The organism is Prevotella koreensis (assembly GCF_003977605.1).
In the GTDB taxonomy this organism is placed as follows: Bacteria; Bacteroidota; Bacteroidia; order Bacteroidales; family Bacteroidaceae; genus Prevotella; species Prevotella koreensis.
This window is the reverse complement of record NZ_RYYU01000001.1, coordinates 822,534-880,204: the sequence shown is the minus strand read 5'-3', so window position 1 is coordinate 880,204 and position 57,671 is coordinate 822,534. Positions and strand designations below refer to the sequence as shown.

At 38.2% G+C, this 57,671-nt stretch carries 56 protein-coding genes and 5 tRNA genes (2 of these 61 cut by a window edge); 45 read left to right on the top strand and 16 right to left on the bottom strand.

The genetic code is table 11. The features are described from left to right. Positions 1–818: the 5' end (the start) of an ATP-dependent Clp protease ATP-binding subunit gene (locus EHV08_RS03850; protein ID WP_126678135.1), read on the bottom strand. 1,681 nt of this gene lie to the left of the window's left edge; 818 of the gene's 2,499 nt are visible here — the first part of the coding sequence; its start codon is at positions 816–818; its stop codon lies off the left edge, out of view. A 155-nt stretch (positions 819–973) separates the two neighbouring features. Further along, positions 974–1,696 carry a TIGR02757 family protein gene (locus EHV08_RS03845; protein ID WP_126678133.1) on the bottom strand — a complete coding sequence of 241 codons (723 nt, stop codon included), beginning with the start codon at positions 1,694–1,696 and terminating at the stop codon, positions 974–976. A 116-nt stretch (positions 1,697–1,812) separates the two neighbouring features. Between EHV08_RS03845 and dapA the strand changes: the two genes are divergently transcribed. From dapA to menD, 6 genes are all read left to right on the top strand, one after another. Next, complete coding sequence (dapA, locus tag EHV08_RS03840; RefSeq protein ID WP_126678131.1) at positions 1,813–2,703, top strand: 4-hydroxy-tetrahydrodipicolinate synthase; 891 nt, start codon at positions 1,813–1,815, stop codon at positions 2,701–2,703. A gap of 123 nt (positions 2,704–2,826) precedes the next feature. Then, the gene (locus EHV08_RS03835) at positions 2,827–4,257 is read left to right on the top strand and encodes an amidophosphoribosyltransferase (RefSeq protein WP_126678129.1); all 1,431 of its coding nucleotides are present in this window, start codon (positions 2,827–2,829) and stop codon (positions 4,255–4,257) included. A 410-nt stretch (positions 4,258–4,667) separates the two neighbouring features. Then, positions 4,668–5,819: a ComEC/Rec2 family competence protein gene (locus tag EHV08_RS03830; protein ID WP_158676042.1), complete on the top strand. Its 1,152-nt coding sequence runs from the start codon at positions 4,668–4,670 to the stop codon at positions 5,817–5,819. A gap of 304 nt (positions 5,820–6,123) precedes the next feature. Further along, positions 6,124–6,549, top strand: coding sequence for a PaaI family thioesterase (locus EHV08_RS03825; protein ID WP_126678125.1), 426 nt, complete (start codon positions 6,124–6,126; stop codon positions 6,547–6,549). Beyond that, positions 6,546–7,655: a chorismate-binding protein gene (locus EHV08_RS03820; RefSeq protein WP_126678123.1), complete on the top strand. Its 1,110-nt coding sequence runs from the start codon at positions 6,546–6,548 to the stop codon at positions 7,653–7,655. Before EHV08_RS03825 ends, EHV08_RS03820 begins: the two co-directional genes overlap by 4 nt. 19 nt (positions 7,656–7,674) lie before the next feature. After that, positions 7,675–9,276 (top strand): 2-succinyl-5-enolpyruvyl-6-hydroxy-3-cyclohexene-1-carboxylic-acid synthase, encoded by a 1,602-nt coding sequence (gene menD / locus EHV08_RS03815; RefSeq protein WP_126678122.1) that lies wholly within the window; start codon positions 7,675–7,677, stop codon positions 9,274–9,276. A 69-nt stretch (positions 9,277–9,345) separates the two neighbouring features. On the opposite strand, the gene EHV08_RS03810 is transcribed toward menD, so the two are convergent. The 3 genes from EHV08_RS03810 to EHV08_RS03800 all read right to left on the bottom strand — a co-directional run bounded on the left by EHV08_RS03810 (position 9,346) and on the right by EHV08_RS03800 (position 11,612). Then, complete coding sequence (locus tag EHV08_RS03810) at positions 9,346–9,822, bottom strand: tetratricopeptide repeat protein (protein WP_126678120.1); 477 nt, start codon at positions 9,820–9,822, stop codon at positions 9,346–9,348. A gap of 101 nt (positions 9,823–9,923) precedes the next feature. Beyond that, positions 9,924–11,192 carry a M64 family metallopeptidase gene (locus EHV08_RS03805; protein ID WP_126678118.1) on the bottom strand — a complete coding sequence of 423 codons (1,269 nt, stop codon included), beginning with the start codon at positions 11,190–11,192 and terminating at the stop codon, positions 9,924–9,926. Positions 11,193–11,213: 21 nt separating this feature from the next. Then, a complete protein-coding gene (locus EHV08_RS03800) occupies positions 11,214–11,612 on the bottom strand; it encodes a 2-amino-4-hydroxy-6-hydroxymethyldihydropteridine diphosphokinase (protein ID WP_126678116.1) in 399 nt (132 codons plus the stop codon). A 110-nt stretch (positions 11,613–11,722) separates the two neighbouring features. Between EHV08_RS03800 and EHV08_RS03795 the strand changes: the two genes are divergently transcribed. The 32 genes from EHV08_RS03795 to EHV08_RS03640 all read left to right on the top strand — a co-directional run bounded on the left by EHV08_RS03795 (position 11,723) and on the right by EHV08_RS03640 (position 37,602). Continuing rightward, a complete protein-coding gene (locus EHV08_RS03795; protein ID WP_126678114.1) occupies positions 11,723–13,042 on the top strand; it encodes a DEAD/DEAH box helicase in 1,320 nt (439 codons plus the stop codon). Positions 13,043–13,159: 117 nt separating this feature from the next. After that, the gene (gene serC, locus EHV08_RS03790; RefSeq protein ID WP_126678112.1) at positions 13,160–14,227 is read left to right on the top strand and encodes a 3-phosphoserine/phosphohydroxythreonine transaminase; all 1,068 of its coding nucleotides are present in this window, start codon (positions 13,160–13,162) and stop codon (positions 14,225–14,227) included. A 14-nt stretch (positions 14,228–14,241) separates the two neighbouring features. After that, positions 14,242–15,159 carry an NAD(P)-dependent oxidoreductase gene (locus EHV08_RS03785; protein ID WP_126678110.1) on the top strand — a complete coding sequence of 306 codons (918 nt, stop codon included), beginning with the start codon at positions 14,242–14,244 and terminating at the stop codon, positions 15,157–15,159. A gap of 122 nt (positions 15,160–15,281) precedes the next feature. Then, on the top strand, positions 15,282–16,529 hold the full coding sequence (locus EHV08_RS03780) for a DUF1015 domain-containing protein (protein WP_126678109.1): 1,248 nt from the start codon (positions 15,282–15,284) through the stop codon (positions 16,527–16,529). Positions 16,530–16,568: 39 nt separating this feature from the next. Continuing rightward, the gene (locus EHV08_RS03775; RefSeq protein ID WP_126678107.1) at positions 16,569–17,153 is read left to right on the top strand and encodes an IMPACT family protein; all 585 of its coding nucleotides are present in this window, start codon (positions 16,569–16,571) and stop codon (positions 17,151–17,153) included. Between the two features lie 59 nt (positions 17,154–17,212). Further along, a tRNA-Ser gene (locus EHV08_RS03770) sits at positions 17,213–17,299 on the top strand. 175 nt (positions 17,300–17,474) lie between these two features. Next, on the top strand, positions 17,475–18,338 hold the full coding sequence (locus EHV08_RS03765; protein ID WP_126678105.1) for a sigma-70 family RNA polymerase sigma factor: 864 nt from the start codon (positions 17,475–17,477) through the stop codon (positions 18,336–18,338). A gap of 14 nt (positions 18,339–18,352) precedes the next feature. Then, positions 18,353–18,784 (top strand): hypothetical protein, encoded by a 432-nt coding sequence (locus tag EHV08_RS03760; protein ID WP_126678103.1) that lies wholly within the window; start codon positions 18,353–18,355, stop codon positions 18,782–18,784. Between the two features lie 73 nt (positions 18,785–18,857). Further along, positions 18,858–19,751 carry a hypothetical protein gene (locus tag EHV08_RS03755; protein ID WP_126678101.1) on the top strand — a complete coding sequence of 298 codons (894 nt, stop codon included), beginning with the start codon at positions 18,858–18,860 and terminating at the stop codon, positions 19,749–19,751. Continuing rightward, positions 19,727–20,221 carry a S24/S26 family peptidase gene (locus tag EHV08_RS03750; protein WP_126678100.1) on the top strand — a complete coding sequence of 165 codons (495 nt, stop codon included), beginning with the start codon at positions 19,727–19,729 and terminating at the stop codon, positions 20,219–20,221. Before EHV08_RS03755 ends, EHV08_RS03750 begins: the two co-directional genes overlap by 25 nt. A 44-nt stretch (positions 20,222–20,265) precedes the next feature. Next, entirely contained in the window at positions 20,266–20,538 is a 273-nt protein-coding gene (locus EHV08_RS03745) for a PqqD family protein (protein WP_126678098.1), read from the top strand. Between the two features lie 174 nt (positions 20,539–20,712). Beyond that, positions 20,713–21,180 (top strand): helix-turn-helix domain-containing protein, encoded by a 468-nt coding sequence (locus EHV08_RS03740; protein WP_126678096.1) that lies wholly within the window; start codon positions 20,713–20,715, stop codon positions 21,178–21,180. Between the two features lie 139 nt (positions 21,181–21,319). Continuing rightward, complete coding sequence (locus EHV08_RS03735) at positions 21,320–23,278, top strand: dipeptidyl-peptidase 3 family protein (protein WP_126678094.1); 1,959 nt, start codon at positions 21,320–21,322, stop codon at positions 23,276–23,278. A 14-nt stretch (positions 23,279–23,292) separates the two neighbouring features. Then, positions 23,293–23,904 (top strand): DNA alkylation repair protein, encoded by a 612-nt coding sequence (locus EHV08_RS03730; RefSeq protein ID WP_126678092.1) that lies wholly within the window; start codon positions 23,293–23,295, stop codon positions 23,902–23,904. Between the two features lie 81 nt (positions 23,905–23,985). Beyond that, positions 23,986–24,498 (top strand): Fur family transcriptional regulator, encoded by a 513-nt coding sequence (locus EHV08_RS03725; RefSeq protein WP_126678090.1) that lies wholly within the window; start codon positions 23,986–23,988, stop codon positions 24,496–24,498. Beyond that, the gene (locus EHV08_RS03720; protein ID WP_126678088.1) at positions 24,495–25,769 is read left to right on the top strand and encodes an adenylosuccinate synthase; all 1,275 of its coding nucleotides are present in this window, start codon (positions 24,495–24,497) and stop codon (positions 25,767–25,769) included. The genes EHV08_RS03725 and EHV08_RS03720 overlap by 4 nt, the downstream gene beginning before the upstream one ends. After that, positions 25,769–27,130 carry a histidine--tRNA ligase gene (gene hisS, locus EHV08_RS03715; protein ID WP_126678086.1) on the top strand — a complete coding sequence of 454 codons (1,362 nt, stop codon included), beginning with the start codon at positions 25,769–25,771 and terminating at the stop codon, positions 27,128–27,130. The genes EHV08_RS03720 and hisS overlap by 1 nt, the downstream gene beginning before the upstream one ends. A gap of 82 nt (positions 27,131–27,212) precedes the next feature. Then, the gene (locus EHV08_RS03710; protein ID WP_126678084.1) at positions 27,213–27,767 is read left to right on the top strand and encodes an NADH peroxidase; all 555 of its coding nucleotides are present in this window, start codon (positions 27,213–27,215) and stop codon (positions 27,765–27,767) included. A 186-nt stretch (positions 27,768–27,953) separates the two neighbouring features. Continuing rightward, positions 27,954–29,102 carry a carboxynorspermidine decarboxylase gene (nspC, locus tag EHV08_RS03705; protein WP_126678083.1) on the top strand — a complete coding sequence of 383 codons (1,149 nt, stop codon included), beginning with the start codon at positions 27,954–27,956 and terminating at the stop codon, positions 29,100–29,102. Between the two features lie 283 nt (positions 29,103–29,385). Further along, a tRNA-Gly gene (locus EHV08_RS03700) sits at positions 29,386–29,458 on the top strand. 31 nt (positions 29,459–29,489) lie between these two features. Beyond that, positions 29,490–29,571: transfer RNA gene (locus tag EHV08_RS03695), tRNA-Leu, on the top strand. Between the two features lie 25 nt (positions 29,572–29,596). Continuing rightward, positions 29,597–29,679 (top strand) — tRNA-Leu (locus tag EHV08_RS03690). Positions 29,680–29,695: 16 nt separating this feature from the next. Beyond that, positions 29,696–29,768, top strand: a tRNA-Gly gene (locus tag EHV08_RS03685). An 83-nt stretch (positions 29,769–29,851) separates the two neighbouring features. Then, positions 29,852–30,400, top strand: a complete 549-nt coding sequence (locus tag EHV08_RS03680) for a hypothetical protein (protein WP_126678079.1) — start codon at positions 29,852–29,854, stop codon at positions 30,398–30,400. A gap of 34 nt (positions 30,401–30,434) precedes the next feature. Further along, complete coding sequence (locus EHV08_RS03675) at positions 30,435–30,845, top strand: single-stranded DNA-binding protein (RefSeq protein WP_126678077.1); 411 nt, start codon at positions 30,435–30,437, stop codon at positions 30,843–30,845. Positions 30,846–30,936: 91 nt separating this feature from the next. Continuing rightward, positions 30,937–32,184, top strand: coding sequence for a gliding motility-associated protein GldE (gene gldE / locus EHV08_RS03670; RefSeq protein WP_203227049.1), 1,248 nt, complete (start codon positions 30,937–30,939; stop codon positions 32,182–32,184). Positions 32,185–32,209: 25 nt separating this feature from the next. Then, a complete protein-coding gene (locus EHV08_RS03665) occupies positions 32,210–32,833 on the top strand; it encodes a 4'-phosphopantetheinyl transferase family protein (RefSeq protein WP_126678074.1) in 624 nt (207 codons plus the stop codon). A gap of 24 nt (positions 32,834–32,857) precedes the next feature. Then, complete coding sequence (gene rsmA / locus EHV08_RS03660; protein ID WP_126678072.1) at positions 32,858–33,649, top strand: 16S rRNA (adenine(1518)-N(6)/adenine(1519)-N(6))-dimethyltransferase RsmA; 792 nt, start codon at positions 32,858–32,860, stop codon at positions 33,647–33,649. 82 nt (positions 33,650–33,731) lie between these two features. Next, the gene (frr, locus tag EHV08_RS03655) at positions 33,732–34,292 is read left to right on the top strand and encodes a ribosome recycling factor (RefSeq protein WP_126678070.1); all 561 of its coding nucleotides are present in this window, start codon (positions 33,732–33,734) and stop codon (positions 34,290–34,292) included. 35 nt (positions 34,293–34,327) lie between these two features. Further along, positions 34,328–35,260 (top strand): ribosome small subunit-dependent GTPase A, encoded by a 933-nt coding sequence (gene rsgA / locus EHV08_RS03650; RefSeq protein ID WP_126678068.1) that lies wholly within the window; start codon positions 34,328–34,330, stop codon positions 35,258–35,260. 42 nt (positions 35,261–35,302) lie between these two features. After that, a complete protein-coding gene (locus EHV08_RS03645; RefSeq protein WP_126678067.1) occupies positions 35,303–36,643 on the top strand; it encodes a TMEM43 family protein in 1,341 nt (446 codons plus the stop codon). Positions 36,644–36,786: 143 nt separating this feature from the next. Beyond that, entirely contained in the window at positions 36,787–37,602 is an 816-nt protein-coding gene (locus EHV08_RS03640) for a gliding motility protein GldB-related protein (RefSeq protein WP_126678065.1), read from the top strand. 5 nt (positions 37,603–37,607) lie between these two features. Here the strand turns inward: EHV08_RS03640 and EHV08_RS03635 are convergent, their stop codons facing one another. Further along, positions 37,608–38,525 (bottom strand): TIGR01212 family radical SAM protein, encoded by a 918-nt coding sequence (locus EHV08_RS03635; RefSeq protein WP_126678063.1) that lies wholly within the window; start codon positions 38,523–38,525, stop codon positions 37,608–37,610. Between the two features lie 82 nt (positions 38,526–38,607). Between EHV08_RS03635 and EHV08_RS03630 the strand changes: the two genes are divergently transcribed. Further along, positions 38,608–40,812: a S9 family peptidase gene (locus EHV08_RS03630; protein ID WP_126678062.1), complete on the top strand. Its 2,205-nt coding sequence runs from the start codon at positions 38,608–38,610 to the stop codon at positions 40,810–40,812. A 188-nt stretch (positions 40,813–41,000) separates the two neighbouring features. On the opposite strand, the gene rlmH is transcribed toward EHV08_RS03630, so the two are convergent. Together rlmH and EHV08_RS03620 are read right to left on the bottom strand one after the other, a co-directional pair. Next, on the bottom strand, positions 41,001–41,471 hold the full coding sequence (gene rlmH, locus EHV08_RS03625; RefSeq protein WP_126678060.1) for a 23S rRNA (pseudouridine(1915)-N(3))-methyltransferase RlmH: 471 nt from the start codon (positions 41,469–41,471) through the stop codon (positions 41,001–41,003). After that, entirely contained in the window at positions 41,472–41,840 is a 369-nt protein-coding gene (locus tag EHV08_RS03620) for a DUF4491 family protein (RefSeq protein ID WP_126679408.1), read from the bottom strand. A 182-nt stretch (positions 41,841–42,022) separates the two neighbouring features. Between EHV08_RS03620 and EHV08_RS03615 the strand changes: the two genes are divergently transcribed. Then, entirely contained in the window at positions 42,023–43,771 is a 1,749-nt protein-coding gene (locus tag EHV08_RS03615; RefSeq protein WP_126678058.1) for a phospho-sugar mutase, read from the top strand. Between the two features lie 322 nt (positions 43,772–44,093). Here EHV08_RS03615 and EHV08_RS03610 read toward each other — a convergent pair whose 3' ends face one another. Next, a complete protein-coding gene (locus tag EHV08_RS03610) occupies positions 44,094–45,617 on the bottom strand; it encodes a DUF4301 family protein (protein WP_203227048.1) in 1,524 nt (507 codons plus the stop codon). A gap of 115 nt (positions 45,618–45,732) precedes the next feature. On the opposite strand from EHV08_RS03610, the gene EHV08_RS03605 reads away from it, so the two are divergent. Beyond that, the gene (locus EHV08_RS03605; RefSeq protein ID WP_126678056.1) at positions 45,733–47,961 is read left to right on the top strand and encodes a RelA/SpoT family protein; all 2,229 of its coding nucleotides are present in this window, start codon (positions 45,733–45,735) and stop codon (positions 47,959–47,961) included. Positions 47,962–47,967: 6 nt separating this feature from the next. Here the strand turns inward: EHV08_RS03605 and truA are convergent, their stop codons facing one another. Together truA and dnaB are read right to left on the bottom strand one after the other, a co-directional pair. After that, positions 47,968–48,699, bottom strand: coding sequence for a tRNA pseudouridine(38-40) synthase TruA (truA, locus tag EHV08_RS03600; protein WP_126678054.1), 732 nt, complete (start codon positions 48,697–48,699; stop codon positions 47,968–47,970). Between the two features lie 48 nt (positions 48,700–48,747). Continuing rightward, positions 48,748–50,253 (bottom strand): replicative DNA helicase, encoded by a 1,506-nt coding sequence (gene dnaB, locus EHV08_RS03595; protein WP_126678052.1) that lies wholly within the window; start codon positions 50,251–50,253, stop codon positions 48,748–48,750. A 125-nt stretch (positions 50,254–50,378) separates the two neighbouring features. Between dnaB and ispE the strand changes: the two genes are divergently transcribed. Further along, entirely contained in the window at positions 50,379–51,176 is a 798-nt protein-coding gene (ispE, locus tag EHV08_RS03590) for a 4-(cytidine 5'-diphospho)-2-C-methyl-D-erythritol kinase (RefSeq protein ID WP_126678050.1), read from the top strand. Between the two features lie 41 nt (positions 51,177–51,217). Here ispE and EHV08_RS03585 read toward each other — a convergent pair whose 3' ends face one another. Next, positions 51,218–52,030, bottom strand: coding sequence for a DUF4738 domain-containing protein (locus tag EHV08_RS03585; protein ID WP_126678048.1), 813 nt, complete (start codon positions 52,028–52,030; stop codon positions 51,218–51,220). A gap of 17 nt (positions 52,031–52,047) precedes the next feature. Continuing rightward, the gene (gene rfbC, locus EHV08_RS03580; RefSeq protein WP_126678047.1) at positions 52,048–52,593 is read right to left on the bottom strand and encodes a dTDP-4-dehydrorhamnose 3,5-epimerase; all 546 of its coding nucleotides are present in this window, start codon (positions 52,591–52,593) and stop codon (positions 52,048–52,050) included. A gap of 148 nt (positions 52,594–52,741) precedes the next feature. Here rfbC and EHV08_RS03575 point away from each other — a divergent pair, with 148 nt between their 5' ends. Together EHV08_RS03575 and EHV08_RS03570 are read left to right on the top strand one after the other, a co-directional pair. Beyond that, a complete protein-coding gene (locus EHV08_RS03575; protein ID WP_126678045.1) occupies positions 52,742–53,791 on the top strand; it encodes an HU domain-containing protein in 1,050 nt (349 codons plus the stop codon). A 17-nt stretch (positions 53,792–53,808) separates the two neighbouring features. Continuing rightward, positions 53,809–54,330: an FHA domain-containing protein gene (locus EHV08_RS03570; RefSeq protein WP_126678043.1), complete on the top strand. Its 522-nt coding sequence runs from the start codon at positions 53,809–53,811 to the stop codon at positions 54,328–54,330. A gap of 137 nt (positions 54,331–54,467) precedes the next feature. Here EHV08_RS03570 and cdd read toward each other — a convergent pair whose 3' ends face one another. Together cdd and EHV08_RS03560 are read right to left on the bottom strand one after the other, a co-directional pair. After that, positions 54,468–54,944 (bottom strand): cytidine deaminase, encoded by a 477-nt coding sequence (cdd, locus tag EHV08_RS03565; RefSeq protein ID WP_126678041.1) that lies wholly within the window; start codon positions 54,942–54,944, stop codon positions 54,468–54,470. Positions 54,945–54,978: 34 nt separating this feature from the next. Then, on the bottom strand, positions 54,979–56,433 hold the full coding sequence (locus tag EHV08_RS03560; RefSeq protein ID WP_126678039.1) for a right-handed parallel beta-helix repeat-containing protein: 1,455 nt from the start codon (positions 56,431–56,433) through the stop codon (positions 54,979–54,981). 440 nt (positions 56,434–56,873) lie between these two features. Here EHV08_RS03560 and EHV08_RS03555 point away from each other — a divergent pair, with 440 nt between their 5' ends. After that, positions 56,874–57,422 (top strand): ClbS/DfsB family four-helix bundle protein, encoded by a 549-nt coding sequence (locus tag EHV08_RS03555; protein WP_126678037.1) that lies wholly within the window; start codon positions 56,874–56,876, stop codon positions 57,420–57,422. Positions 57,423–57,544: 122 nt separating this feature from the next. On the opposite strand, the gene scpA is transcribed toward EHV08_RS03555, so the two are convergent. Then, positions 57,545–57,671: the 3' portion of a methylmalonyl-CoA mutase gene (scpA, locus tag EHV08_RS03550; protein WP_126678035.1), read on the bottom strand. The gene runs 2,039 nt beyond the window's last position; only the last 127 of its 2,166 coding nucleotides appear in the window; its start codon lies off the right edge, out of view; the stop codon is at positions 57,545–57,547.

The following is a 57,671-nucleotide window of genomic DNA, read 5'->3' as shown; positions in this document are numbered from 1 at the left end:
AGACTTACAAGTCTCTTTCCGAAAAGCACGGGCGATGTCTGTCGTTTTGCTATCATTTGTGCCAGTCCTTCAACTATCGCACTCTTCCCGACTCCTGGTTCACCTATCAATATGGGATTATTTTTCTTTCTACGGCACAATATCTCTGTCACCCTTTGTATTTCTTTGGTACGTCCCACTACCGGGTCGAGTTTCCCTTCGCGTGCAGCCACAGTCAGGTCAATAGCAAATGTGTCTATAACCTGCGTCTTTCCACCGGTCTTTTTTGTCTGTGTTTTATTGGAAGTCTGTTTCTCTTCTCCTGCTTTTCTCATGCCGGCCATATCCTGTTCCTCGTCTTCATCAGGAAAGTCAATGCCGTCTTTGGTTTGACTCTCTTTCTGTTGAAAATAAGCCAAAGCATCATTGTATGTCATATTGTTGCTTTCCAATATGTTCTTCACACCATTATCTGTATGGTCATGAAGCATTGCAAGCAACAAATGCTGCTCGTCAACAACCTGAACATGCTGCACACGTGCCTCAAGTACTGCAAGACGCAGTATATTACTTGCCTGTTCGTTTAGATAAAGTTCTGTATAAACTATCGAGTTACTAAGATATTTATTATTTATTTTCTCCTCAAGTGCATTCTTGATATCATTCAAATCTATTTCCATGACAATGAGAAAATCCTTCACAGGACTGTTTTTTTCTCTCAGTATTCCTAACATTATATGTTCCGGAGTTACCGAGTTGCTTGCCAATCTTTGTGCTTCTTCCTTGCTGAAAGCCAGGATTTCTGATACCTTTGGTGACATTTGGCTTCTGTTTGCCATACTAATTATCCTTTCTTCTTTATTTATTTCCAATGCAAAATTACACATTTAAACTGAAAACAAACACTATGCCAACATTTTTTATAGATTTTCAGATAGCCAACACGTCACACATAATATTATTATGGTAGCCAATTTGTCATACAACATAAAAACTATTTATCAACCCCATATCCAAATAATGCGAAATCTCCTTTAAGAGGATCATCGGGAAAAATCTCTGCCATTTTCGCCGTTAGTTTCCTTGCCGCAGCCATAGAGGCACTTCTTGAATTTAGGAAACCCATAGAACAAGCCTCTTGCAAAACATGTGTATCCATAGGCATAATCAGCGTACGCTTGTCTATAAACGTCCAAAGCCCAATATCTACCGGCGAATTGTCACGCACCATCCATCTGAGAAACATACAGATACGCTTACAAGATGATTTCGTATCTTTTGGTACTATCACCTCTATTCCCCGACTAGCGAAATAAGACGTTATCATTTCTATTGCATCAAACGCATCTATAACATAATTATTGCGCAGATACTCTCCGAGCGAGCCATATTCAAGAATGAGTTCGCGATAGGCTTTAAGAAAATGATTCATAAGCGAATAGGTGTATAATCTGTAGTAGCAGTCTTCCGTGTCAGGAATATCACGCTCGAAATCGCCACTCTTCACCCATTCATGAACGTTTCCGCCGGAACAATCAAGTATATATTGTATTTTCGGAAAAAACTGTTTGCGTGAGCCATAACTCAGACATGACGCAATGAAAGCAAAAGCCTCTTGATTTTGTTTACCTTCTACCTGATGCATAAACCATGACGGGTCGCCATTGAGGAAAGATGCAGTCTCGTATCGTTGTGCCAATTCTTTCAGTAATTCCATTATTCTAATATGATTAATCTTTAATTTGATTGCAAAGGTAATAATTAAAGATAAATTATTTTTGTTTTATGAAGATAAAATATTAATTTTGCAATCGAAATAATATATGACTTTTTATGCTACATAACATATTCAAAGGCCTCGGAATCGCGCTTGTAACCCCTTTTACAAGTGACGGACAAATAGACTACGAATCGCTTAAAAGGCTTATTGACTACCAAATCAACAATGGTGCAGATTTCCTCTGCATAATGGCAACTACCGGAGAAATACCTACTCTTACAACAGAAGAAAAACAACGCATAAAAGAATTGGTTTTAAATATCGTACAAGGACGATTACCAATACTTATGGGTTGTGGAGGCAACAATACATCTGCAGTAGTAGAAGAACTGCAAAAAAACGACTTCGATGGTATTGACGGAATATTGAGCATATGCCCTTTCTATAATAAACCTACGCAAGAAGGACTCTTCAAACATTTCGAGGCTATTTCAAAAGCAACAACTTTGCCAATCGTACTTTATAATGTACCGGGACGCACAGGGGTGAATATGGAAGCCGAAACGACGATAAAATTGGCACATGAATGTCCGAACATCGTGGCAATAAAAGAAGCGAGCGGAAACCTGAAACAAGTGGAAGAGATAATTAAAAACAAGCCATCCAACTTTGATGTGATAAGCGGTGATGATGCACTGACGTATCAGATTATTGAACGAGGTGCCACAGGAGTGATAAGTGTTATCGGCAATGCTTTTCCAAAAGAGTTTTCAAATATGGTACATTTAGAACTGAAAGGTGATTATGAAAATGCGTTGAAGATACATCAGAATCTTACCGATATTTTCGACCTATTATTCATAGATGGTAATCCTGCAGGTATTAAAGCAACACTTTCAGAAATGGGCATGATTGAAAACGTGCTACGCCTACCTCTCGTACCTGCACGCCCTGGCACTATTCAAAGCATTTCAAAACTTGTCAAAGAGTTGTTGCCGGTATGATATATAGATGAGTTGTAGTTTTAAATAAAGAAAAACACACCGGCAATAAAAATTGTTATATTATTAAGTCGGTATTTCATAAAAAACAAATAACTTTGCGACCTTAAAAAATAAAATAATACAATGGGCGGTTTTTTTGGAACTATATCTGTTAATGATTGTGTTAATGATTTGTTCTACGGAACAGATTACAACTCTCATCTTGGAACAAAACGTGCAGGTCTCGTAACATTTGATAAAGAACGAGGCTTCTCACGTTCAATCCACTCTCTGGAAAGAGACTATTTTCGCTCACGTTTTGAAAAGGAACTTGATAACTTCTCCGGTAATGCCGGCATCGGTGTCATAAGCGATACCGACCCACAACCTATTTTAATCAATTCTCATTTAGGACGTTACGCCGTTGTAACGGTAGCAAAGGTTAATAATGTTCGTGAGATTGCGCTTGAACTTTTGGAAAATCGTATGCATCTTAGTGAGATGAGTGCAAACAATATTAACCAAACAGAACTTGTTGCACTACTAATCAATACAGGTGATTCTTTCGAAGACGGAATAAAAAACGTATATAAGAAAGTGAAAGGCTCTTGCTCCATGCTTATCCTTACCGAAGACGGAATCATCGCAGCACGAGATGCCTTGGGGCGCACACCGATTGTTATTGGTCAAAAAGATGGGGCATACGCAGCAACAAGTGAGACAACTACATTGCCCAACCTTGATTTCAAGCCAATAAAAGATGTAGGGCCGGGAGAAATTGTAAGAATCAGAACCAGTGGTATAGAAGTTCTTAAAAAGCCATTCAGTAAGTGTCAGGTATGTTCTTTTCTGTGGGTATATTATGGTTTTCCAACGAGCGATTTTGAAGGAATAAACACGGAATATGTGCGAGAATGTAATGGAAAGGCAATGGGAGAAGAGGATGAAACTGAAGCCGATTGTGTCTGTGGTATTCCTGACAGTGGTATTGGTACGGCTTTAGGCTATGCCGAAGGTCACCGCATACCATACAAACGATCTGTATTGAAATACACTCCGACATGGCCGAGGAGTTTCACACCGGGAAATCAAAGCCGCCGTACATTGGTAGCAAAGATGAAACTGATACCCAACCGTGCACTACTTAAAGACCAACGTGTGGTTATGTGTGACGACTCTATCGTAAGAGGAACACAATTAAGAGACAACGTAAAGAAATTCTTTGAATACGGAGCAAAGGAGGTTCATGCCCGAATTTCATGCCCACCATTGGTTTATAGTTGCCCATTCATCGGATTTACGGCATCAAAGGGTGACATGGAACTTATCACACGCAAAGTAATAAACGATATTGAAGGTGATGCGAGCAAAAACCTCGATAAATATTCAACCACAGATACTCCGGAATACAAACGCATGGTTGAGGAAATATGCAAGCGTTTAGGACTTTCAAGCCTTAAATTCAACAAGATAGAAACATTGGTTAATTCCATTGGTCTGCCCAAAGAACGTGTTTGTACGCATTGTTTTGACGGGTCAAGTTATTTCTTTGATATATCGACAGAGCAAGATTAATAAACAAGAGTTATAAGTAAAAATTGCGACGTTCACCAAGTTTTCTTGAAAAAGCGAAGTTATATCCGTTAGCGAAAGTGGCTGTCCTACTTATTACAGGGATAGTTTTAGGAAGTCATTTCGCCTTTTCCCAAACGGTTGTTATTTCGTTACTCGCTGCATTTTTACTTATTGCTCTTTTTTCATATCGCAACCTTATAGTCAGAGATATATTCTTTTATATCAGTATCGTTATTTTAGGAATAGTGTTATATTATAATTCCAATAACGATTTTTCTGTACCTACATCCAAATCCTCAAAATTCCATGCAGTGTTGTTGTCATCACCAAAACAGCATGGCAAAATCATAAGTTGCGACATCGTTGTCACATCAGGTAAAATGACCGGTAAAAGATTACGGGCAAGTATAATGAGAGATACGATAGAGAACCGATATCGCCATTTGGAGATAGGTAGTGGTATTGTTGCCAATGCGGTAATTGAGAAACCAATGAATTTCAAAGAAGGTAATTTCAATTATGAGAGATTTCTCAAAAGTCACGGAATTTCCGGCACGGCATTCATTACAATCGATAAATGGATAACTAAAAAGATACCGCTATCCTCTTTATCTACTTTTGATCTGTTGCAATTAAAATCATTAAAATACCGAGAGAAATTTATTCAAAAATATCGCATCTCTGGCTTGGAAGATAATGGACTTGCCATTGTATCTGCAATGACATTGGGAGACAAATCGATGTTAGACACCTCCATACGCGACAGATTCTCCGTTACCGGAGCCTCTCATGTGCTTGCGATGTCAGGACTTCATTTGAGCATACTATATTTGTTTCTTACTTTTGCGTGGGGAAGACGCAAAAGATGGGTTGCCGTATCACTCGTCAACATAATTCTTATATGGACATTCGTTTTCATATCCGGTATGCCGATTTCATTGGTTCGCTCGGCAATCATGCTTAGCGTCTATTGCATGCTTGACGTAATACATAGAAACAGCCAACCTTTAAACACTTTGGCATTGGCAGCACTCATCGTCACTATAAGCAACCCGATGAGTGTCTTTGATGTCGGATTTCAGATGTCTTTTATCGCAGTATTTCTTATATTGTTATTATGTCCTACACTTGTTTCAGCAGGATGGAGATTTCCTGTTTTCCGTTTCGCGTTTGTAAGAGTATGTTGGAACTTCATTGTGGTATCTTGTGTGGCTCAATTAGCCGTCGCACCACTTGTGGCATATTATTTTGGGAGAGTTTCATGTTATTTCCTGTTATCCAATGCGGTTGTCATACCTTGCACATACGTTATACTTATAGCCGGAATGTTGTTACTCATCATACCATTCTCAGCAATTCAATATCTCATGGCACAGACTTTGACATTCACAATAAGCGTAATTGACAAGTCATTATCATGGATAGAATCATTGCCCGGAGTGAGTATAGAAAACGTTAAACTGAATGAAATTAGCGTATTACTTATTTATATACTAATTGCCATTATATGTTTCTTTATAAATACGCGGATTCGTAAAACAACATTATTTGAACGCTTATAGTTGTTCTGAATTTATAAATATGACCATTCTCATTGGTCTTGCGATTTGCAATCTGGGCGATTTTACGAAACAAAATTGGCGAAATTGCAAATCAATTTGGGCGATTTTGCTTTTCAATCTCGCCCAAATTACAAATAGGAACATTTCATACAACAAGATTTATAATGGATTATTGGGGATAAATAGGAATATCATTTTGAAATTTCAAATTATTGTACTACATTTGCAGAATGAAAAACAATCAAAGAAGATTGAATTTCCTATCATGAAATGATAAATAATAATAACTTGAATATTTATACTGATGGATGTTGAAAAGATGAAAGAACTAATCGGTAAGCAACCTAATCTATCGACAGTTCTTGGCATGAATTTTATTAGTACACCCGAAGATGATATGTGTATGGCCACAATGAAGGTTGACGAACGCAATAGACAACCGTTCGGATTCTTGAGTGGTGGAGCATCACTGGCACTTGCAGAAAATTTGGCCGGCGTGGGGTCTTGTTCTATCTGTCCGGGGAAAATATGCGTTGGCGTTAGCGTCAGCGGAGAGCATGTAAAGGCTGTTGTAGAAGGAGACACCGTAACGGCAAAGGCACAACTTGTGAGCAAAGGACGTAAGTTGCATGTGTGGGATGTAAGGATAACCGACACCGGAGGAAACTTGATTTCCACCGTACATGTCACTAATTACGTCATAGAACCAAAGAAAAGCAAGAAAGAATGACAGCCTTTGCTTTTTTCAGACTTCCAAAAGAAAGTAAATGCACACTGATTGTGCAAAGAAACCGAGAACCTGAAAACATTTCGGCATTTCGTAATCTGAATGGCAAGGCCGGCTTCGTTATCGCACCTTTTGATATTTCCGAATTTACTCCACTGCTGCTGATACATCCCGAAGAAAGGCGAGTATATAATGCTTTTTCTTACATAGAGAAAGAAATTGTTGAAGAGTTGGAAGAATGTGCATTATGCAATAACAGCGATGAGGGTACGGATTCCGCGGCAGAAAACGAACGTACAAGATATGGAATAGACTTCAATAATTTTCATTCACAATTAGTACAAGGAGGTTTCCGCAAAATAGTACTTGCAAGAAAATCCAAGGTTTTAGGAGATACGTCTCACTTGCTTGAAATGTTCAAAAGAGCATGTGAAGATTATCCGCGTATGTATATATCGTTGTTCTCAACGCGAATAAGCGGTACGTGGTTGATTGCCACTCCGGAGTTGTTGTTGGAAGAAACTGACGATTTGTGGAAAACCATTGCCTTGGCTGGAACAATGAAACTTGACATTAATATGATGTCGCGGGAAAGCAATGATACAGATAGTGGCATAATGAGTTCTTCCGAAATATTATGGAGTGATAAGAATATACAGGAGCAACGTATTGTTGCAACGTATTTGACGGAATGTCTAAAAAACTTCTCTGACGAAATAATTGAGAGTGGTCCTAAAACCACAAGAGCAGGCAACCTGATACATCTAAGGAGTGATTTTTCTTTTTCACTTAAGAAAAAGTCAGTTTTGGGCGATTTAATCGAAGCAATTCACCCCACACCTGCTGTTTGCGGTCTGCCAAAAGACATTTCAAAAAGTTTTATTATCCATAACGAAAATTTTTCCAGAAAGTATTACAGCGGATTCTGCGGACCACTTATGAGTGATGAAGGAACACACCTTTTCGTTTCGTTACGATGTATGCAGGTAATAAAAGACGGATTTCTGCTTTATGCCGGAGGTGGATTATTGTCTGATAGCATAGAGCAACAGGAGTGGGAAGAGACGGAGGCTAAACTCGAAACAATGAGGAAAATCATAAGTTGTTGATATTTATAAATCAATTAAAGTGTATAGCGACAAAAGGAATGTAAACATATTGACATCACTGCTCGTATCACATGGCATAAAGCACGTGGTGGTGTGTCCCGGAAGTAGAAATGCTCCCTTGGTTCATAATTTCAACGAATGTCCGCAACTTATATGCCATCCTGTGACAGACGAACGTTCCGCAGGCTTCTTTGCACTTGGCATTGCGCAGGCAACAGATGCTCCGGTGGCAATATGTGTAACATCAGGAACGGCAATTCTCAATGTTTCACCTGCCGTGGCTGAGGCTTCTTACCAACATCACGGATTGATAGTGATAAGTGCCGACAGACCACAGGCATGGATTGACCAATTGGACGGACAAACAATGCCACAACAGAATGTTTTGGGAAAATTCGTCAGCAAAAGTGTCTGTCTTCCTGAAGTTGATTGCGAAGAAAGCAGATGGTACTGCAACAGACTTGTAAACGAGGCTCTCATTGCCGTAAGAACAAATTGTGGTAAGTCTGTTCATATTAATATACCAATAAGTGAACCGTTGTTTAATTTCACAACAGATGCTCTTCCTGTTGAAAGAAAAATCGAATATATTACCACCCGCAGCAATATAACGGAGCGCGAGATAGAAACGTTCATAAAAGCAAGGCGTCCACTGATAGTGTTAGGACAGATGAAACACGACAAGAGATTGACCGACATTATACGTGAAATTAGGAAAAGATATGTCGTTCTTTGTGAACCTCTTTCTCAAGGGAATGGTACCACATGGTTTGATGAAATGTTTGAAACGGTAAATGGTAATGCCTCTTTCGCACCTGACTATATATTATATATAGGAGATACTATTGTAAGCAAATTACTTAAGAAATATCTGAGAAGTCTCGATGAAATCGGCGTTTCTATGGTTAGCATTGATGGTGAGGCGCATGACGTAACAATGAGTATGGACAGACTTATAGTGTGTAATGCCATAGATATTCTCTCGACATTAGCAAATTACTCAGTGCAGAATAATACCGACAACCTTTTTCTTGAACGTTGGAACATGGAGATCGAACATTTCCGTAATGTTTTTTTGTCCATTTCATCGGATAATTTACTAAAAGAAACAGTTAGACTGTTTGAGACGAAAATTGGAAAAAGTGCAGAAATATCATATATTCATTATGCAAACAGTACATCTGTGAGATATGGATGTCTGTATTCAAGACATTATATATATGTAAACCGTGGCATTAATGGTATCGAAGGTTCGCTTTCTACAGCGGCAGGTTTTTCCTCAGTTACAACAAACAATACATTCATCGTAATTGGTGACTTGTCATTTTTCTATGATGTAAATGCCCTTTGGAACAATAATATCGGTGGAAACCTACGTATTATATTATTGAACAACGGAGGCGGTGGAATATTCAGCAATTTGAAAGGGTTGGAAAATAGTCCGGCGCTAGATAAATATATTGCTGCCTGTCACAATACTTCTGCAGAAGGAATTTGCAAATCTTATGGAGTGGAATATCATTCTGCACTTACCCTTGAAGATGTTGAAAAGGCACTGTCGGTAATAATTAATAATGATTCCGACATACCAATATTGCTTGAAGTAAAGTGCAACAAATAACAATTCCTTCAATAAAACACGACATCCTTTTCAGTGTTTTATTGAAGGAATACGATATGCACTTATATGTCATTCGATTTTCAAACCATTTATCATGTTTTTCAGTTGCACTATGCGGGCAGCGGGACTTCCGTCATGCTGTTCATAATATGCAAGTGACGATTTGAAATATTCGTTGGCAACGGTATTATTACCTTCGAAAAGGTAACAGAAAGCGATGCGGTAAAGTGCATCGCCTTTCTCGTTATTATAACATACGTTCAGATGTTGCTCGTAGTAGGGTATCGCCTCAGCATATTTTTCCTGATGGAAAAAACTTTCAGCACATGTATAATAATATATGCTGCGTTCATGTGGAGCAAGTCCTTCAAGCAGTGGAATAGACTCGCTTAGCAACTTGCTTGCTTCAGGGAAGTTCCATTCATAATATTGACATACACCCATATAGGCATGAAATCGAGGATTCAATTTGAAGTCCTTGTCGAGACGGCTGAATATCAGCAGTGCTTCATGGTATTTACCCGATGTAAAATAATCTATTGCCATGCCCAAATGCTCACTCGCATCATTCTTATATGTGTTTTGAATCTGCGAGTAAGTTGATAAAGCAAATGCAAATGTTGTCAATATAATATGGAACGCACGTATCATTCTACATAGAAACTAATAAGTCTGTCAATTGCCTGTTGGCAGATAGGGCAGAAATCAGGATTCTCATTGGTGCGCATACGGCAGTCTTGCATTCCGCGATAAACCCCATCAAGACAATATCCGGCACCTTCGTAAACTCCAACCTTGTTAAAGAATTGCTTGGAATCAGGTGTTGGGATTGGTGTCTTTTTGTCAATCAATGCAGCCCATTTAGACTTGAAATCAACCATTGTGGTAATGTTCGGTTCCCAAGGTTCTACGTCTGTGGGATACATCGGAATTGCCTCATTTGCGTATGCGTACTCGTCTGCCAGACCGGCAAAACTATGTCCGAACTCATGCACTACTACCGGTAACGTCTTAGGATGATGTGCTGCCGAGAGATTGTATGAGTTGAGAATACCACCGCCACCATATACATCTGTATTTACGAGTATAATAATGTGTTCGTAAGGAAGGCCGGCAAGTACATCATGTAATTTCTTCAGATGCAATGTTGTCAGGTATCTTTCGTTATAAAACGTATCGAAATGGGAACCAAGTGCAGTACGCTTCCAGACTCCATTGCGTGGCACACTCGTTCCACTGTCTTCTGATGAAGCCTCCACGGCAATGATGTTGAATGCCGCTTGTCTGCTTATGAACGGTTCGTGGGCGAACAACGCACCAACCGATTTGTACACATCTTCAAGGAATATCGGCATCTCTGCATCGGTGTAACCTTCTGCTACGAATGCAATGTTTATACAACGTGTAGTATCGGCCGCTTGAAGTATCGTCTTATGTTTTGTTTTGTAGTCTCCGATATGTCTTATCAAGATATCTTTCGGGTTAATCACGTGTGTTAATGTTGCAACGGGTTCTCTTCTATTGTTTCTCAACTCAACAGTAACATCAACAACATTTTTGGGCATAGGAATAAGAAATACGTTTTCAAAAGCCTTTGTTATATATCCGGCCTCTTCTGTAGTAAGCCATTCTTGGAACAATGTAGAGAATGAGTTCTTGTATATCACTTCAGAAGTTGAGCGGTCTTTCACTATAATGGTTCCATTTCCCTCAACAGGTACTTCCGAAAGTTTTTTACGTTTGCCATACCATCTCGAAGAAAGACTCATACAATCAAGGGAGATTTCTTGTGACGACTTGTTTCCGGAGAATATATAATCTATCCTCAAGGTCTTGTCTTCGAAATTCTCATCAAAGTTTTGCGAATATGCGGTATTTACAACCACACATAACATTAAAATAAACAATGTTCTCATAATCGTTTTTATTTAGTATTTTTATAATAATTCATGCTTCAGACATTCTGCTTCATTAAGCATATTGATAATATAATCGCGATTCCAATCTTTTTCGTGATACCGCTTGCCATCATACTCAAGAATGTCAATATCCATTTCAACGATATTTTCAAGACGCTTTTCGGCAGTATCTCCACATTCCTGCTCTATTCCCTTAAATTCGTCTTTGATGGTTGCTAAAGGTAAAGTTGTATATGCAATACCGACACAGTTTGTGAACTCTGGTGATTCCATGCCGATTGGGGCTGTCTTTGTAAGAGTAGTAAAACGTATATCGTCTTTAAAAAGTCCGAATATCCGAGACTTCATCAATATAATTCTGTCGTCTGACAGATATGAGTTCGTACCTGTGGCAAATAATAGTTTCTTCTTTTCCATTTCTTATTTTTGACGTAAAAGTAGGAATACGTTTGCAAAAATATGAAAAATAAACGATAAAAAATAAATTATGGATAAAGAAATGGGAAAAAAACAGTAATTTTGCAAATATGGATACTCAAAGGATATTAAACAAACTTGGCATCGAAGAACTGAACATGATGCAGCAGGAGACAGCAAACGCAATACACTATTCATCAAATGACGTTTTGGTATTATCGCCCACGGGCAGTGGCAAGACATTAGCATATCTGTTGCCGATAGTCGAAAAAATGAAATCCGATATTGATGAAATTCAAGCAGTTGTGATAGTTCCTGGTCGTGAGTTGGCATTGCAATCCCAACAGGTGCTTGCCAATATGGGCTGTGGGCTTAGGTCTTTGGCTCTTTATGGCGGAAGACCGACTATGGATGAACATCGACAAATCGTAAAAATCAGACCACATATAATATTTTCGACACCGGGAAGACTTAATGACCATTTGGATAAAGGGAACGTGTGCTCAGACAATGTTGAATGGATTGTCATCGATGAGTTTGATAAATGTCTCGAAATGGGATTCCGTAATGAAATGGCAAAAGCCATAGAAAGACTCAGCAATGCCAAAAGGAGAGTTTTGATGTCTGCCACAGATGCCGAAGAAATTCCTGCTTTTGTAAATATGGGAAAAGTGTCTAAAATAGATTTCCTAATTGATGACGAACAGGTTTCTGATAGGGTAGGGATAAATATTGTGAGAAGTCCACAAAAGGACAAACTTGACACACTGCAATGTCTGTTGCGTAGTTTTGGAGATAAAAGCACTATAGTATTCCTCAATTTCCGCGAAAGTGTGGAACGAATAGAGGAATATTTAAAATCGCTTGGCTTTTCTACATCAGCATTTCATGGAGGACTCGAACAGGTTCAACGCGAAGCGGCTCTTTATATGTTCAGTAACGGCTCATCAAATGTGCTTATAGCAACCGATCTTGCATCACGAGGACTGGATATTCCTGACGTAGAGAACATTGTGCATTATCATTTGCCATTAGGAGAAGATGCTTATATTCATCGTGTTGGACGCACTGCTCGATGGGATGCAATCGGAAAAACATATTTTATATTAGGCCCCGAAGAATATATTCCGGAATATGTAGAAGGAGAACATTCCGATTTTTCCATTCCCACAAGACTGCCATCGCCTGCATTACCTAAAATGGTAACATTATATATAGGGAAAGGCAAGAAAGATAAAATATCCAAAGTTGATATTGTTGGATTTTTGTGTAAGAAAGGTGGACTTGACAAAAAAGACATCGGAAAAATAGATATAAAAGAACGTTATTGCTATGTTGCGATTTCACGAAAATGCCGTAAGGCAGTTCTTGAAAAAACACAAGGAGAAAAGATAAAAGGGGTAAAAACGTTAGTTGAAGTTGTCAAATAGACCCATAAAAGTCATATTATTGGTAAATTGTTATAAAATATTTGGCCGTATCACTTTTAATGCGTAACTTCGCACCATTGAAAATTCATTAACCTAATAACCAAATTTAAATTAACAATGAAAAAGTACAATTTTAATGCTGGTCCTTCAATGCTCCCACGTGAGGTGATTGAAAATACTGCTAAACAATGTTTGGAATTTCAGGACACAGGTCTTTCACTTATGGAAATCAGCCACCGTGCTAAATATTTCCAGCCGGTTCTTGATGAAGCAGAAGACTTGATTAAAGAACTGCTTGAAGTACCTGAGGGATACAAAGTTCTGTTCCTTGGCGGTGGTGCATCACTTGAATTCTGTATGATTCCTTTCAACTTCTTGATTAAGAAAGCTGCTTACCTGAATACTGGTGTTTGGGCAAAGAAAGCAATGAAAGAGGCTAAAATGTTTGGTGAAGTAGTTGAAGTTGCTTCTTCTGCTGATGCAAACTACACATACATTCCAAAAGATTGGACATGTCCTGCAGACGTTGACTATCTCCACGTGACAAGCAACAACACAATCTATGGTACAGAAATACGCAAGGATTTTGACGTTCCTGTTCCTATGATTTGTGACATGTCTTCTGACATCTTCAGTCGCCCGATTGATGTAGCAAAGTATGATGTTATCTATGGTGGTGCACAGAAGAACCTTGCAATGGCCGGTGTTACTCTTGTTATTCTTAAGACCGACAAACTTGGACGTGCTCCACGTGAAATTCCTACAATGCTTGACTATCGCACACATGTTGACAAGGGCTCTATGTTCAACACTCCTCCTGTAGTACCAATTTACAGCGCACTTGAGACACTCCGTTGGCTGAAGGCAAATGGTGGTATGGTTGCAATGGACAAACTGGCTAAGCAGCGTGCCGAAATCGTTTATGGTGAAATCGACCGCAACAAACTGTTCCGTGGTACAGTAGCAGAGGAAGACCGTTCACTGATGAACATCTGCTTCGTTATGAATGACGAATACAAAGAACTTGAAAAGCCATTCTTCGATTTCGCAACAGAGCGTGGTATGGTCGGTCTCAAGGGACACCGTTCAGTAGGTGGCTTCCGCGCAAGTTGCTACAACGCACAGACAATTGAAGGCGTTGAGGCACTCGTTAAGTGTATGAAGGATTTTGAGGCTAATCACTAAAAACGCAGTAAATTATGAAAGTATTAGTTGCTACAGAAAAACCATTTGCAGCTGCTGCCGTTAATGGTATAAGAAAAGAAATTGAAGCCGCAGGTAACGAACTCGTATTGCTTGAGAAATATACTGAGAAGGCACAATTGCTTGATGCTGTAAAGGATGCAGATGCAATGATCATCCGCTCCGACAAAGTTGATGCAGAAGTTCTTGATGCTGCAAAACAGTTGAAGATTGTTGTTCGTGCAGGTGCAGGTTTTGACAATATTGACTTGGCTGCAGCCACAGCACACAATGTAGTAGCAGAAAACACGCCGGGACAGAACTCAAATGCTGTTGCAGAATTGGTGTTTGGTCTTCTTGTATTTGCTGTTCGCAATTTCTATAACGGAAAGAGCGGTTCAGAACTTATGGGAAAGAAACTTGGTATTCTCGCCTATGGTAATGTTGGTCGCAACGTTGCTCGCATTGCAAAAGGTTTCGGAATGGAAGTTTATGCATACGATGCTTTCTGTCCAAAAGATGTTATTGAGAAGTCAGGTGTTAAGGCCGTAGATTCTCAAGAAGCATTGTTTGAAACTTGTGATATTGTTTCATTGCATATCCCTGCAACACCAGAGACAAAAGAAAGTATCAATTACGCACTTGTAAACAAACTTAATAAGGGTGGTATCCTTGTAAACACAGCACGTAAAGAAGTTATTAATGAGCCTGAAATCATAAAACTGCTTGGCGAGCGCGAAGATCTTAAGTTTGTTACAGATATCAAGCCCGAAAAAGATGCTGAGTTCATGAATTTCGAAGGTCGCTATTTCAGCACTCCTAAGAAGATGGGCGCACAGACTGCAGAGGCTAATATCAATGCAGGTATCGCTGCTGCAAAGCAAATCAATGCTTTCTTCAAGGATGGCGATACTAAGTTCCAAGTAAATAAATAATCTTTTTATAACAGAAATCAAAAACCTCCTTCTTGTTCCCGCAAGGGGGAGGCTTTTCTCTTTATTTTATTTAAAGATGAAAAGATGTATTTCTTTATAATTTAATCATTATAATCAAAATCATGGCAATAATAAAACCATTCAAAGGCGTTCGTCCTCCAAAAGAATTTGTAGAACAGGTTGAGAGCCGTCCATACGACGTTCTTAATTCAGAAGAAGCAAGAAGTGAGGCAGAAGGTAACGAAAAGTCACTTTACCATATAATTAAACCAGAAATAGATTTTCCGGAAGGAACAAGTGAGTACGATCCTCGTGTTTATGAAAAGGCTGCGGAAAACTTCAAGATGTTCCAAGAAAAGGGCTGGTTGGTTCAGGATGACACGGAAAAATATTACATCTATGCACAGACAATGGAAGACAAGACACAATTCGGACTTGTGGTTTGTGCACACTGTGACGATTATGCAAAAGGTGTTATCAAGAAACATGAACTTACACGTCGCGATAAGGAAGAAGACAGAATGAAGCATGTTCGTGTAAACAATGCTAATATCGAACCTGTATTCTTTGCATATCCGGATAATAGTGTCCTTGATTCTTTGATAAAGAAATATGCTGCCGGTGAGCCGGAATATGATTTCATTGCACCAATAGATGGTTTCCGTCATCAGTTATGGGTAATATCTGACGAGAAAGATATTAACGTTATAACAGAACAATTTGCCGGAATGCCTGCATTGTATATCGCAGACGGACATCACCGTTCTGCTGCAGCCGCTCTTGTTGGAGCAGAGAAACAGAAGCAGAATCCAAACCATAAAGGTAACGAGGAATATAACTATTTCATGGCTGTATGTTTCCAAGCATCACAACTTACAATTCTCGATTATAACCGTGTTGTAAAAGACTTAAATGGCTTGACATCAGAGCAATTTGTTGAGGTGCTGAATAAGAACTTTACAGTAGAATTGAAGGGCGAAGAGATTTATAAACCTGCAAAACTCCATGAATTCTCTATGTATCTTGATGGCAAATGGTATTCACTTACAGCAAAAGAAGGTACATATGACAATAACGACCCTATTGGAGTCCTTGACGTAGATATTTCAAGCAGACTAATTCTTGATGAAATTCTTGAAATAAAGGATTTGCGTTCAAGCAATAGAATTGATTTTGTAGGTGGTCTGCGCGGACTTGGCGAATTGAAACGTCGTGTTGACAGTGGCGAAATGCGTATGGCGTTGGCTTTATATCCAGTAAGCATGAAACAGATTATGGATATTGCTGACAGTGGTAAAATTATGCCACCGAAGGCTACATGGTTTGAGCCGAAATTGCGTTCCGGTCTTGTAATTCACAAACTTTCTTGATATATAATATAATAATAATAATAATAATATAGAAATATATTGGAAGATAGTTTCAGAACAATAAGCAAAGAAGGCGAGGGATATTATACCGAGAAACGGAGTAAGTTCCTCGCCTTTGCACATCATGTAGAATGTATTGATGATGTAAAGGAATTATTGGCTCATTATAAAAAGAAATATTTTGATGCTCGTCACGTATGCTATGCATATATGTTAGGAGCCGAGAGAATCGATTTTCGAGCAAATGATGACGGGGAACCAAGCAATACTGCAGGAAAACCAATACTTGGACAGATAAACAGTAATGAACTTACAGAAGTTCTTATTGTTGTGGTAAGATATTATGGTGGAGTAAATCTGGGTACCGGAGGATTAATTGTTGCCTATCGTGAAGCAGCAGCAGATGCCATAAGGAATTCGGAAATAATAGATAAGGTTGTAGAAGAACAAGTGGATTTTGAATTTCCATACGTTATGATGAACCAAGTAATGAAAGTTGTTAAAGATATGCAACCACGTATTTTATCACAGAATTATGATAACACATGTCTTATTTCATTATCTATAAGGAAATCGTTAGTAGAACAATTAAAGGTGAGACTTAACAAACTTTCTTTTGAATAAAAACAAAGAAAAAGTTTTGTGTTATCGCTTAAAAGTATTACCTTTGCACAGATTAATTTGGAAGGTTGGCAGAGTGATCGATTGCGCTGGACTCGAAATCCGGTATACCCTTTTGGGTATCGGGGGTTTGAATCCCTCACCTTCCGCAAATGGGTGATGTTCCAACAGAGACACCCTACTATCATTTCAGAGAATCTGAATTTTCATAATATTTGATATAAATAAATTTCTAAATATCATTTTATGAAAAAAATAACTTGTAATCTTTTGTTTTTATCTGAAAAGTATGTATTTTTGCACGTGCTTTAAAATTTAGTGCCAATGAGACAACTTAAAATCTCTAAGTCGATAACAAACCGAGAAAGTGCTGCGTTAGATAAGTATTTACAGGAGATTGGACATGAGGAACTACTTTCTGTTGAGGAGGAGGTAGTGCTTGCCCAACGCATAAAGAATGGAGACCGTGAGGCACTTGAAAAATTGACAAAGGCAAATCTTAGATTTGTGGTTTCTGTAGCCAAACAATATCAAAATCATGGTTTATCACTTTCCGACCTTATCAACGAGGGCAATTTGGGATTGATAAAAGCTGCTGAGAAATTTGACGAGAAACGTGGTTTTAAATTTATCTCGTATGCCGTCTGGTGGATACGACAGAGCATACTGCAGGCTATTGCTGAGCATAGTCGCATAGTAAGACTTCCATTAAATCAAGTAGGATCGGTTAATAAGATAAATAAAATGCTCAGCAAGTTTGAACAGGAAAACGAACGACGGCCGAGCATAAACGAAATAGCAGAAGGTGTAGATTTACCGGAAGATAAAATCGAGGATGCCATGAAAGTTCAAGCAAGGCATGTTTCCGTTGATGCCCCATTTGCAGATGGAGATAATAATAGTTTGTTGGATGTTCTTCCGAATGAAGATGCTGCAATGGCAGACAAAATGCTATTATTGGAGTCACTTCGAGATGAAATAAAACGTGCTTTACAGATACTTAACGACCGTGAGCGTAAAATAATAGAGGCATTCTTCGGTATTGATCAGCCCGAGATGACTCTTGAGGAAATTGGTACAAAATATGGCCTTACTCGCGAACGTGTTAGGCAGATAAAAGAAAAAGCAATAAGAAGATTGCGTAATAATACCAAGAGCAGGCTTTTGAGGTCTTATCTTGGGACTTAGATTATATTTGGAACATGAGAAAAATATTATATACAATTATTGTCGTATTGTGTATGGCTTGCACTCTCGGCACAATGGCAAAGGATGGTAACAAAATAATACCAAGAGTTTATGTTTTCGGAATGTCAACCTCTTTCAATGACAGCACAGTGTTTTTCACAGACATAATGACACTTGACAGTGTTTTTGAAGATGGAAAATCTGGCTTCATTATAGGTAGGGACAACTATAGTTTGCAGTTGCGTTATTATCTTGAGGGTAAAGGATACTCCCAAAGGACATGCGTATTTGTTTCAGGAAAAGACCAAAAACATATTATGAAGAAGTATGAAAAGATGAAGTCTCGATATGCTAAGAAAGGAGGTTCTGATATATTGTTAATAGACAAGTCGGAATTTGCATTCACACCTATATCTATAACATCGTTAATGCCTGTTGAGAAATAGCATTAAAATCATTTTATGTATACCAACTATATGAACATTAGCAAGCACTAAATAGTAATATTAATGTAGCATAATGGGAGAATACAAGTCATACTTTTTCAATATTGCAGAACTTGATATTAAGATTACATTCAAGGAGTCCAAATATAATAGTATAAAATTATTACCGTCTTTTTCTATATTTGAAAAAACAGAGGAAGGTGAGAATTTGTTTTTTCATCTAACCATAGATGACAATTTACTACCAATAAAAGAGAATATTGAACGTATTGACAATTTTGAAACTGGCAATGGACATACCATCGTAGATAAACTTACAAACGGAGGTTATCAATTTATCATAAAAGATATAAACGATGTTGATTGCTGCATGTTGCAGACAAATAAAAATTTCGATGATTGTCGTTGTGCATTGAATGGAAACTATAACATGCGCTGTTTTGGACTGAATAATGCTCTGATGCTAATATTCGCATTTGCAGGAAGCCGTATGCGTACAGTGCTAATACATGCGTCACTCGTAAGAAATGGTGGAAAGGGATATGCATTCATAGCCAAGAGCGGTACCGGCAAAAGTACGCAGGTAAGTAATTGGTTAAGATATATTCCTTCATGCGACTTGATGAATGATGACAATCCTATAATAAGAATACTTGATGATAACAAACCCTATATTTATGGTGGCCCTTGGAGTGGAAAAACACCATGTTATAGGAATGTAAAGGCTCCATTGGGAGCAATAACACGTATTGATAGGGCGAAGGAAAACAGTGTTGAGAGATTACGTCCGGTGGAGGCCTTTGCGTCATTACTGCCATCGTGCTCATCAATGAAATGGGACAAAGATATATTTAATAATGTATGCGACATAGTGACGCAAATTATTGAAACCACGGGTATTTTTATGCTCCGCTGCCTTCCTGACAAGGAATCTGCAATAATATGTCAAAGGGAAATATCAAAGTAGTTGAAAAACAATTTAACAATGCTGTCCTTATTCCTGAGATTACAAGGATACTTAATGAAGGGCATACTGTTACTCTGCTGTTAAAGGGATTCAGTATGAGGCCATTTCTTGAGAATGGACGCGACAAGGCTTTGTTGGTAAAGCCGGGAAATATTAAAGTTGGCGACCCAGTACTTGCAGAGATAGAACCGCTACATTTCGTATTACACAGGATAATTAAAATTGATGGTGAGAATATTGTACTGAAAGGTGATGGCAATCTTTCAAATGAATATTGCCAAATTAAGGATATTAAGGGAGCAGTAATAGGTTTCTATCGTAAAGGAAGGACAAAACTTGACCGTACAGATGGTATGAAATGGCGTTTTTATTCCTTTATATGGATGAACTTATCACCGATAAGAAGATATTTACTTGCTTTTCACCGTAGAATATGGTTACGCATTTTTCCGATTAACGTTAAGAAATAAAATTGTTTTGAATAATAAGGAACTTATTTAATATTAGAATAGTTATGAAGGCAAAAAAACGTTTTACACTCCGTAATGTCTGCGGAGAATATATAATAGTGGCAGAAGGAAAGGAAAATATTGACTTCAGCAATATAATCAGTCTTAATGAATCTTCTGCATATTTATGGAAGAAGATTCAAAATATGGATTCATTCTCGATTGAAGACCTTGCAAAATTCCTAATGGAAGAGTATGATGTAGATATGGAAACGGCTATTGCTGACTCCAAATCCCTTGCCGAACAGTGGGTGTCCATTGGCATTGTTATAGAATAAACGAATTGTTGAAAATAATACATATTATTTAGCGATCTGTTTAAATATACGCAAATTCCTATAATTTTAAATACTAATTGTATAATTTATATTAAAAGCACAATGTAAATTTTGTCATTTATTGATAATATAACTACATTTGCGTGTAAGTATTCAGGAAATATATATATTAATATGGCTAAATATAACATTACAGAAAAAGAAGAAAAAGACGCAGCATATCGCACATTGATTAATCCGGTTATAATGGATGAACTGGAAAAAAAGATTTATGATATAATCTGTACTCAAAAGAAGTATCTTGACAAAGAATACTCTGCAAAAATGCTTGCCCAAGATTTGGGAACAAATACAAGGTATATATCTGCTGTGGTAAATGTGAGATTCGGCATGAACTACACATCGCTTGTGAATAAATACAGAATAGACGAAGCGATGATTGTACTTGCTGATCCTAAATATCGTAAAACAAACATGGAGGATATTAGTTCATTGGTTGGTTTTTCCAACAGACAATCATTCTATGCTTCTTTTTACAAAATAACAGGAATTACACCAAGAGAATACAAACTTGCAAAAATAAAGAGTGGAGAAACCACATCTTACTTGAAGCACGCTAAGGCGAAAAGCAAAAAGAAATAAGTAGGTATAAATTCTTTAAGAACATCGCTTTCTCATCTTTTTCCATCGCGGTTTTCCGTGTTGAAATAAAACGTGGTGAGTTGGATGATATATGAAATACTACAGAATGTCAGACTAACGATTTTAAAGGATATTACCGATGAACAAAGATAACTTCTGTTACGTTAATGAACGTTTTGCAGACTTGCAATTACTCCGTTACCGTCTTAATGGTTTCGAGAACCTTTCTTTGCAACAAAAAAAGTTAGTTTATTATTTATCAGAAGCAACTCTTTATGGGAGGGATATTACTTTCGACCAATTTGGCAAATACAATCTCATCATAAGAAAAACCCTTGAAGCCATCTACCTTAATTATAATGGTGATAGGGATTGTAACGAATTCAACTCTCTTGTTGTATATCTAAAAAGAGTCTGGTTTTCTAATGGCATATATCACCACTATGGTTGTGAAAAATTAATACCATGCTTCTCTGAAACTTTTTTCAAGGACGCACTTTTTGCAATTGATAAGGAAATGCTTCCTTTGAATGACAATCAAAGTGTAGAGGACTTGTTCTATATGCTAAGAGAAGTGATGTTCAATCCTCATGTTCTTTCAAAAAGAGTCAATAAGACAGAAGGAGATGATGTTATTGCTTCTTCTGCATGCAATTTTTATGAAAACATCACCCAACAAGAGGTAGAGGACTTCTACAATAAAAAGAAGAACGAAAATTCTGAAGACAAAGAACCTGTTTCTTATGGATTAAACTCCAAGTTGGTAAAGGAAGATGATACAATAAAAGAAATTGTATGGAAAGAGAATGGCATGTATGGTAAAAGCATACGCCATATTATTCATTGGCTCAAGAAAGCCGCTGATGTGGCAGAAAATGAGAACCAAAAGAAATACATTGAGACTCTTATAAGTTACTATAAAAGTGGTGACTTGAGAGAGTTCAACAAATATTGTATAGAGTGGGTTGCCGAACATGATGCTCATGTTGATTTCGTAAACGGTTTCATAGAGGTATATGGAGATCCACTCGGTCTTAAAGGTTCATGGGAAGGTATTGTCGAATATAAAGATATTGAAGCCACAAAGCGTACTAAAACCATAAGTTGTAATGCACAATGGTTTGAAGATCATAGTCCTATTGACCCACGTTTCCGTAAAGAGAAGGTAAGTGGTGTTACGGCGAATGTTATATGTGCAGCAATGCTTGGTGGAGACGAATATCCATCTACTGCTATAGGAATAAATCTTCCAAACGCGGATTGGATCAGAGCGGACTATGGGAGCAAAAGTGTTACTATTGGTAATTTGACTGAGGCATACAACAAGGCTGCTCGTGGAAATGGGTTTAAGGAAGAGTTTGTTGTTGATGACTACACTATTTCCATTATTGAGAAATATGGTGATACTTGTGATGATTTGCATACAGACCTTCATGAATGTCTTGGGCATGGTAGTGGTAGACTGTTGCCGGGGGTAGATCCTGATGCCTTGAAATCATACGGAAACACAATAGAAGAAACCCGTGCCGATCTTTTTGCATTATATTATATTGCAGATGACAAACTCATAGAACTTGGACTTGTTCCTGATAAAGACGCATACAAGAGTCAATATTACACATATATTATGAATGGACTCTTGACGCAACTCACAAGAATAAAGCCAGGACACCATATTGAAGAGGCTCACATGCGCAATCGTGCACTTATTGCACATTGGTGTTATGAGAACGGTGATGCTATCAGACTAACAAAGAAAGATGGTAAGTTGTTTGTTGTTATTGATGATTATCCTGCACTACGAATTCTTTTTGCAAAATTATTGGCAGAAATACAGCGCATAAAGAGTGAAGGAGATTATCTTGCTGCAAGGAACATAGTAGAAAGATATGCTGTAAAAGTTGACAAAGAAATACACTCGGAAATACTGAACAGATACGAACGTCTTGATCTTGCGCCATATAAAGGTTTCTTAAACCCAGTTATGATTCCTGTGCTGGATAACAGAGGAGAGATTGTGGACGTCAAACTTGATTACACCGAAAACTATACAGATCAAATGCTAAGATATAGTAGGCAATATGCTACACTAATTTGATTAATTCTGTTTTTATGGATACTTCAGACAAGTTAAAACAAATAAAGCAAACTTTCCGATTGAGAATGAATGGTGAGACTTCTCGTTCAATGCGGGAAAAAGGACTTTTGTATCATATAAATTGGGGAGTTTCATTGCCTGATCTTAGATTTATGGCAAAAGAATATGGCAAAGACTATGATCTTGCTATTGCTTTATGGAAAGAAGACATTAGGGAGTGTAAGATACTTGCCACTATTATTATGCCTGCCGAAAGAATGTTGCCCGAGGTCGTGGATATATGGATGGAACAAATTCCGTCATTAGAAATAGTCGAACAGATAGCATTCAATCTATTTCAACATTTACCTTACGCATCTCAAAAAGCATTTGAATGGATTTCTTCAGACAAAGAATTTTATCAAGTTTGCGGTTACCATGTTCTTTCACGGCTATTTCTGAAATACGGAGGACTCAACAATAGAGCTGAAGACGAATTCCTTGACCAAGTACAAGTGGCGTTAAAAGATAAAAGTATTTCAGTAAAGCATGCAGCCCTTGTCTGCTTGCAAAGATATGCCGACCTTGGTAATAGAGAGGAGCAACAAGCAATGTCCATTTTCAACTCCAATAACATAGATTTCTGACTAAACATAAAAGTTCATAAAATGTTTTGTCATATCTAATATTTGTTGTATTTTTGCACATACAAAGTTTCTCGGTGCAAAATGAAAAAAGTTAAAATTGAGGTAAGAAATATACTTGCTCAATATCTTGAACAAAACAATATGCGAAAGACTGTTGAGCGATTTGCTGTGCTTGATGCGGTATATAGTTTTGATACATGTTTTACTATTGAGGAACTTCGACACCTTCTTGTACGTAAGAGTTTCCCTGTTAGCCGAGCAACATTATATAATTCATTAAAATTATTCCAGACACTTCAGTTGATAGTGTGCCATAGACTACATCAGGGAATCAAGTATGAAGCAGTTTATTCACGAAATAATCACTGCCATAAAATATGCACATTGTGCGGAAAAGTTACGAATGTTGTCTCAGACGAGATAATGTCGGCTGTCGAGAACATGAAACTGAAACGCTTCCGTCAGGAAGGTTTTTCGCTTTATATATATGGAGTTTGCAGCAATTGTATTACAAAACAGCAAAAAGGGAATAAGCATATAACCCAAGAAAATGTTGTTGATGAATGTATAAACATAAAACAAGATAAAAAATGAAATCAGGAAAAGTTGATGTCCTGCTCGGACTTCAGTGGGGCGATGAGGGTAAAGGAAAGGTCGTTGACGTGCTCACGCCTAATTATGATGTCATTGCTCGTTTTCAAGGTGGCCCGAATGCTGGACACACTCTTGAGTTTGAGGGAGAAAAATATGTGTTGAGAAGTATTCCTTCCGGAATATTTCAAGGCGGTAAAACAAACATAATAGGTAACGGGGTGGTACTTGCTCCAGACTTATTCATGAATGAAGCAAAGGAACTTGAGAAGAGCGGACATAATCTCAAGGATTGTCTTTGCATATCAAAAAAGGCACATCTCATAATGCCTACCCACAGGTTGCTTGATGCAGCACACGAGGCTGCCAAAGGAAAAAGTAAGGTAGGAACCACAGGTAAAGGCATTGGTCCAACATATACAGACAAAATCAGTCGTAATGGTTTGCGTGTCGGTGACATTTTCGAGAACTTTAAAGAAAAGTATGCTGCACACAAGGCTCGACACGAAAAGATGCTTGAATCGTTAAAATATACCGAATATGATATTTGCGAGGTGGAGAAAGCATGGATGGAGGGCATTGAGTACATGAAACAATTCCGCATAATTGATTCGGAATATGAGATAAACAAGATGCTTAAGAATGGCAACAGTATTCTTTGCGAGGGTGCTCAAGGTACAATGCTTGATGTTGATTTCGGAAGTTATCCGTTCGTTACATCTTCAAATACTGTTTGTGCCGGGGCTTGCACAGGACTTGGAATAGGACCAAATAAAATTGGTGAAGTGTATGGAATAATGAAAGCATATTGTACTCGTGTTGGAGCCGGACCGTTCCCAACGGAACTTTTTGACGATACTGGCGGTAAACTTCGGGAATTAGGTCGTGAGTATGGAGCGGTGACCGGACGCGAACGTCGTTGCGGATGGATTGACCTTGTAGCACTGCGTTACGCAATCACACTGAATGGGGTGACTCAGTTGATTATGATGAAAAGCGATGTACTCGATGGTTTTGATACAATTAAAGCATGTGTGGCATACAAACAGAATGGCAAGGAAATCAATCATTTCCCATATAATATTGACAAAGGAATCGAACCAATATATAAGGAACTTCCAGGATGGAAGACCGATATGACGAAATTTACATCAGAAGAACAGTTCCCGAAAGAGTTCAACGACTACATTGACTTCCTTGAAAAAGAACTTGAAACCCCTATAAAGATAATATCAATAGGTCCAGATCGCGACCAGACAATAGTTAGAAAATAATGGCGAATAAACCAAGCATTCCGAAAGGTACACGCGATTTCTCACCAATGGAGATGTCGAAGCGTAACTATATATTCAACACAATAAAAGAGGTGTATGCCTTGTACGGTTTCCGGCAGATAGAAACGCCGGCAATGGAAACATTGCAGACACTTATGGGTAAATATGGGGAGGAGGGAGACAAACTCCTTTTCAAAATATTGAATAGCGGTAACTTCCTCAGCAAAGTTTCGGAAGAAGAATTGCATGAGAACAATGCCCCTCGTGTAGCATCAAAACTTTGTGAGAAAGGTTTGCGTTACGACCTCACCGTGCCATTTGCCCGATATGTCGTAATGCATAGGGACGAACTACAGATGCCCTTCAAGCGTTACCAGATACAACCGGTATGGCGCGCAGACCGTCCTCAGAAGGGTAGATATCGTGAGTTTTATCAGTGTGATGCTGATATTGTAGGCTCTAACTCTTTACTTAATGAAGTGGAACTCATGCAAATCATCGATACCGTGTTCTCGCGTTTCGGTGTAAGAGTAGTGATAAAGATCAACAATCGCAAGATTCTTTCCGGTATTGCGGAGATAATCGGCGAACCGGATAAAATAATTGATATTACGGTTGCCATAGATAAACTTGACAAAATAGGACTTGATGCGGTCAACAAGGAACTTGCAGAGGTAGGTATAAGTGCAGAAGCAATAGATAAACTGCAACCGATTATCTCTTTGACAGGATTCAACGAAGACAAACTACAGACCATTGCTGATGTGCTTACCACGTCTGAAATAGGCATGGAGGGTATCAATGAAACACGTTTTATTCTTGACACACTGAAGAAATGTGGTCTCAAAAATGAAATAGAACTCGACCTTATGCTTGCTCGCGGACTTAACTATTATACTGGAGCAATATTTGAGGTAAAGGCTCTTGATGTTCAGATTGGTAGCATTACAGGCGGAGGACGATATGATAACCTTACAGGAATATTTGGAATGCCTGGGTTAAGTGGGGTTGGCATATCCTTCGGAGCAGACCGTATATTCGATGTTCTCAACCAGCTCGACCTATATCCAAAGGAAGCGGTGGATTCAACGAAACTCCTATTTATCAATTTCGGTGAGAAAGAAACAGAATATTGTCTGCCTATCGCAGCAAAGACGCGCAATGCAGGAATATCAACCGAGATTTATCCGGACACCGTTAAGATGAAGAAACAGATGGCATACGCTAATGCCAAACAGATTCCTTTTGTAGCAATTATAGGGGAGAATGAAATGGCAGACGGCAAAGTGATGCTTAAAGACATGCAGACAGGCGAACAAAGACTCATTACTGCAGAAGCACTTATTGAGATAATTTCCTAACGGATGATTTTGCCGATACGGCATTATATTATAGTATGTGAGTCACTTTGGTGGCTTTAACTTATTTAATTTACAAAACATTATGAAGAAGAAGTTTATTTGCACCGTTTGTGGATATATCCATGAAGGTGATGAGGCACCAGAGAAGTGCCCGGTATGCAAGGCTCCGGCAAGCAAGTTCAAGGAATTGGTAGAAGGTGATAACGAACCATTCGCAACAGTTCACGAAATCGGCGCAGCCCGTAAGGAAGGAGCAAACGAAGAAATGATAAAAGACTTGAACAACCATTTCAATGGCGAGTGTGGTGAAGTTGGAATGTATCTGGCAATGAGTCGCCAAGCAGACAGGGAAGGCTATCCAGAAATCGCAGAGGCTTTCAAACGCTATGCTTTCGAGGAGGCAGAACATGCAAGCAAGTTTGCCGAGTTGCTGGGTGACGTACTGAAGGATACCAAGAGCAATCTTGAAGCACGAATAGCAGCAGAGCGCGGTGCATGTGAAGACAAGTTCCGCATAGCACGCAATGCCAAGGCTGCCGGAATGGACGCGACACACGACACCGTCCACGAAATGGCCAAGGACGAAGCACGCCACTGCGCAGGCTTCGAAGGACTATACAAACGATATTTCAAGTAAACAACCAAAAACTCCTCAGGAAAGTTTTCTTGAGGAGTTTTTTTATTATACATCTTGTTTCTTAGATTCAAATGAATTTCGATATTTTTTGAAATCCACTGTTAATATAACACATTTCTTAGTCTATACTAAACAATTTATAATTATAAATTCATATCTTTGCAATCGATTATACAATATGAACCGATGAAGATAGACAAAACAACATTTAAAGGAATAGACACTCCTTGCTATATTATTGAAGAAGAACGATTAAGACACAATCTTGAACTTATTTCGAGTGTGGCCAAAGAGGCTGATGTTGAGATTATTCTTGCTTTCAAAGCCTACGCATTATGGAAGACATTCCCTATATTCAAGGAATATATTTCTGCCACTACAGCCAGTTCTTTATATGAGGCACGATTGGCTTATGAAGAGTTTGGAAATCCGGCACACACATACTCTCCGGCTTACACAGACTATGAGATAGACGATATCGCCAAATACTCCAACCACCTCACATTCAATTCACTGTCACAGTACGAAAGATTCTGCGATAGGGTAGTGTCCATAAATAAAGACTTAAGAATCGGACTTCGCGTAAATCCGGAATATTCTGAAGTCGGAACAGAACTTTATAATCCATGTTCACCCGGTACACGATTCGGCATAACGGCAGATAAACTACCCACGAGTTTGCCGGATAACATAGACGGGTTTCACTGTCATTGCCATTGCGAAAGTGGTGCAGACGTGTTGGAACGCACACTCGTACATATAGAATCGAAATTTTCCAAATGGTTCAGTCAGTTAAAATGGCTGAATCTCGGTGGAGGACACTTAATGACCCGCAATGATTATGATATTCCTCTCCTTCTAAATATATTAAAAGGACTACATAAACGTTATCCTTGGCTTAAGATAATAATTGAACCGGGAAGTGCTTTTGCATGGCAGACGGGAACACTTGTATCGCAAGTAGTTGATATTGTTGAAGACAAAGGGATACGCACAGCAATACTAAACGTAAGTTTTACGTGTCACATGCCCGACTGTCTTGAAATGCCATATATGCCACAGGTACGCGGTGCAGAGATTTCAGATTCTGCTACGGCATATCGACTTGGCGGAAACAGTTGTCTCAGTGGCGACTTCATGGGCACTTGGACTTTCGACCACGAATTGCATATTGGCGAAAATGTTATTTTTGAGGACATGCTTCATTATACCACTGTAAAAACATGTATGTTCAATGGAATTACTCATCCATCAATAGCCTTACTCACTTGTGAGGGAAAATTGGTAATGCTTCGTAATTATTCTTATGAAGATTATAGAAACCGAATGGATTGACAGACATTTATAATGTATCGTATTTTGTGACAAAATATATAGAAATGTTTTGGAAAACGATAGAAACATGAATGTAAATTAGGCGAATTTGAAAACCAATCTCGCCCAATTTGAAAAGTAAAATCGCCCAATTTGGTAGGCAATTTCGGCGAGATTACATTGTCATAATATTGCGATATTTGAATAAAAGAAAAAAAAAGTCCAAAAAGTTTGTGGTTTTAAAAAAAAGCGTTACCTTTGCACCGCATTTGGAGAAGTGTACTTCTGGAAGGAAGTTTGAAATGCGGAAATAGCTCAGTTGGTAGAGCACAACCTTGCCAAGGTTGGGGTCGCGGGTCCGAGTCCCGTTTTCCGCTCAACATTCTGAATAAAAAATACCATTAAAATGCCCAGGTGGCGGAATTGGTAGACGCGCACGTTTCAGGTGCGTGTGCCGAAAGGTGTGCAGGTTCGAGTCCTGTTCTGGGCACCGGTTATTTAGGATGTTATATGTTGGAGAGGTGGCGGAATTGGTAGACGCGCTACTTTGAGGGGGTAGTGTCATCACGACGTGGGAGTTCGAGTCTCCTCCTCTTCACACATTTGTTTAGGTTGCGGAAATAGCTCAGTTGGTAGAGCACAACCTTGCCAAGGTTGGGGTCGCGGGTCCGAGTCCCGTTTTCCGCTCTTTTTTATTGATTCGGCTCTTTAATTTTTATTTTTGTCAGGAAAAAGGCGAGTCGAACATTATTTCAAGAAAAATAAAACACATGAATCTCTATTTAAGATATTTTGATAAAGAAACATTAGTACAGAATGTTGATGATGCCTTGAATTTTTTGGCTTCAATTCCGGAAGTGGGTTTGAATGCAGAATTGGAGGCAGATCTTCGCGAATATGCAAACAGCGAGGTTTATTATCCCAAACGCTATAAGGTTCGTCCAAGAGTATATTTCATCGTAATAAAGACAGAAGCTGCAACCATGCTTGACTTCAAACAGAAGAAAGCCCTACGCCCGAGCACTACCGGAGAGGGAGTTCATCGCGATGTAATAACTCCATCCATGGCAAGACTCAGTGAGATTCGCGAAGGCTGGTATGAGGGGGCTGTTGACTTCAAGCGTGTGGTTCTTGTACCCACCACAGGTAAACACGAATATCGCGATACCCATTTCGTTGTATTCTGTAAAGCAAATTCCGGACTTGATTGTTACAATCGTATCATAGACCATCTTCAAACACGTGTAGATAGTCGTAGTCAATTCCCATCTGCAAAAGGAAAGAACTTCAAGTTCCGCTATCTCGGCAGGTGGAAATGAGATAAATAAAAGTAAGAGAAAGGAGTATAGGAATATGAACAAGGTCATGCTAATAGGCAATGTAGGCAAGGAACCGGAAGTAAGATATTACGACCGCGACCAAGCCTATGCTACTTTACGGCTTGCCACAAAGGAACGTGGATATACTCTACAAAACGGTACGCAGGTTCCCGATCGTACCGATTGGCACACAATAAGACTTTGGAACAATCTTGCCAAGGTTGTAGAAAGGTATGTTCATACAGGTGACAAATTATATATTGAGGGACGTATTCGCTATGTAAGTTATGATGACAAGAAAGGGCAACGCCATTATATAACCGAAATCTATGCCGAGAATTTGGAATTGTTGTCGCCAAAACCTATTGTACAACCACAACCTCAACAATCGGAAAGCGAAGTAAAAAAAGAAAATGCTGAACAAGAAGACAGCATACCTTTTTGAAACATATAAGCACTGAATAATCTTGGACTTATCATTTATATTAAATACTTTTAGCGAGGTTACCTTGAGGGAACCTTCCGTTGGTGTTATAATGGCAGCCCTTTTGGCTGCCATACTACTTGTTATGTCGGGTTTTGCCAGTGGCTCTGAAATTGCTTTTTTTAGTCTTAGTCCTACTGATATAAACGAACTTGACGCGGAGAGGTATAATGCCGACAAGAAGATAGAAAATCTTATAGAGAAGAGTGAACGCACCCTGGCAACGATTCTCATTACCAATAACTTTGTCAACGTGACAATAATCATGTTATGCAACTATATCTTTGCCAATGTTATTGACTTTCATGACTCCTATTGGCTTCAATTCATTTGCATAACGGTAATACTGACATTTTTGTTGTTATTATTTGGAGAGATAATCCCCAAGATTTATGCCCGCCAAAAACCGCTTGCTTTCTGCCGTAAATCGGCGACCGGAATCAGCATGCTGATGAAACTGTTCTGGCCTCTTGAAACAATATTAATGAGAAGTGGAATTCTGGCCGAAAAGGTTGTGCAGACAGAAACTCGAGTTTTGAGTGTGGACGATCTTGAACAAGCACTTGAACTTACGGATAAGGAAGACATCAAGGACGAACAAAGCATACTACAAGGTATTATTAGATTTGGTGACGAAACAGCTAAGGAGGTTATGACATGCAGAAAAGATGTTGTTGACCTTAATATTAAATGCACTTATGCGGAAGTTTTGCAATGTATCGTAGAGAACAATTATAGTCGCATACCTATATATCAGGATAATAGCGACAATGTAATAGGAATACTTTATATCAAAGACCTTCTCCCACATATAGGCAAACCGGAAAATTTCAGATGGCAAAGTCTTATAAGACCACCGCATTTTGTTCCGGAAACAAAGAAAATCGATGACCTTCTTAGAGAATTTCAAGAAAACAAAGTACACATCGCCATTGTTGTTGATGAGTTTGGAGGAACGAGCGGAATAATCACACTTGAAGATATTCTTGAAGAGATTGTCGGTGAGATAAACGATGAATATGACGAGGAAGAAAAATACTACACTCGCTTGAATCGCAATACGTATATCTTTGAGGGAAAGGTTCTTATTTCCGACTTATGCAAGATATTGGAAATTGATTACGAAGAGTTTTCCGATGTAGAAGGAGATGCGGACACCCTTGCCGGACTTATGCTCGAACTGAAAGGAGATTTCCCCGTCATACACGAAAAACTTGAATACAAGAACTATCTTTTCGAGATTCTTGAAATAGATGAAAGGCGTATTTCCAAAGTGAAAGTCGTAGTAAAGGCCGTTTGACATTCTTTTATATTTGTTTTGAACAATGCCACTTTTGCGAATAGAAAAACACTCCGATTTCGTGATAGGACTCTGGAAGATTTCTGACGATGATTTTGAAATAGGAAAAGACAATAATTTAAGCGATGTTGTTATGAAGGCAGAAATGCACTTCAAAAGTATTACTCGCAGAAAAGAATATATCGCAGAAAGATTTTTGTTGCGAGAAATGCTTGACGGCGAACAGATAGATATATGGCATAATGAAGATGGTAAACCTATAATACCCGGAAACCGAAACATAAGTATCAGTCATACTCGCAATTATGTAGCAATGATTTTATCCGAGAAATACGAGGTGGGTATAGATATAGAGTATTTAAGCAATCGGGTAGAGAATATTTCCGGGCGTTTCATGCGGGAAGACGAGCATGCCGATGATGCCAATTCGCTACTTATCCATTGGTGTGCAAAAGAAACCGTATATAAACTGTTTTCTTCAGAACATCTTGAACTAAATGAAATAAAGGTCAACTCAAAAACTTTTCGTGATGTTACCAATTTACGCAGCGGTATTGTTGTCGTGCTTTTCGTGGATACAACTCCTGAATATGTCCTTACTTATTCTTTATTCAATAAAAATGGTAAATATCTCGAAAAAAATTATTAAGTTTGCAGCCGAAAATCTTAACAGATGAAACAAGTAAGACCTAAAAAAAATCTCGGACAGCATTTCCTTATTGACTTAGGTATAGCCAAGATGATAGCAGACACGGTGGATGCTTACCCTGATGCCCCTATACTTGAGGTTGGCCCCGGCATGGGTGTGATGACACAATTCCTCGTTGATAAACCTCGTGAAATCAAAGTTGTAGAAATTGACCGTGAGAGTGTGGCATATCTAAATGAACATTTTCCACGTCTCCGTGAGAATATCATTGGTGGAGATTTTCTTCGTATGCCATTAGATAAAGTTTTCGGTGGCCGTTCTTTTGTATTGACCGGTAACTATCCTTATGATATATCATCACAGATTTTTTTCAAGATGATAGAAAACAAGGAACTTATTCCATGTTGTACCGGCATGATACAGCGTGAAGTGGCATTGCGTATTGTATCGGAACCGGGTAACAAAGCATACGGAATACTTAGCGTGCTCATACAGGCATGGTATGATGTGGAATATCTTTTCACAGTTGATGAGACGGTATTCAATCCGCCCCCAAAGGTGAAGAGTGCCGTTATAAGGATGACGAGAAACAATGTAACACAACTTGGTTGTGATGAGAAATTGTTCAAAAGAGTTGTCAAAACGGTTTTCAATCAGAGACGTAAGATGCTGCGAGTGAGTTTGAAACAAATATTAAATATTCCGACATCCGACAGTTTTTATCAACATGAAATTATGACAAAGAGGCCGGAGCAACTTAGTGTGGCCGATTTTATCATGCTTACCAATTTGGTATCGAAACAACTTAACCAATGATTTTTTTGTTATTTTCGTTGGATATTTGAAAATAAAACTTTAATTTTGTAATTTGAAAACCTAATATTACGGAAATATAATTATGATAGACGTTAAAGCGACATTAAAAGAAAGTGAAGAGAGAATGGAAATGGCGGCAATGTTTCTTGACGACCAACTTGCCAAGATACGTGCCGGACGTGCCAATATTGCCATTCTTTCCGGTATAAAAGTAGAGAGTTATGGTGAAATGGTACCGCTTAACCAAGTGGCAAGTGTAACAGCACCTGACGCTCGTACGATAGCAATCAAGCCGTGGGATCGTAAGGTAATACGTGATATTGAAAAGGCTATTATGGGTAGCGATGTAGGTATTACACCGGAGAATAATGGTGAGGTGATACGTCTCTCTATTCCACAGCCTACCGAGGAACGCCGTAAGGAACTTGTGAAACAATGCAACAAGATTGGTGAGAAAACCAAGGTAGAAGTGCGCAATGTGCGTGCTGAAATAAAAGACAAATTCAAAAAGGCTATAAAAGACGGACTTGGAGAAGACAACGAAAAAGATGCAGAGGCAGAACTTCAGAAGTTGCACGATAAATTCATTAAAAAGATTGACGAATTACTCGCAGCCAAGACAAAGGAAATAATGACGGTTTAACAGAAAAGCCGCATTTATATCTTAATACATTCTTGATGAATGGACTTGTAATAAAAAACACCGGCTCGTGGTACTCGGTATTAACTGATGATGGAACAATCATCGAGTCAAAGATAAAAGGAAACTTCAGACTGAAGGGAATAAGGAGCACCAACCCTGTTGCTGTTGGCGACAGGGTGGTGATAACCCCAAACAAAGAAGGAACTGCGTTTATTTCCGAGATTCTTGACCGCAGAAATTACATCGTGCGCAAGTCTCCAAACTTGAGCAAGCAGAGTCATATCATTGCAGCAAACATTGATCAGGTGTTTTTGATTGTGACAGTGAACTATCCGGAAACAAGCACAACGTTCATTGATCGTTTCCTTGCATCTGCCGAAGCTTACAGAGTTCCTGTAGTGCTTGTATTCAACAAGACAGATATATTGTCTGATGATGATAGGCGTTATCAAGATATGATGATTGCTCTCTATGAGAATATAGGATATAAGTGTTTGACAATCTCTGCGACAACGCTTTCTGAACGTTTGTCTTTAGAGATATTGCTTAAAGATAAAATAACATTGTTCAGTGGGAACAGTGGAGTAGGAAAGAGCACACTTCTCAACCAACTCATACCTGGCCTTAATTTAAAAACGGCAGAGATAAGCGACGCACATAACACCGGCATGCACACAACGACATTCAGTGAGATGTTGTGTCTACCTTTTGGAGGTTGGGCAATAGACACTCCGGGAATAAAAGGGTTTGGAACTTTTGATATGAATCCGGAAGAGATTTGCGGATATTTCAAGGAGATATTCCGGTTCTCAAAGAACTGTCGGTTTTATAATTGCACCCATACTCACGAACCCGGATGTGCAGTAAGAAAAGCTGTAGAGGAACACTATATCAGTCAAAGCAGATATAACAGTTATCTCAGTATGCTCGAAGATAAAGAAGAAGGAAAATATCGGGAAGCATTCTAAGATGAAAAAACACATTTGTTTAACTTAATAAATAATAAAATTATGGCTTACACAACAACTACTACGACGGGCTATGGCTCGCGAGTAAAAAACGCATGCGGTGGTATCTTTGGCGGTATTGCCCTGTTTTTGGCGGGTACGGTTCTCCTTTGGTGGAACGAAGGTGACGCAGTTGCCAATGCAAAACTTCTCGAAGAAGTGAGTGAGAATGCTGTTGATATGGAAAATATCAGCAAGATTAATCATGATTTCAATGGAAAACTGGTTCATGCGACAGGTGATGCAAAAACTAATGACATTCTTCGTGAACCAACATTTGGTTTCGAGGTTAATGCAATTAATCTTAAACGCACTGTGGAGTACTACCAATGGACAGAAGAAAAGCATGAAGAGAAACGTGACAAACTTGGCGGTGGTGAAGAAACTGTCACAACTTACACATACGAGAAGAGATGGGTATCAAAACATGTAAACTCGTCTTCGTTTGCTGATCCGGAATATAAAAACATCTTTAATGGAACATTGGCTAATTTGGATGAAAAAGAACTTTACGCAAAGAATGTGACTTTCGGTGCATACAAACTGCCAGAGTTCATTGTTCATTCTATCTCCGGTGCGGAGGCTGCTCCCATAACAATCTCGGATGATATGCTAAAAGAACTTGACGACCAAGTGGCAAGAGCAGTTTCTAATTATGGAGGAAACTACAGAAGTAATTCTGTAACATCTAAAACACAAACTACTGCTAAGCAAGAAATTGTAAAGAATGACACAACTACCAATGATTCTACCAAGGCTTTTGTGTCGGTAGAAACTCAGAACAAATATCAGGCTCGTTATATACATCAAGGAGAAGGCGAGATTTACATCGGCTCATCACCTTCTTCACCACAAGTAGGAGATGTACGTGTAACTTTCACTGTTGTTAAACCACACATGATTTCTCTTATTGCTAAAGTCAAGGGAGATACTTTCCAGAAATATGTAGGAAAGAATAAGAAAGAGTTCACGAGAGTAGAAAATGGTGACGTGTCTAAAGAGGAGATGTTTGCTCATCAGGAAAGTGAGAACAATATTCTTATGTGGGCACTTCGTATTATTGGTATCATAATGATATTCTTAGGACTTAAGGGAGTATTCGGCTTTGTGGTTACTCTTGCAAAGATTATTCCATTCGTGTCTAATATACTTAATTTTGGTGTTAACATCGTATGCGGAATATTCGCTTTTGTATGGAGTATACTTATAATAGCAATCGCATGGTTGTTCTATCGACCATTAATAGCAATTCCTCTATTGCTGATAATAATCGGTGCAATAGTGTTCTTTGCAATCAGAGGAAAGAAAAAGGGCGCAGCAGTTCCACCTACACCGGGAGTATAATACATACAATAAATATAAATTCTTAAAGTAAAAAACAGAGGATAAGAGTTTTTCTCATATCCTCTGTTTAACTTTTTTAATAAAAGCTTGGATGTTTGAGATATATTTTGTAATTTTGCAACAGTTTTTAATATTATTCGTTTGTGTATAAGTTTTATTTAATTATTCTTTTGGTCATAACCATTTGTTCAGGATGTGAGTATAAATTACGTCCCAATGATGATATTGACTCTAAAAAGATAGATATAAAACGCTATGACCGTTTACAAAGCCAGTATCTCACTACTGGTGATTTTGCTGCACTCCAACAAATGAATACGGAATTTCCTATAGAGACACGAACGCTGATAGAAGATATACTTCATATCGGAGAGGTTGATGATCCGGAAATAAGTAAAACACTTTTGAAATATTATCAAGATAGCACTTTGCAGGTTATTATGACTGATGTAGAGGTGGAATATGCAAATATTGATGACATTAATAAAAGCCTTAACGACGCTTTCAATAAGTTGAAAACATATATACCAGACATTCCCGTGCCTGAATTTTATGCCCAAATAGGAGACCTTGAGCATAGTATTATTATCGGTGACGGCATGGTTGGCATATCGTTAGATAAATACATGGGAGAGAATTATCCGATATACCGCCAATACTACAATCATGGCCAGCGTGAAAGTATGACACGTGCCAATATTACTCCCGATTGCATTTGTTTCTATTTGCTAAGTCTTTATCCTCTTAATAACCTTGAGAACAAATCACAATTAGAGCGCGACTTACATTCAGGAAAAATCATGTGGGTATCTAATCTTGTTGTTGGAAAATATGTATTCCAAACAAAATATGTTGATTGTATAGATTCTTATATGCGTAGAAACGCTACAAGAACAGTTCAACAACTTCTTCTTAACAATGATTATAATGACATTATAAAAGAAACCGGTATTAAATAATGTCCTCAGTCAATTATTGATTGTCCTTGATATATCTCATTTTTCCTAAGATAGTTATCAAGTTTATCTGTAAATTCATGGCTTTTGATACACCATTTTGGCGCAATAATCATATCTGCGGGGGATTGGGATGCAAACCTATCGAAAACTATATCTTTCCTTGTGTGCTGAATAAATGACGCAACCAATTCTATATATTCATCCACATCATACACATGGAATTGTTTTTCAAGATATTCGTTGGCAAGAAAGGTGTTTTTGACTATTTGCAGTTGATGAAGTTTAAGTATGTCAATTCTTGTTTTGCTAATTTCTACTGCGGCTTTTATATTATCTTCTCGCATTTCTCCTGGCAGCCCAAGAATCAGATGACCACCAACCGTTATACCTCTTTCATTGGTACGAGCAATTGCATCTTGCGAACATTCGAATGTGTGTCCTCGTCTTATATTTTCAAGCGTATGATTATTAACACTCTCTATTCCATATTCCACTATCATGAATGTCTGTCTGTTAAGATGTTCAAGATAGTCAAGCACCTCATCAGAAACACAATCCGGACGAGTACCGATAACTATTCCGGCAACATCATCAACTCCAAGAGCCTCTTCATATAATCGCTTCAGTTTCTCCACCGGTGCGTAAGTGTTAGTATAAGATTGGAAATAAGCCAAATACCTGATATCATTATATTTTCTTTTGAAGAAGTTTATACCCTCTATCATTTGTTGTTTTACGTTTTTGGTTCCTTCGCAATAAGATGGTGAAAAGGTTTTATTGTCGCAAAATACACATCCTCCGGTACCCTTGAACCCATCCCTGTTCGGACATGAGAACCCCGCATCTATGCTTATCTTTTGAACTTTCGTTCCAAGTTGTTCCCTTATCCACGAACCAAAGTCATTGTAATGCTTTTTTTCCATAAAATGATTTTATGATATAAACTTTGCAAATGTAGCAAATAATTCTTAACTTTGCCACAAATTAACAATATAATCTGTATAAATGAAAAAACTTCTAATCATTTTCACCGCAGCATTAATATCTGCAGTAAGTTTAAATGCACAGCCTGAACTCAAGTTGAAAGACATCAATTCTGGCATGTATTCACCGCAATATTTAAGTGCCATAACTCCAATGCCAGATGGTGAGAGTTACGCACAGATAAGCGATGACATGAAACAAATTCTACAGTACTCATTCAGCAATGGAAAGAAAACTGCGGTATTGTTTGATGTTAATTCCACAGAAAATCTCAACATTAAGGACTTTGATGGCTACCTATTGAGTCCTGACGGAAAGAAAATGCTTATTCAAACGAATACAAAGCGTATCTATCGTCATTCTTTCACGGCAGAATATTACATATATAATATTTCTAACAAGCGATTAGAGAAGTTGTCTGACAACGGCCCACAGCAGTCACCGGTTTGGTCTGAGGATGGAAATCTGGTAGCATTTGTAAGAGATAATAACATTTTCCTTGTGAAACTACTTTATGACAACTCGGAGAGCCAAGTTACCAAAGACGGAAAATTCAACGAAATAATAAACGGTATTCCAGATTGGGTGAATGAGGAAGAGTTTGGTTTCTCAACAGCAATGACATTCAATGCAGACGGCTCGGTGCTATCGTGGATAAGATACGATGAGAGTAACGTGAAAACCTATTCACTACAAATGTTCAAAGGAGCATATCCCGAACATAAGGATTGGGGCACATATCCAGGAGAATATTCTTATAAGTACCCGAAAGCCGGACAAGAGAACTCAAAGGTAAGTGTTTTGAGTTACGATATTAAGTCGCACAAAACAAGAACACTTGCCGTCCCATTACCAACTGAAGGATATATACCAAGAATAAAGGCAACTAATGATGCAAACAGAATCATTGTATATACAATGAATCGCCATCAAGACGAACTCTCTCTCTACGCTGTCAATCCATATTCTACCGTAAGCCAGTTGCTGGTAAAAGAGAAAGTGGATAAATACATCAAAGAAGACGCAATGAACAACATCCTCATCACTTCTAACCACATTGTTATTCCAAGTGATAGAAGCGGACACATGCAACTTTATCTATATTCACAGAATGGAAACCTTGAACGCCAACTGACAACAGGTAACAATGATGTAACAAGACTTTATGGATATGATGAAACAACCGGTACGGTGTATTATCAAGCAGCAGGCTATGACGCAATGAATCGCGAAATATATTCTTCAGACAAAAAAGGAAGAGTAAACAAACTTGCTAATGACCACGGTTGGAACGATGCGGTCTTCAGTAAGAATTTTAAATATTTCGTTAACACATGGAGTGACTGTAACACCCCATACCGTTTCAGCATTTGTAATAACAACGGCAAGACAATTTCAACACTTATAGACAACTCTCAACTTAAAGCAACTTTAGCGCAACTGCCGCTCGGCAAAAAAGAGTTCTTTAAATTCAAAACATCAGAAGGCGTGGAACTCAATGCCATAATGGTTAAACCAAGTAATTTTGACCCTTCCCGCAAATATCCTGTCATAATGTGGCAATATGGTGGACCTGGCAGTCAGCAGGTGGTAAACTCATGGCGACTGGGTTCTATGGGACAAGGGGCATTATATGACCATTATCTGGCAGAAAAAGACTTCATTCTTGTTTGCGTTGATGGTCGTGGTACCGGTGCAAGAGGTACAGAGTTTGAGAAATGCATATACCTAAGATTAGGACTTCTTGAGTCAACAGACCAAGTTGAGACTGCACTTTATCTTAAATCATTGCCATTCATAGATGGTGAGCATATCGGAATATGGGGTTGGAGTTTCGGAGGCTTCAACACTCTTATGAGTATGAGTGAGGGTAGGGGAGTATTTGCATCCGGCGTGGCCGTAGCACCTCCTACCGATTGGCGATTCTATGACACCGTATATACCGAACGATATATGCGTACACCACAAGAAAATCCTTCCGGATATGATATCAACCCTATCAGTCGTGCAGAAAACTTGAAGGGTGAACTTCTCATCTGTCAAGGTTTGGCCGATGACAATGTGCATCCACAGAACACTTACGAATATACCGAAAGCCTTGTACAGGCTGGAAAGGATTTCAAAATGAATGTGTATACAAACAGGAATCATAGTATCTATGGTGGTAACACTCGCAATCACTTGTTGAGACAAATTGCGAACCATTTCATAAATACCTTAAAATGAAAATATCATCGGATAATGATTAAGAAATAACATATCCGAATAAATCCGTTTATGGAAATGATAAAAAAATAATGCAGGACAATGTTGCTTAGGCTTACATCGTCCTGCATTATTTTTATAAGTTATTTTTATTAAACTTTTTCTCCCCAAATATCAATATATTATTAAAAAGCAATAGATATAGTTCTTTACTCGTGATGATAGGGTTCACCCTTGATAATGGTACATGAGCGATAGATTTGCTCTGTAAAAAAGAGTCTTATCATCTGATGTGAGAACGTCATTCGAGATAATGATATTTTTTCGTTGGCACGTTCATAAATATTATTTGAAAAACCATAAGCACCACCAACGATAAACAATAGTCGTTTTGTAGCCATTTGTTTTTTTTGCAGCCACTTTGCGAACTCTATACTGCGAAATTCACTGCCACGTTCGTCAAGCAACACAACATAATCTGAAGGTTTAATAAGTTGCATAATAGACTTACCCTCCATTTCTTTCTGTTGTTCTTCTGTGAGATTTTTTGTATTTTTAATATCTGGTATTGTCACTATCTCAAAAGACATATAGTGACATATCCGATTCAAATAATCATTTATACAAGCAGAAATATGTTTATTGTCGGTTTTCCCGATAAGTACAAGCAAGGTTTTCATTTATTTGTTGTAATTGTCATTTCTTTTTTCAGACTGCTGACAATTTGCATCCTCCTTACTTTTTACAATATTATACTCGTCCTTACGTTTTGGATTCATAGGAAACCAGCCTTTTTCCACACGTTTCTTTTGAGAAAACAGTTCGCCGATTGCCCACAGCATAGACGCCCCCGTAACACCAAGAATTGACGATATGATAACATTCTCAACAAAAAATGCAGAGCATATAAATGCAATTCCTGAAACAAGATAAATCCACCAAAACTTTGTTCCGGTGTAATATTCCATTTTTATTACGAAAGGATGACACAATCCTATTATAAGGAAAGTGCTTATGGCAATGATAATTCCGGTATAGTGTAATTCTATCATAATGTTTTCTTCCAAAATAGGCTGCAAAGTTAGTGATTTTAGTTCATTTGAACAACTTTAGCATAAGAAATAACACTTAAAATCAAAAAAATAGTTTCGCTTAGGTTTTATATAAAAAAATATCATTATCTTTGTAGCAATAGATAAAAATATACAAACCATTTTTATTATAAAATTGTATGGAAAATAATAAAGAACTTATCGCTCAATGTGAGCAGGCTGCAAAACAATGGTTATCTCCTTCTTTCGATGAGGATACGCGCAACGAAGTACAAGCAATGCTTGATAATCCCGATAAAACAGAACTTATAGACAGTTTTTATCGATCATTGGAGTTCGGAACCGGTGGACTTCGTGGAATCATGGGTGCCGGAACCAATCGCATGAACATTTATATTGTCGGCATGGCAACACAAGGATTTGCAAATTATATACTGAAGGCTTTCCCCGGACGTAACGATCTTGCTGTGGTTGTTGGCCACGACTGTCGTAACAACGGCCGACTTTTTGCAGAAACCGTTGCCAATATCTTTTCTGCCAACGGAATCAAGGTGTACCTATTCGAAAGTCTCCGTCCTACACCAGAAATTTCATTTGCCATCAGGCATTTAGGTGCAAAGGCCGGAGTGAATGTGACAGCATCTCACAATCCGAAAGAATACAACGGATACAAGGCTTACTGGGAAGATGGAGCGCAGGTGCTATCGCCACACGACACGGGTATCATAGATGAGGTGAACAAGGTTAAAATAGAAGATGTGAAATTTGAACCTAACAAGGAACTCATCGAGATAATAGGTGGCGAAATGGATTGGGACTATTTGCAGGCTGTTAAAGAAGCAATGGTGGATCAAGACGTGATACTTCGTCATAAAGATTTGAATATCGTTTATTCTCCGATGCATGGTGCCGGACGTGTGATAATTCCTGAAGCATTACGCTCATGGGGATTCCAGAACATACATGTAGTACCTGAACAGATGGTTATTGACGGTAATTTCCCGACAGTGGTTTCGCCCAATCCCGAGAATCCGGAAGCAATGACATTAGGAATTAAGTTGGGAACAAAACTCAATGCCGACCTTGTGATAGCAAGCGATCCGGATGCAGACCGTCTTGCAATCGTTTGCCGGAATGACAAAGGCGAGTGGGAGATTCTTAATGGCAACCAAACATGCATGATGTTCTGCTGGTATATCATTGCCAATAAGAAAAAAATGGGACAACTTAAAGGGAATGAATTCCTTGTTAAAACTATAGTAACAACAGAAATAATAAGAAAAATAGCCGATAAGAATGGAGTAGAACTAAAGGACTGCTACACCGGTTTCAAGTGGATTGCCAACGAAATTCGTGTCAACGAAAACACAAAGAAATACATTGGTGGTGGTGAAGAAAGTTTCGGATTCCTGCCATTTGATAAAGTGCGTGACAAAGACTCACCTGCAAGTATCTGTCTTATATGCGAGATTGCTGCATGGGCAAAAGACAATGGTATGACACTTTACGACTTAATGATGAAAATCTATACAGAATATGGATTCTCTAAAGAGGTAACATTCAATGTAATAAAGACCGGAAAGAGTGGCGCAGATGAGATAAAGGCAATGATGGAAAACTTCCGTAACAACTCTCCAAAGCAACTTGGCGGTTCGAAGGTAATTGTGTGGAAAGACTATAAAACACTTGAGCAGATAAACTCTGATGGTTCAAAACAGAAATTGGATATGCCTGACACAAGCAATGTATTACAATGGTTCTGTGAAGATGGAACGAAAGTAAGTGTACGTCCGTCAGGAACTGAACCAAAGATAAAATTCTATACAGAAGTGAAAGATGACACAATGAAGTGTGCCGGCTGTTATGAAAGATGCTCAAATGATGCAGATAAAAAGATAGAGGCATTAAAGAATGACCTCGGTCTGTAATCTCTGTCTTTTTGTATTATTTCTTATATTAAAGAAGTTTGCAGAACTATACCAAATTCGCCCAAATTGAAATACTGAAGAATAACAATCACTCATCAATAATTTATTATTCAAAAAAACAACAGACACGTTTTAAAAGCAAAAATAAAGATTGTGCATTATGATAAATAACACCTACCGTTTAAATAAACTTATGCTAATGGCCGTAAATTACAAACATAAGAATGGGACGTAAATAATCAAGGTAAAAAGTATATGCTGAGTTTTTACGCCCCATTTGAAGTATTAGCATTCAAAAATATTTCATTTGTATTTATTGAAACTATTGATGTTCTTTTCTTAACAAGTCATTCACATTCTTTACCGGATTGAATGTTGCAAGAGGAACCTCTACAAATACTGTATTCCAATCACTCATGGCACCATTCCATAACCCAGGAAGTTCGAGTGCTTTGAGTTCTTTTCCGCTTTTACTCTTTATACTTATAAAGCCTGTTGTCTTGTCTACAAAATCAGTAAGATTAAATGGATTGGAGTTGTAATCTTTCAATGAGCATACGAGATCTACCGGATTGAAATGTGTACCATTATTGAACATCTTCGTATATTCATCATTATTTTTGTCAATTTGACTGCTTTCAAGAATTTGTAAACTTATTGTTCCATCCTGATTGTATGTAAGGAATGGTCCTCCACCCGGCTCACCAACGTTCTTAACCACACCACAGACTCTTATAGGACGATTAAGTTTCTTCTTTAAATAGCAAATTAAATCTGCATCACAAAGTTTTTTAACCTCATTATTCTTACAATATAAACCTTGTTCAAGAAATTTAAGAATCTCCATAAGTTTTTCGTGACTGTATGAATTAGAATCAAGTATTTTCAGATAATCAAAAATTTTATTCTGCAAATCAATCAATATACCTGCAATCACTTGTTTATAAGTTACGGTTTCTTCTTTCAGATAATCCGGAACAACATTATCAATGTTCTTTATAAAAACCACATCGGCATCAATTTCGTTAAGGTTTTCTATCAATGCTCCATGACCACCGGGTCGGAAAAGCAGTGTTCCGTCATCATTTCGGAATGGTGTATTATCCGGATTTGCTGCAATAGTATCGGTACTTTGCTTTTGCTCGGAAAAACTGATATTGATTTTTATACCGAACTTGTCAGCATAAATCTGTTGTTTCTCTGCAACTTTCTTTTGAAACAATTCTAAATGTTCGTGACTGACAGTGAAATGTATATTTGCGACATCACCACTTACAGCATATAATGCAGCTTCAACGAGATGTTCTTCCATAGGTGTGCGTGCTCCTGCATCGTAATTATGGAAAAGCAAAAGCCCCTTTGGTAACTGGCCATAGTTAAGACCATTCTTGTCAAGCATACTCTTGGCCACATCTTTATAATTGCCATTGTTGAGCAATTCTGTTATCGTCTTGGCATAGTTTTTCTTGCATACATCATTCAGTTCGCCATAGAATGCGAACTTCTCTATATTGTCAAAAAATACTTTCTCAAAGTTTGTAGATGGAGTGGAAGACGTTGATTCGACAAAGTTAAACATATCTTTGAACATTCTGCTTGCCGCCCCACTTGCCGGTACGAACTTTACAATCTTCTTTCCACGAGCTTTATATTCTTTCCACAAGTTTATATACATATCACGCTGTGCCTCAGTCGGAACGATAATTCCATTACCAACAGATGCTGCGTTTTCAAGTTTCAGAAAAGGGAATCCCGTCTTGAAGTTTTCAATTTGGTTTTCTATCTGCTTTTCTGTGATGCCTTTTTGTGATATTTGTTTTAAATCTGATTTTGATAGAGTAATCATGTTATTTCCTTTCTTTAATTATCCATTTCAATCGCAAATATAGTTACTTTTTCTTAAACAAGAAAGAAATGATAGAAAAAACAATATCTTTGCAATAAAATACAATGTAAAAGGTATGGACAATAATTTTAGTTTTACAATAGAAGAGCGTCACGAGACATACAAGATTGTTAAAAGACTGTTGAAAATCATGAGTCCCACATTAACCAATGAGGAAAAACGGCTTGTTGTAAAACATCTCTATAATGCCTATAAAACAGGTTGTTTACAACGCGATATGTTCGGACTGAACCCCATCGTAACGAGTTTGCAAACAGCATTGATAGCCACAGAACAAATTGGTTTGGGCAAAGAGGCCATCATTGCCACCCTGCTCTATAGTTCATGTGGTCAAACCTGTGAACAGGAAACATCAACACTATTTGGTGCTGGAGTGGCAAGAATCATATCCGGACTTTCAAAAATACAACGGCTTTACATGAAAAACCCTGTGATAGAGAGTGAGAATTTCAGAAACCTTCTTCTTTCTTTCGCAGAAGATATGCGCGTGATATTGATAATGATTGCCGAACGAGTTAATTTGATGCGACAAATTAGGGATTATGACAATGTCGCAACAAAGAAGCGTGTTTCCGAAGAAGCAAGTTATCTATATGCCCCGTTGGCACATAAATTGGGATTATACCAATTGAAAAGTGAACTCGAAGATTTATCACTTAAGTATCTTGAACATGATGCTTATTATATGATAAAGGATAACTTAAATGCAACAAAGAAAAGCAGAGATGCTTACATTGAAACATTTATCAATCCTATCAAAGAGAAACTTAATGCTGCAGGATTCAGATTTCATATCAAAGGGCGCACGAAAAGCATTCATAGTATATGGCAGAAGATGAAAAAACAGCAATGTGGTTTCAATGGCATATATGATTTATTCGCAATTCGTATAATAATAGAAGCAGATGAAATAGATGACGAAAAAAAACATCATGCTTTAGAGAAGACTTTGTGTTGGCAAGCATTCTCTATAATAACAGACATGTATCAACCTAACCCCAAGCGACTTAGAGACTGGCTTTCTGTACCTAAAACCAATGGATATGAGAGTCTGCATATCACGGTTCTTGGACCTGAAAGCAAGTGGGTAGAGGTGCAGATTCGCACAGAACGTATGGACGAAGTGGCAGAAAAAGGTGTCGCTGCGCACTGGAGATACAAGGGAATAAAGAGCGAAAACGGACTTGACGAATGGCTTGGAAATATACGTGCTGCCATAGAAAACAGTGATGATTTGCAGGTTATGGATGAGTTCAAGATGAATCTTTATGAAGATGAAGTCTATGTTTTTTCTCCAAAAGGCGATCTTTTCAAGTTGCCCAAAGGTGCAACCGTACTCGACTTCGCATATTCAATACATACGGCTGTGGGTAATCGTTGTACCGGCGCGAAAATAAATAACAAGATAGTTAATTTTCGACATGTACTTAAGAGTGGTGATCAGATAGAAATTATTACATCAGGACATCAAAAGCCCAAACGTGATTGGTTATCGTATGTAAAAACGAGTCATGCCAAGAGCAAGATACGCCTTGCACTTAAAGAGACACAAGTTAAAGAAAGTCTCTTGGTGAAGGAAATGCTGGAACGAAGGCTTAAAAACAGGAAAATGGATGTTGACGAAGCCGTTATGAATCAGTTGGTAAATAAACTTGGATTCAAACAGGCAACAGATTTTTATCATCAGATTGCAGACGGTTCACTTGACACAAACGTCATAATAGAGAAATATATTGAACTTAAAAGCAATGAACATGCATCAAGTTCCACACAACTGACACGGAGTGCCGAGGAGTTCAATTTCGATAATGTTGACATACAGCCGGTAAATGGCAATGACGACGTGCTTGTGATAGACAAGAACCTTAAAGGTATCGACTATCAACTTGCCAACTGTTGCCATCCGATTTATGGTGACAATGTTTTCGGATTCGTTACCGTTAATGGCGGGATAAAAATACACCGCTCCGATTGTCCTAATGCCCCGGAGTTGCATCGTCGTTTCGGTTATCGCATTGTAAAGGCACGGTGGAGTGGCAAAAGCGGTTCGCAGTATAGCATATCGTTGCGAATAATCGGCAATGACGATATAGGAATCGTGAACAACATCACAAGCATAATATCGAAAGAAGAGAAAGTAATAATGAGAAGCATCAATATTGATAGTAACGACGGACTATTCAGTGGTACGCTCGTAGTGAATGTTGATGACACACAGAGACTTGATGCCATAATAAAGAAAGTAAGAACGGTGAAAGGTGTTAAAATGGTGACGAGGGTTTAGAAAGATTCAGTACTTAACATCTTCTAAGAAAAGTGCATTTGCAGGCATACTCTCGCCTGCATTTGTACGTTTCCTGCTCTTTACAACGTCTTCAAACTGGCTCACACTCATACGTCCCCTACCCACTTCAATCAAAGTTCCAACAATAGAGCGAACCATATTTCTCAAAAAACGATTTGCCGTAATACGGAAACACCATCTCCCCTCTCCTATCTCGATCCAACATGCTTCTTTTATGGTACAGAATGTTGTCTTTACATCGCTGCCGCTTTTACAAAATGCAGCAAAATCTGCTGTCTTTATAAGCGTTTGGGCAGCGATATTCATTTGGGTAAAGTCAAGAGAATAGCCGGTTGCCCAACTATATGCTCTTACAAATGGGTCTTTTCCTGTATGAACGTAATAATGATATGTGCGTGATGTCGCGCTGAATCGTGCATGCAAATCATTATCCACCTTTTCAATTTTCTTTATTGATATATCTTGCGGAAGAAACCTATTGAGTTTGTAACATAACGCTGACTCATCAATTTCATTCTCCGTATCAAAGTGAGCAGTCATAATATGTGCATGAACTCCGGCATCTGTTCTACCGGCTCCGACAATCTCTGTCTTGCTTCTCAATAGCACGCTCAATCCTTTTTCAATCTCTTCCTGAACCGTTATACCGTTCGGCTGTATTTGCCAACCATGATAACGGCTGCCATCGAAGCATAAATAGAGAAAATATCTGTTCACTACTTGAAAAGATTTTATTTGTTTATTGTCAATAATGCTTGAATAATATCAGAATTGGTCGAAGTTATCCGGAGGCAATGGAGCAAACGGAGTGTCTTGTATAAGAGGCTCGTCTGTATCCATATTAATCTTAGAACCAATCACTTCACCACCATAGTTAAACTCATTGTGTGAGTTATCCGGATTTTCAAAGCGTGTAAATTCTCCTCTGAAATTAAGTAAGACATCACCTGTAGCACCTTTACGGTGCTTTGCAATTATTATTTGAGCCTTTCCTCTCAGGTCTCGTCCATGCTCGTCTTGGTTTATATGATAGTATTCCGGTCTGTGAACAAAAATCACCATGTCGGCATCTTGCTCAATTGCACCAGACTCACGAAGGTCACTGAGTTGCGGGCGCTTACCCTCATTGCCTTCACGATTCTCAACAGAACGATTTAACTGTGACAATGCCAACACCGGAATATTAAGTTCTTTTGCCAATCCTTTCAGACTTCTACTGATAGTTGACACCTCTTCTTGGCGGCTTCCGAATCTGGCACCGTTGGCATTCATGAGTTGCAGATAGTCTATCATTATAATCTTCACCCCCTTTTCTCTCACCAATCTGCGTGCCTTTGTTCTTAACTCGAATATACTCATACCGGGAGTATCATCAATATATAATGGTGCCATTTGCATGCTTCTCACATTTTTATCGATACGTTTCCATTCTTCATCGTCGAGTTGTCCGTTAAGTATTTTCTTACCGGAGATTTCACAAACATTTGAAAGCAGTCGGTTTGCGAGTTGCACATTACTCATTTCAAGCGAGAAGAAAGCAGCAGGTATATGATAATCCATGACAATGTTCTTGGCAAGGGAAAGTGCAAAAGAAGTCTTTCCCATGGCCGGACGACCCGCAATAATCACAAGGTCGCTGGATTGCCAGCCCGATGTTATGTCATCAAGTCTGTTATATCCTGTAGGAATTCCAGTGAGTCCGCCATCGTTTGCCGCAGCTTGTTTGAGTTGCTCTATGGCTTGTTTTACGACAGGCTCAATCTGGGTATAGTCCTGTTTCAGGTTTTTCTGTGAGAGTTCGAAAAGTGAGCCTTCTGCCTCCTGCATCAGTTCGTCAATATCCTGCGACTCATCGAAAGCCTTTGTCTCTATCATACTTGCAAAACTAATCAGTTGGCGTGCCATGTATTTTTGTGCAAGTATGTGTGAATGGTAAACAATATTAGCAGAAGAAGCTACCTTTGAACTTAACTCAAGAATATATCCCGGACCACCCACTTCTTCAAGAGTACCGTCCTTTGCGAGTTGGTCTGTCACGGTTATTATATCCACAGGTTTCTCATCCATGCTGAGAGTCTGTATGGCACTGAAGATTTTCTGATTTCTCGGCTCGTATAATGTTTCCGGGCGCAGCGTATCACTTACCACGCTAAAGGCATCTCTGTCAATCATCAGTGCTCCGAGCACCACTCTTTCTGCATCCAATGCTTGTGGTTGCAAATGACCGTATGCAGAATCTATAGGTCTGGTCTTCTTCTTGTTTTCTGCCATGCTTTCTCTATTTTTTTCGCAAAGGTAGTCAATTTCTTTAATATCCTCCAAAAAAAACTTCTAATTTTGATTATTCGAAATTATAGAGTAACTTTGCATTATTAAATAAAAATACAAAGAATTATATGATAGTCTATCCTTGTGCCAAAATAAACTTAGGGTTGAATGTGGTAAGTAAACGTCCGGACGGATACCATAATCTTGAAACCGTGTTCTACCCTATTCCTCTTTTTGATGTATTGGAGATTGAACCTTCAGAAAAAATGACATCACTTGAACTCAAAGGGAAGACACTCGATGGTAATCCGAACGAAAATCTCGTAATTAAGGCGTATAATACTGTCAGACAGAAATACCCGATACCCGATGTTAAGATAACTCTCGATAAACGCATACCATCACAGGCAGGAATGGGAGGAGGTTCAAGCGATTGTGCTTACACAATAACATCTTTGAACAAGATGTTCAATCTTAAGATGAACAATGATGAAATGAGAGATATTGCAGCAGGCTTAGGTGCAGACTGTTCGTTCTTTATAGACCCTCAACCTTCTTTTGCAACAGGTATCGGTGAACAACTTACACCATTGCCATTCTCTCTAAAAGGATATTGGATTGCCATTGTCAAGCCTCCTGTTGCAGTCAGTACGCGAGATGCCTTTTCAAAAATAGTTCCTAAACAACCGAAAGAAAGATGCGACTCCATAGTCTTAGGCAACATCAATGAATGGAGAAACAGACTTGTCAACGATTTTGAAAAAAGCGTTTTCGAGATATATCCAAGCTTATATGATATAAAGAAACATTTCTATGACCTTGGTGCATTATACTCATGTATGAGTGGAAGTGGGTCTGCAATGGTTGGGATATTCTCAAATGAACCTCCTATGATTAGGGGAGAATACTATAAAATGCGATTATAACATATAACACCCTTCATCATTATATTTGATGAGGGGTGTTGTCAATCTTTGATTTTTGAGATAGAATACTTGTTATCATCTGTCACGATAATCTCTGCCATATAATTGCTCGGCGTGTCAGGAATGCCGACTTGAGCATAGAAATGAAAGCCTTTTTCATCGTGACGTTCATAAATGATATTATTAAGTATTGATTGGGATATTATGCCTGAAGGTATTATTTCGGCAAACTCCTTTTTATGGAAATCGTGAATAAATGTCTTCACGCTGTTTTTCACTATACAGATGCTCACCGTATTATCATAGTATATATTATCAACTCTTACACCTTCATCGTTATAATTTGTTTTTATTACTTTATATGTGGTAGGGTTAACCTGTATATAGAGATGATTCTTCACATTCGCCAGCATTACCACCGTGTCGTTCTTTATCACCCGACGTTGATTTATGGCAATCGCCTTATTCTTCTCGAAGGTCTCTTGCATACTCTGACTTAGGTTATCGTCTTTTGTAAGTCTAACCTCGTCTCCGTTCTGATTCATGAATATCAGTAGGTTTTTCGTAAGTTTTACTATTGGATACTTCGTTGTGACAGAGCCATTTAAACACAAAGAATCATCTATTACTGAAAATGCTACGGGCTGGCTTGTGGAGTCGTTATAGAAAATAGTGTCACCTTTCACGCGGAATACAATGTTCTCTTCCAATTCGTCAAACCATGCACCCTGCATCATATTCTTGGCATTACGATCCTCTTGAGGAGCAGAATGTCCTATTTTCGCCTCATTGCATGAAGTGAAAAATAAAACAAGGAAAAATACTGTAACAAATATATTTCTAAACCAAACCATGTCCATCGGAATGCTTGTTAGAACAATTCTGCTTCGGATAGTTTTCTACCCTCTTTATCTTTGGGGCTTAACAACATCTCACTCGCATCTATGGGCCACTCTATACCCAATTCGGAGTCATCATATCTTATTGAAGCCTCAGACTGTGGAGCATATACATTATCCACTTTATATGTAAAAATCGCTTCATCACTAAGAACAAGAAAGCCATGTGCAAAACCACGAGGAATGAAAAGTTGTCTCTTATTCTCATCACTGAGTTCAACCATTACGTGCTTACCGAACGTTGGGGAACTCTTACGTATATCAACGGCAACATCTACAACAACACCCTTAATTACACGTACAAGTTTGGCTTGTGACAAACTCCCTTTCTGATAATGCAGACCACGAAGAACGCCACGTGAAGATTTTGACTCGTTGTCTTGGATAAAATGAACTTTTCCGACATTCGCTTCAAACTCTTCTTGCTTGAATGCTTCAAAGAAATAACCGCGAGAATCCTCAAAAACACTTGGTTCGATTATGAATACACCGTCAATGTCTGTTTTTAAATAGTTCATTATTTTAATAGTATGATGTTTCTTTTATTTGATGCAAAATTAAGAATAATATTCCGATTGACGAAAGTATTTTGACTGTTTTTTTTTATTAACCACCTTTTTCTTTGAAATCTCGTAAAAAGTCACTAATTTTGCAAACGTGAATAGTTTGGAAAGACATATCGAAATTTTGCTCTTGAGCAATGATTGCGTCATGGTGCCGGGATTAGGTGGCTTCATGACTCATCATGTTTGTGCAAAATATAACGATAAGGACTACCTCTTGATTCCACCATTGCGTACTCTTGGATTCAATCCAAAGTTAAAGGCAAACGATAACCTGCTCGCACAATCTTACGTAGAAGCATTCGATATAAGTTTTCCCGAAGCAATGCAGAGAATTGAAGACGAAGTCGGTGAACTTCATGAAAGACTTCTCAATGATGGTATTTATACCTTTAATGGTATAGGTACTTTATCTGTAAATAATGAAGGGAATATAGAGTTCATGCCTATCAAGGCTGGTCTGCTAACACCGGAACTATATGCTTTTGATGCATTACCAATCAAAATGCTGACAGATTTGCCTAATACCAAAACATTGAAAGTTGAAGAAGCAAATAAAGAAACTGCAAAGGCAAACGTCATTGAATTAAAGCCGGACGACAACGTTCCTGTATTTGACAAAGACAGCAAAGATGATGCAATCAAGATAAAAGTAAGTGTCATACGAAATGTTGCGGCAGTAATTATTGCATTGTTGGGATTCTTTCTGTTCACTTCACCTCTTGCCACCGGCAATTTAGAAATGGGGATGGTGAATATAAATACCGATATGCTCTACCAAATTATGCCGAAAGTGATTGTTTCGGAAGGTTCTAAAACCACAAAACCTATAATAAAAAAAGAGGAAACAGAACATTCTCCTAAATCAATTGAAGTAAAGAATAAGGAGACTAAACAAGATTTAAAAGTGGCTGAAACCAAAAATGTATATTGCATTGTAATGGCAAGCCAAATATCACAAACCAATGGTGAGACTTTTCTTAACACAGTCCATAAAGAAGGTTTTACTTCTGCAAAGATGATTGCGAACAAGAATAGTCGTAAAATTGTATATGGAGAATTCACGTCGGAAGCCAAAGCCCATGAAGAATTGAAAAAACTTCATACCAACAAATTCTTCAAGCAGGCATGGGTTTATGAGATTAAACAATAAATAGTTTTTATTATATTATGAAGCGAGTAAGATGCCCGAAATGTGATAATTTCATCACGTTTGACGAGACTCGATATAAAGAAGGACAATCACTTATTTTCGTGTGTCCGGAATGTAACAAACAATTCGGAATCAGAATTGGTATTAGTAAATTACGTGACAGACAAAAAGAAGAAAACCCCGAAGACTTGGTTGGAAATAATGACATTGGTGCCATCGTTGTAATTGAAAACGTATTCCATTACAAACAGATAATACCATTAAGAATGGGAGACAACGTTATAGGACGTTACCAAAAGGGAAAACCTATCAATACTCCTATCGAAACTGTTGACCCGAGTGTTGACAATACTCACTGCATAATTAATGTATCCCGTGACAAACATGGGAAACTTAAATACGTGTTGAGAGACGGGCCAAGCAATACCGGGACATTCGTAGATAATGAAATTCTCGGCGACAAGGAGAAAAGGATTATCGAGGATGGTGCATTATTCACTCTCGGTGCAACAAGCATATTGCTGAGAGGAGGAAAATAAGTCAATTACAACATCATATAAAAGTAACACGGGGCACGCCTGAAACCATGACGTGCCTTTATATATCAAGTACAAGATTTGCCACTAAGATAACAATTGCGCTTATATATTTTGCTTAAGTTTGTTTTAGTCAAGAACTACATACTTTCGCTATCAAAGTTAAGCGGAAGTATATCTTTTATGCTTTCTATAACATAGATATTGTTTTCTCCATATAAATAGAGCCGAATTTGCTGCTTATGCAGGTTTTCCACTTCAAGAATCACCTGTCTGCAAGAGCCGCATGGAGCGGTAGACTCTGCCATAAACCCATTCTCGTTACGTGCCGCTATTGCAAGATGAGTAATAGGTTGGTCGGGATATTGCGTCATGGCTGCAAAAATAGCACTCCTTTCGGCACACATCGTAACCGAGAACGCTGCATTCTCTTGGTTGGCACCAATGATTTCAGTCCCGTCACCAAGCCTTATTGCCGCCCCAACCTTAAAATGTGAATATGGAGAATAAGAATTATCTGTGGCTTTTTTTGCCATTTCGATTAATCTTTGTTCGTCAGAGGCCAATTCTGACATCTTGCAAACCTTTATCCTACTCTCTATCTTAATTTCTTTCATATATTTATAATGTTATTTATTTCATTTTTCCTATTTACTCTTTCCGGAACTCATAACATCCGATGTCCGGTTTCTCATCGCGAGGATTTCCGTCACGATCTTTCTTTGTTGCAAATGATACATTAGAAGCATCAATGGCTTTAGATCTTTCTGACAAATGAAAGTCATAATGCTGAGTGTTTATATCCACAAGTTTAAAGTTCTTTTCTCCTCCCGAAACTGTATCTTCAACATTTTCCCATATTATGTCAACAAAATATTTAGCCGTCTCCTCATCTTTAATTTCAGGTGTTCGCAATATGCAATTTGTGAACATATAATTGAACGTATTCTCGGTTTTATCGTATTCACCCTTTAGCACATCTTCTGCATATCCTGTCACAATACTATTCACGCATTGCATGCTATGAAGCGGGAGAGATTTCTTTTCGAGAATATTTGCAAACCTAAGAGCTGCTCCTCTTCTTTTAGAATCGAAAGGATAGAATTGGGCAAGCGTCGAATTAGCAACGTTAGCATTGCCTCCGAAAATAGCAACACAGTCTTTCTGCGTATTTGTTATTTGTGAATTATTTATATTTATGCTACTGTATATTGATTTCACGCCATATCCTTGACAGTTATGGATTATTGAGTTTTCAATATCAAGTTTTGTTTTTGAAATATCGCTCGAATCACACACTATGGCATCCATTGTGCTGTGAATGTCAGCATACTCTATCTTATTTTCATACGATGTTTCCAGAAAGTGTATGCCCTTCCACTGACCGCTTACGAGGTCGTATGGTAGATAGTCGAACATATTATCGAGTCGTGCACCTCTCAGCGTAACATTCTTTTCCGGTGTACCTTTCAATATCAATGTCCCTGCAACTTCAATGCCTGCATTACTGTTGAAATAGACAGTCTGTCCTGCTTCTATTGTCAGGACGGCTCCTTTTTCTACTTTAATCATTCCGTTTACAAGAATTGGAGACTTGCTTTCAAGTACTGTATTTTCAGAAACAACAAGATTGTTCACTTCTTCTGCATCCCATGAATAGGCATCAAGCAATACTTCCTGAACGTTTCCGCTTTCAAGAGTAAAAAGCAATTTATCTTGAAGTCTACGAGGCTCAAGAAGTCCGTTTTGGGGTGATGTTAACTCAACGAAAACCCTTATACTGTCATTATTTCTTATTTCCACGTTCTGAGTCATATACCCGGTAGAGGAACTAAGATATATTCCATCTACATTTACACGATAGCCGGTTTGATTTCCATTCAGCAACCTGATATTGTTACACCTCAAACCATTACCAGACTTATTGTAAACCCACATGGTACGTGTACTTGACGGCACCTTTGAAAATATGGTGTCGAAACTGATTGTATCGGTGGAAAAAGTCAATTTCAATGATGGCGATGAAGAAAAGTTTTCATCGCTGCATGCGGTAATACCCATCAGGACTACTGCAACCAATATTATATATTTGTATATTTTCATCATTATATATAACGTTGCCGACATTGATTTATTGTAAATCAGTAGTTTTATGAACAGATATTCTAAGTTTGTGAAATACCAATTAGAAATATTATCATACGAAATATTCCTATTTGTAATTTGGGCGAATTTGCTGAGCAATTTGGGCGAATTTGCTGAGCAATTTGGGCGAGATTGATTTGCAAATTCGCCCAAATTGGCAACCAATCTCGCCTAAATTGATGGATGGAATAATAATATCGGTCAATAACATTTCCAATAACTGATTGTTTATTAACCATATATGTTCCAATATCTATTATTTTTGAGGTTTTATTTTGGAAAGATTATTGATTATCGGGAAAAAATATTATCTTTGTCCATTGTAAGTTAGGATTAATTATAACAACAAGAATGAAAATAGAAATTAATCGGTATTATAAAAGTAAATAAATCTTAAGGATATGGCACGAGCAACAACAAAAGAAGATTTAATAACGTCTGCAAACGAAAAGTTTGATAAGATGTGGAAACTTATTGATAATATGAGCGAAGAACAGCAGAATGCAACATTTGCCGAAGAAATGGCTACAATGGGCAAAGAGGCACATTGGAGCAGAGATAAGAATATGCGAGATGTTCTTGTGCATTTGTATGAGTGGCATCAGTTGTTATGGACCTGGATAAAAGTAAATCGTGATGGAGAACAAAAGCCTTTCTTACCTAAACCGTATAATTGGAAAACTTATCCGGCTATGAATGTGGAATTTTGGAAGAAACACAGGGAAACACCATTGGATGAAGCAAAGATTATGTTGAGAGAAAGCCATCAAAAAGTAATGAAACAGATAGATACGTTCTCTAATGACGAACTTTTTGCCAAAGGATATTTTGATTGGACGGGAACAACAACTCTCGGTGCTTACTGTATTTCTGCAACAGCAAGTCATTATGATTGGGCTATAAAAAAGATAAGAGTGCATATTAAGACTAATAAGAATTCACTTTCGTGATATAAAATGACCTGTCAAAAAAAAGAGATGAACTCCGAAAGTCAATTGAAACTTTCGGAGTTCATCTCTTTTATTGATACATTCTCGTTATATTAAATACAACGAAAACGTGTTGTTATTCATCAATCTTTCTCAAGAAGGAGTTTCATCATCTCGCACGCAGCCTTTGCAACAGAAGTTCCCGGACCGAAAACCGCAGCCACACCGGCCTTGTAGAGATAGTCATAATCTTGTGCGGGAATCACTCCA

Excerpts from the sequence above, each read along its gene's own strand:
- EHV08_RS03835 (WP_126678129.1), top strand. The coding sequence starts at position 2,827 with ATGGGCGGTTTTTTTGGAACTATATCTGTTAATGATTGTGTTAATGAT.
- EHV08_RS03825 (WP_126678125.1), top strand. The coding sequence starts at position 6,124 with ATGGATGTTGAAAAGATGAAAGAACTAATCGGTAAGCAACCTAATCTA.
- rsgA (WP_126678068.1), top strand. The coding sequence starts at position 34,328 with ATGAATGGACTTGTAATAAAAAACACCGGCTCGTGGTACTCGGTATTA.
- EHV08_RS03760 (WP_126678103.1), top strand. The coding sequence starts at position 18,353 with ATGAGAAAAATATTATATACAATTATTGTCGTATTGTGTATGGCTTGC.
- dapA (WP_126678131.1), top strand. The coding sequence starts at position 1,813 with ATGCTACATAACATATTCAAAGGCCTCGGAATCGCGCTTGTAACCCCT.
- EHV08_RS03735 (WP_126678094.1), top strand. The coding sequence starts at position 21,320 with ATGAACAAAGATAACTTCTGTTACGTTAATGAACGTTTTGCAGACTTG.
- EHV08_RS03610 (WP_203227048.1), bottom strand. The coding sequence starts at position 45,617 with ATGATTACTCTATCAAAATCAGATTTAAAACAAATATCACAAAAAGGC.
- EHV08_RS03645 (WP_126678067.1), top strand. The coding sequence starts at position 35,303 with ATGGCTTACACAACAACTACTACGACGGGCTATGGCTCGCGAGTAAAA.
- cdd (WP_126678041.1), bottom strand. The coding sequence starts at position 54,944 with ATGAAAGAAATTAAGATAGAGAGTAGGATAAAGGTTTGCAAGATGTCA.
- EHV08_RS03780 (WP_126678109.1), top strand. The coding sequence starts at position 15,282 with ATGGCAATAATAAAACCATTCAAAGGCGTTCGTCCTCCAAAAGAATTT.
- EHV08_RS03740 (WP_126678096.1), top strand. The coding sequence starts at position 20,713 with ATGGCTAAATATAACATTACAGAAAAAGAAGAAAAAGACGCAGCATAT.
- frr (WP_126678070.1), top strand. The coding sequence starts at position 33,732 with ATGATAGACGTTAAAGCGACATTAAAAGAAAGTGAAGAGAGAATGGAA.
- EHV08_RS03765 (WP_126678105.1), top strand. The coding sequence starts at position 17,475 with ATGAGACAACTTAAAATCTCTAAGTCGATAACAAACCGAGAAAGTGCT.
- EHV08_RS03605 (WP_126678056.1), top strand. The coding sequence starts at position 45,733 with ATGGACAATAATTTTAGTTTTACAATAGAAGAGCGTCACGAGACATAC.
- EHV08_RS03675 (WP_126678077.1), top strand. The coding sequence starts at position 30,435 with ATGAACAAGGTCATGCTAATAGGCAATGTAGGCAAGGAACCGGAAGTA.
- EHV08_RS03745 (WP_126678098.1), top strand. The coding sequence starts at position 20,266 with ATGAAGGCAAAAAAACGTTTTACACTCCGTAATGTCTGCGGAGAATAT.
- EHV08_RS03585 (WP_126678048.1), bottom strand. The coding sequence starts at position 52,030 with ATGGTTTGGTTTAGAAATATATTTGTTACAGTATTTTTCCTTGTTTTA.
- EHV08_RS03570 (WP_126678043.1), top strand. The coding sequence starts at position 53,809 with ATGAAGCGAGTAAGATGCCCGAAATGTGATAATTTCATCACGTTTGAC.
- rlmH (WP_126678060.1), bottom strand. The coding sequence starts at position 41,471 with ATGAAAACCTTGCTTGTACTTATCGGGAAAACCGACAATAAACATATT.
- dnaB (WP_126678052.1), bottom strand. The coding sequence starts at position 50,253 with ATGGCAGAAAACAAGAAGAAGACCAGACCTATAGATTCTGCATACGGT.
- EHV08_RS03785 (WP_126678110.1), top strand. The coding sequence starts at position 14,242 with ATGAAAGTATTAGTTGCTACAGAAAAACCATTTGCAGCTGCTGCCGTT.
- EHV08_RS03845 (WP_126678133.1), bottom strand. The coding sequence starts at position 1,696 with ATGGAATTACTGAAAGAATTGGCACAACGATACGAGACTGCATCTTTC.
- EHV08_RS03635 (WP_126678063.1), bottom strand. The coding sequence starts at position 38,525 with ATGGAAAAAAAGCATTACAATGACTTTGGTTCGTGGATAAGGGAACAA.
- EHV08_RS03720 (WP_126678088.1), top strand. The coding sequence starts at position 24,495 with ATGAAATCAGGAAAAGTTGATGTCCTGCTCGGACTTCAGTGGGGCGAT.
- EHV08_RS03795 (WP_126678114.1), top strand. The coding sequence starts at position 11,723 with ATGGATACTCAAAGGATATTAAACAAACTTGGCATCGAAGAACTGAAC.
- rsmA (WP_126678072.1), top strand. The coding sequence starts at position 32,858 with ATGAAACAAGTAAGACCTAAAAAAAATCTCGGACAGCATTTCCTTATT.
- EHV08_RS03750 (WP_126678100.1), top strand. The coding sequence starts at position 19,727 with ATGTCAAAGGGAAATATCAAAGTAGTTGAAAAACAATTTAACAATGCT.
- EHV08_RS03730 (WP_126678092.1), top strand. The coding sequence starts at position 23,293 with ATGGATACTTCAGACAAGTTAAAACAAATAAAGCAAACTTTCCGATTG.
- gldE (WP_203227049.1), top strand. The coding sequence starts at position 30,937 with ATGGCAGCCCTTTTGGCTGCCATACTACTTGTTATGTCGGGTTTTGCC.
- EHV08_RS03820 (WP_126678123.1), top strand. The coding sequence starts at position 6,546 with ATGACAGCCTTTGCTTTTTTCAGACTTCCAAAAGAAAGTAAATGCACA.
- EHV08_RS03665 (WP_126678074.1), top strand. The coding sequence starts at position 32,210 with ATGCCACTTTTGCGAATAGAAAAACACTCCGATTTCGTGATAGGACTC.
- EHV08_RS03560 (WP_126678039.1), bottom strand. The coding sequence starts at position 56,433 with ATGATGAAAATATACAAATATATAATATTGGTTGCAGTAGTCCTGATG.
- hisS (WP_126678086.1), top strand. The coding sequence starts at position 25,769 with ATGGCGAATAAACCAAGCATTCCGAAAGGTACACGCGATTTCTCACCA.
- EHV08_RS03725 (WP_126678090.1), top strand. The coding sequence starts at position 23,986 with ATGAAAAAAGTTAAAATTGAGGTAAGAAATATACTTGCTCAATATCTT.
- serC (WP_126678112.1), top strand. The coding sequence starts at position 13,160 with ATGAAAAAGTACAATTTTAATGCTGGTCCTTCAATGCTCCCACGTGAG.
- ispE (WP_126678050.1), top strand. The coding sequence starts at position 50,379 with ATGATAGTCTATCCTTGTGCCAAAATAAACTTAGGGTTGAATGTGGTA.
- rfbC (WP_126678047.1), bottom strand. The coding sequence starts at position 52,593 with ATGAACTATTTAAAAACAGACATTGACGGTGTATTCATAATCGAACCA.
- EHV08_RS03615 (WP_126678058.1), top strand. The coding sequence starts at position 42,023 with ATGGAAAATAATAAAGAACTTATCGCTCAATGTGAGCAGGCTGCAAAA.
- EHV08_RS03800 (WP_126678116.1), bottom strand. The coding sequence starts at position 11,612 with ATGGAAAAGAAGAAACTATTATTTGCCACAGGTACGAACTCATATCTG.
- EHV08_RS03755 (WP_126678101.1), top strand. The coding sequence starts at position 18,858 with ATGGGAGAATACAAGTCATACTTTTTCAATATTGCAGAACTTGATATT.
- nspC (WP_126678083.1), top strand. The coding sequence starts at position 27,954 with ATGAAGATAGACAAAACAACATTTAAAGGAATAGACACTCCTTGCTAT.
- EHV08_RS03805 (WP_126678118.1), bottom strand. The coding sequence starts at position 11,192 with ATGAGAACATTGTTTATTTTAATGTTATGTGTGGTTGTAAATACCGCA.
- EHV08_RS03810 (WP_126678120.1), bottom strand. The coding sequence starts at position 9,822 with ATGGCAATAGATTATTTTACATCGGGTAAATACCATGAAGCACTGCTG.
- EHV08_RS03680 (WP_126678079.1), top strand. The coding sequence starts at position 29,852 with ATGAATCTCTATTTAAGATATTTTGATAAAGAAACATTAGTACAGAAT.
- EHV08_RS03630 (WP_126678062.1), top strand. The coding sequence starts at position 38,608 with ATGAAAAAACTTCTAATCATTTTCACCGCAGCATTAATATCTGCAGTA.
- EHV08_RS03830 (WP_158676042.1), top strand. The coding sequence starts at position 4,668 with ATGAGAGATACGATAGAGAACCGATATCGCCATTTGGAGATAGGTAGT.
- EHV08_RS03710 (WP_126678084.1), top strand. The coding sequence starts at position 27,213 with ATGAAGAAGAAGTTTATTTGCACCGTTTGTGGATATATCCATGAAGGT.
- EHV08_RS03555 (WP_126678037.1), top strand. The coding sequence starts at position 56,874 with ATGGCACGAGCAACAACAAAAGAAGATTTAATAACGTCTGCAAACGAA.